This is a genomic window from Anaerofustis stercorihominis DSM 17244 (genome assembly GCF_000154825.1).
In the GTDB taxonomy this organism is placed as follows: Bacteria; Bacillota; Clostridia; order Eubacteriales; family Anaerofustaceae; genus Anaerofustis; species Anaerofustis stercorihominis.
This window is the reverse complement of record NZ_DS560015.1, coordinates 25,052-82,722: the sequence shown is the minus strand read 5'-3', so window position 1 is coordinate 82,722 and position 57,671 is coordinate 25,052. Positions and strand designations below refer to the sequence as shown.

The window sequence follows — 57,671 nt, the reverse complement described above, 5'->3', positions numbered from 1 at the left end:
CTCTTATCGCACAAACATATCCGCCCGGACCTGCACCGATTACAGCTAAATCGTAATCATATTTATTTGAAGGTACTTCATCTTCTGCACTATCCTCTGCTTCATCAGCAAGTTCCGGATGAGTGATTATCATAGCTTCTTCTTTTGTAGGAGGAGTCGAACCTTTTTCACCTATAAATATAATAGGTTCGTTAACTTTGACATCTTCACCTTCTTCTGCATATAAAGCCAGGATAGTGCCATCAGCTGTAGGATTATCTACTTCAAGGGCTACCTTGCCGGTTTCCACTTCAACGACTATATCGCCTCTTTTTGTTTCATCGCCCACTTTACACATCCATTTTAGAATTTGTCCTTCTTCCATAGACATATCAAGTTTTGGCATCAACATGAATTTACCGTTAAAATCATCTAAAGAAACTTTTGCTTTTTTAGGTGCCGCTTTTTTCTTTTCCTCTTTAGGTTCCGATTTATCACCGCCGCCTAAAGCTTCTTCTTTTGTAGGAGGAACTTCACCTTCTTCACCTATGTACATAATAGGAGTATTGACTTTAACGTCATCCCCTTCATCAACATATAATGCAAGTACTGTACCGTCAGCCGTAGGATTATCTACTTCAAGAGCAACTTTTCCCGTTTCCACTTCGACTACAATATCGCCTCTTTTTGTTTTATCGCCCACTTTGCACATCCATTTCAGAATTTGACCTTCTTCCATAGACATATCAAGTTTTGGCATTAACATATATTTTCCCATATTCTAATCAATTCTCCTATATTATAATAAAATATTAATAGGATTGCTTATTACTTCATTTAATGTATTTAAGAAGTTTACAGCATCCATTCCGTCTAAAACTCTGTGATCGATTGTAATACTGAAACCGGTAAAGGTCCTTACTACAATTTCTCCGTTTACAACCGCAGGCATTTCAGCTGTTCTGCCTACGCCAAGTATTGCAACTTCACCCGGATTTATAATAGGTGTAAAGAAATTATTTACACTTCTTCCGGTATTGCTTATCGTAAACGTAGCACCTTTATAATATTTTCCGCTTAACTTATTATCCCTAGCCTGAGGAACGATCTCACTTCTTTCATCACAGATATCGAAAATAGTCTTATTTTCAACACCGTTAAATACAGGTACGACCAATCCTTCATCCTGAGCAACCGCTAAACCGATATTTACAGTACCTCTTCTATGGATTTCTTTACCGTCAAAGTTTGCATTGACTTTAGGGCATTTTTGCAATGTAAGACTTACTGCTTTAATCAAGAAATCGGTAACAGTAATCTTTTTGTTATACTTTTCTTTAAATATAACTTTGGTTTTTTCAAATATATCCATAAATTCTGTAGTATCGATATCCGCAAAGTGAGATACCTGCGGAGAACCTTGAATAGAAGTCATCATATTATCCCCGATGGCTTTTCTCATACCCTTATAAGGAATAACTTTTTCTTCCATAGCCGGTGTTACAGGAGCTGCTTCAACTTCATCTTTTGACATTCTTGTCACAGTACTTATAACATTTTCTTTTTTAACTTTATTTCCATCGTGAGCTACATCATCTAAGTTTACACCATAATAATTCATTGCATTCTTAGCAACAGGCGTAACTTTAAGCCCTCTATCTTTTCCTATTAAAACAGCCACATTATCTAAATCTTTTAAAACAATCGCTCCAAGTTTTCCGGTTCCTTTAACCGTACTAAGGTCAATATTCTTTTCTTTTGCAGCGACTCTAGCAGCTGGAGTTGCTAATATTTTACTCATATTAACTTATCCTCCTTACATCATTTCTTTTACTTTTGCTACAATATCTTCTACTGAAGGAACGATTTGTTTTTCTATTATAGGATTGTATGGAACAGGGATTTCCATACCGCCAAGTCTTTCAACAGGAGCATCTAAATGATAGAATGCTTCGCTTTCATTGATAGTAGCAACTACTTCTCCACCGAATCCACCTAATTTAGGAGCTTCGTATACTACTAAAGCCTTGCCTGTTTTACATACTGAATCTATTATCGTTTTAGTATCAAGAGGTCTGAGAGTTCTAAGGTCTACTACTTCACAGCTTATTCCTTCTTCGGCTAATTTTTCCGCTGCTTCTACGCAGAATAATAATGTTCTTGACCAAGCGATCAACGTAATATCGCTTCCTTCTTTTTTAACATCGGCTTTTCCAAGTTCGATCGTGTATTCTTCTTCAGGTACTTCACCGTTGGTTCTGTATAATAATTTATTTTCAAAGAAACATACAGGATTGTCATCTCTGATAGCTGATTTCAATAATCCTTTTGCATCATAAGCAGTTGCTGGCATAACGACTTTTAAACCCGGTGTATTTAAGAATAAAGATTCCAAACACTGTGAATGCTGTGCGGCTGCGCCCGTACCGGAACCGAAAGGAGTTCTTAGTACCATAGGAGCTTTTACAAGTCCGCCCGTCATAAATCTATATTTAGCGGCACCGTTTACTATAGGGTCAACTACCAATGATACGAAGTCCCCAAACATAATTTCAACGATAGGTCTCATTCCGAACATTGCCATACCGAATGCTGCATATGTAAATCCTGTTTCAGAAATAGGCATATCCTTAACTCTTTCAGGACCGAATTCATCGAACATTCCTCTGCTGACACCGAAACATCCTCCGTATAAACCTATATCTTCACCCATAAAGATGACAGTATCATCTCTACGCATTTCTTCGCTCATCGCATCTTTTATAGCTTGTAAATAAGATATTTTTCCCATTTTTATCTTCTCCTCCTACTCCGCATAAACGTAACTCATCGCTTCTTTTACAGAGATGATTTCGTCAACTTTCTTAGCCTTTTCAGCCGCATCGTCTATTTCTTTTTCTATCTTTTTATCTAACTCATCGAACTCTTCTTCGGTAATCATGTTCATAGCTATCAAGTCATTCTTGAATTTATCTATAGCGTCATGATTTTTCTTCATATCTTCTTCTTCTTCTTTTGTTCTGTACTTTCTTTGGTCAGATTTTGAATGTCCCAAATATCTGTAAGTTTTGAATTCTAATAAATAAGGTTTTCCTTCTGTTCTGCAGTATTCTCCGGCTTCCATTACAGCTTCAAGTACAGCAAGCACATCCATTCCGTCAACGATCTTGGATTTAATACTGAATGCAGGTCCTCTGTCAGCTATATCTTCGATTGAAACAGTGTATTTTGCAGGTGTAGACATACCATATCTGTTATTTTCGCAACATAATAGTACAGGAGCTTCCCATACACTTGCTAAGTTCATGCCTTCCAATACCATACCCTGACTGGAAGCACCGTCTCCGAAGAAAGTAGCTACGCAGTTCTTTTTACCTTCTCTCTTCATCGCATAAGCGGCACCAACAGCAGTAGGTACACCCGCACCAACGATAGCGGAACTACCCAAGTTACAGTGTTCAAGGTCTATGTAATGCATCGAACCCCCAAGACCTTTACATCCGCCCTGATAATTAGCAAAAAGTTCACAGAACATGTTATAAGGTGTAGCACCTTTAGCTAAACAGTGACCATGACCTCTGTGAGTAGGAACAATCCAGTCATCGGGATTTAATCCCAGACTGATACCTGCATGACAGGCTTCTTCCCCAACGCCTAAATGAGTCGTTCCGTGAATCAAACCGGCCATAAACATTTCGTTTACTTTCAATTCGAAATGTCTTGATGTCAGCATAGTTCTTAGAACTTTAAGCATAAAATCTTTGTCTTTCTTTTTTTCTTCAAATGAATTCATTAATCGAACCCTCCTACAATATTTTTATATTGCATTGTCGCAACATATTTCTATGTTTTTCGTTTACATTAAAAATAAAAAATAAATAAAAAACATAGTTTTCATGCTTCTATTGTAAATCAATATGAATGAAAACTCAACCGAAATATGTATTTACATACAAAGCTGAAACTTTTTCATAAAAAATATTGGCACATTTGCTCAATTTGTGATATAATATCGTAAAATAACATTTGTTACGGAGGTCGTTATGGCGGTTGAAGAAAAGATACTAACTAAGATAGCATACTACTATTATAAACAAGAATTGACTCAAAGTGAGATTGCACAAAGGTTACATATGTCAAGGCAAAGAGTTAACAGGCTCCTAAAAAAGAGCAGAGAACTTGGAATCGTTGACATAAATATCAAAGGTTATGAAGAATATCTGATAAACTTAGAATCAGAAATCGAAAAAAAGTTTTCATTAAAAAGAGTTATGGTCGCACAGCCTCAGGAAGATGAGGACATTTTTCATTCTTTAGGCAGAGCAGGAGTCGAACTTGTAATGGATTTACTAGAGGACAATCTTACTATAGGTATATCTTGGGGAAGGACCATTTATAACACCGTTAATTATTTTCCGGTATTAAAAGGAAAGTATAAGAACATAAAAGCCCTTCAGCTTGTAGGAAGCCTGAATAACCTCGGAGATACAAGACTTACAAATGATATCACAAAAAACTTCGCCGAAAAAATAGACGCAAAAGCTTATTATATGTTCGCACCTACTTTCGTATCGAGCAAAGAAACAAAAGATACTTTGATGCAGGAAGAAAGTCTTAAAAAACTATTTTCTTTATTTAACTACTGCGATATAATTCTCGGAAGTGTGGGACTTATGGCAAATTCAACTTCTTCTTTGAAAGAACAGCAGCAATTTTTAAATCCCAGAGATTATAGCGAATTAAAAGAAAAAGGTGCTGTGGGAAATATATGCCTAAATTACTTTGATAAAGAAGGAAATAAAATAGACTGCGACTTTAACAACAGAGTAATGGCAATAGATATCGATTCAATAAAAAGAAGCAAAAATGTAGTATGTATTACAGGAGGAGAAGATAAGCACGAAGCTATCTTAGCTGCTCTCAAAGGTAAATATATAGATACACTGGTAATAGATAAAGACACCGCAGATTATATAATGACACATTAAAATATCAAATAAAAAACGCCTATAAGGCGTTTTTTATTTACTTAATTGACAATATAACCCCAATATACTATAATCACTTTATATTATAAATTCGGAGAAGAAAAATGAAACTTTGCATAAGCAATGCTTCGTATAGAGTAAGTTTGGATAAAACATTATACGAAGCCGAAAAGATAAGTTAATATTTTGACGTTCTTTCATAATTATTATGAAATACTTATTTTAATATAAATAAAAAATCAAAGGCTATGGATAATGTTTTATCTATGGCCTTTTGTATTATTAAAAACAAAAGGTCTGTTTTTTACAGATCTTTTTTATATCAAAATAAGGAGAATAATAATGAGCGAAGATTTAACAAAAGGAAATATAAATAAAACACTTATAAAATTTGCCTTTCCAATTTTTATAGCAAATATGCTCCAATCCGTTTACGGAATAGTGGATATGATATTTGTGGGTAGATTTGTGGGAGGAAAAGGTATTGCAGCTTTAAATAGTGCAGTGATGATAACTTTTATAATTACTTCCATTTGTATGGGAATAACCATGGGAGGAAGCGTTCTGGTTTCTAAATATAAAGGTGAAAACAATGGAAATAAAATAAAAGATACTATATCTACACTATTTTCTATTTCAATGATATTCGCTTTAATCGTAACTTTAATAAGTTTAATTATATATAAAAAAATATTTATTTTCATGAACCTGCCATCAGGTTCTTTACAATATGCAAACAGTTATATGAAAATAATATCTTTTGGAATTATTTTCATATTTGGATATAATGCTGCTACCTCTGTAATAAAGGGACTTGGTGACTCTAAAAGCCCTCTTACATTTGTTTTTATAGCCTCAATAGTAAATATAATCCTGGATTATATATTAATAGGATTACTGCATATTGGCGTAAACGGAGCAGCATATGCTACAATAATATCGCAAGCAGTATCTTTTATAATTTCCATTATTTATCTTAATAAACACGACTTTATATATAAATTAAAAATAACTAACTTATACATAAAGAAAGATAAAGCAATAAAAATAATAAAGATAGGTTTTCCATGTGCCGTTCAAATGACAATATTAAATGTATCATATTTAATAATTACAAAAATACTCAACGGTTACGGACTTGAAATCACTTCTGCTGCGGGAATAGGACTTAAAATAAATTCTTTTGCAGCAATGCCGTGCTGGGCTATCGGTCAAAGTGTAACTACCATTGTTTCACAAAATATTGGAGCAGAAAAAATAATAAATGTAAAAAAAACGGTCAAAGCAGGAATAATTTATACGCTTATAAGTTCCTTTTTACTCATAGTATTGATACAAATATTTTCATATGAAATAATAGAACTATTTAACAAAGATATAAATATAATAAAGGAAGGTATAATATACCTTAGGATATGCTGTTCCATAAACTTTGTGGCTTATGGGATAATGTATACATTAGACTCTTTTATGACCGGGCTTGGAGATTCTTTTATTGCAATGCTTAATTCGATTCTGCAGTCTGTTATAATAAGGATACTTTTCAGCATTATATTGATACACTATTTTAATCTAGGATATATAGGTATATATATAGCAGAATTTCTCTCTCCAATATTACCGGGAATATTTGGAATAATTTATTATCTGCATTTTATAAAGTTAAATAAAGCAAAAGAAAAAGAGATAGAATGACCTATCTCTTTTTTTATTAATCATCAATTATTTTTAAATCTTCATCTCTTATGACACTTATATCTTTTTTATTAAAAATATCATATAGCACAGGAATTACATAAAGAGTCATAAATGTAGCATATATAAGTCCTCCGACACACACTATTGCTACCGGCTGCATCATTTCAGAACCTGTTCCTATCCCGAGAGCCATTGCAGAAAGCCCCAAAATAGTAGTAAGAGCCGTCATTAATATAGGTCTCATCCTGGTCATACCGCCGTCTATAATAGCGTCTCTTTTTTTCATCCCGTCCGCTCTTGTTTGATTTATATAATCTATCAGCACTATACCGTTATTAACTATAATACCCGCAAGCATTACAAATCCTACCATGGATATTACGCTTATTTCCATTCCCGCTATAAATAATGCGAGTGCGCCTCCCGTAAAAGCAAGAGGTATCGTAAACATTACGATAAAAGGAGATAAAAGAGATTGGAACTGAGCAACCATTATCAAATAAATGATTATGATAGCAAGTAACATCATCTTGACAAGCTGCCCCAAAGATTCCATGATCGTCTCATTTTCACCGCTGTATTCTATACTGCTTCCTCCAGGAAGATCATAATCTTTCAATGCACTTTTTACATCATTCGTAACAAGGCTTACATTATATCCGTCTTTTAATGTTGCGGATACGGTTATATACCTTTTTTGATTATCTCTGCTGATAGCATTAAGACTGGTAGCGGAATCTACTGCGGCTATCTTTTCAAGCTTAACACTTGACTCGCTTCCGTCTGATTTAGAATAAGGTATCTTATAACTTTCTACATATTTTCTGTTTATTTTATCCTGATTGTTATTTTTAATTATTACATCATAATCTTCTCCGTTAAGTGTGAGAGAAGTAGAAATCTTCTGTTTTGTAAGAAGCGTAGATAATTTTTCATAAACCTGAGCTACAGTCAAATTATATTTCATTGCTTTGGCTTTGTCTACCGTTACCTTTATTTCAGGAGTGGTTTCCATAACTCCATTATCTACTTCATCTATCCCTTCAACGCCTTTAATTTTACTTCCTACGGATTTTGCGGTTGTCTGGAGGGTATCCAAATCGTCGGCATATATTTTAAGGCTTACACCGCTACCGCCGAGAGCAGAAGTGGCTTCACTCATGGATGAAGAACCGGAGGCAGTAAGGTCACAGTTTAAACTGTCAGATAATTTTTCTATATTGTCAGCAACTTCTTTACCTGTTACATTAGCTTCTTCATCAACAAGAACATATATAGAAACCTTATTTGAACTGTTCGAATTTATACCTGCCATACCGGACATACTGGTAGCATCTCCGGAAGCAAGCATAGCTCCCACAGTTTTTACACCTTTGATTTTTTGAATGGCACTTATTGCTTTATCGGAGGTCTTTATTGTATCTTCCAACACAGCGTCTTTAGGCATTTCCATTTCTACCGATATCTGAGCGCTGTCGACTTCAGGCATAAAACTAAATCCTCTGAAACCTATGAGTACAAAACTGAGGACAAGAGTTCCCACAGCCGCACCGATAACTATTATCTTATGATCCAACGCCCAATTGATCGTAGTTTTATACTTATTCAACATCTTATCGAAGAAAGGATGTTCTACATCTTTTGTCTTTTTAAACATCTTAGAGGACATTGCAGGAACCAAGGTAAGTGCAACTATCAAACTGGCCATTAGTGAATATCCTATTGTAAGAGCCATATCGGTAAATAACTGCTTTGTTATCCCCTTAACGAACACTATAGGAAGGAACACGCAAATAGTTGTAAGGGTTGAAGAAGTTATAGCTCCCGCAACCTGAACGGCTCCCGACACCGAAGATTTTATTACACTGTAACCTTTGCTTCTGAGCCTATATATATTTTCAATTACTACTACCGAGTTATCAACCAGCATACCTACCCCGACGGCAAGTCCCGATAATGAAATAACATTTAAGGTTATTCCGGAGAAGTACATCAGTACTATTGCAAAAAGGACACTCAAAGGAATGGATACCGCAATGATAGCGGTAGGTTTTATATCCTTTAAGAAGAATATAAGAATAAGAATAGCCAAAATCGAACCTACTACCAAGTTATTCAGAACGGAATTAACTATTATATGGATATAATCTCCCTGATCCATCAAAGGAACAAACTCAAGTTTCGGATTATCCTTTGATAATTGTTCAAACTTTTTGTTTATATTATCCGCTACATCTGTTGTCGAATAGTCCGACTGTTTTGAGAAAGATAATAAAACGCCGTCCTGACCATTGATTTTGGCATAAGTAGCATCGGAATTATCGCTTATCATAACATCTGCGACGTCACTTAATTTTATAGGCTTCAATCCATCTATACCCATATCCATTATGGTCACATTCTTAAGTTCGTTCACACTCTTGAACTTATCCCCTACTCTTACCAGATAATCAACACCGTCTTCAGTGACATATCCCGCAGGCATTGAAAAGTTCTGAGCCGTAAGGATACCCGAAATCATATCCTTAGTCAGCGTCTTGGACATATCGATTTTATCCAAAGCACTTTTTTTAGCAGCCTGAAGTTCACTTTCTCCGCTTGCTATCTCTTTCTTTCCACTTTGAATCGATAGAAGCTGCGCCGATAACTGTGGAAGAGCTGCATTTATGGAATTTATGCCATTATCTATTTCTTTTATCTTACTTGATAAATTGCTTCTGGTCGCTCCGCCCTTCTTTAAATTTTTATCTATTTTATTTAAAGCTTGATCTATCTGTTTTTGTCCGGCTTTTGCCTGTGCAAGACTGTTTGAAACATCACTTCTCTTAAGCCCCATGGATGCGAGCTGTTTATCTATTGCCGCTAAACTTGCAACGATAGTCTTATATTCTTCGCTGTTAGGGTCTGCGGTTTTAAGCGAATTTTCCAGTTCTTTTATACTTCTGTCTATTGCACTTAAAGTCGTAACGGTTAAATCAAGTTCGGACTTTTTATCTTCAAGTTCCGTTACAGTATCCTGTAGTTTCTCCAATTGAGTTTTAGAAGATTTTAATATCTTAAGATTTTTGTTAAGCTCTTTGATTTGAGCATTTATGGCTTTTTCACCGCTGGCGATCTTAGTTTTACCGCTTGCAAGCTGGCTTTCGCCTGAAGCAAACTGAGAGCCCACGGCATCTGTAATCTTCTTATTTACGTCTTTTATCTTCTTATCACTTAAAACTACGCTTATACTGTCTTCAAGCATACCATTCGTAGATACACTTGCTACACCGTCAGTACCCTCAAGAGCAGGTATGACCTTTTCCTCAAGGAGCAACGACAATGCTTTTGTGTCTTCCCCTTTCATGCTTACAGTGCTTACCATAACAGGCATCATATTAGGGTTCATTTTCAATATATAAGGAGTACTGACTTCGTCGGGCCAGTATCCTTCGACCATAGATATCTTGTCTCTCAAATCTACAACAGTAGAATCCATATTTACATCATCATTGAATTCAAGCATTACAAGTGAGTAATTTTCATTTGAAGTTGATGTTATATTTTTAAGACCTTCAGTTGTTGCGATGCCTTTTTCCAAAGGCTTTGTAACGACACTTTCAACCGTTTCCGGACTGGCTCCCGCATATGAAGTCATTACAACAGCATAAGGCATGTTTATATTCGGAAGTAAATCAGGAGTCATCTCGGTAAAAGAGACAATACCCAATATTATGATCCCGATAACTGCAACAAAAATCGTTAAAGGCTTTTTTACGCTAAATTTTGACATAATTTTCTCCCAAGCTAAATAGCTGATATAGCCGAAAAATTAACTATATTGGCTATCATTATAAAGCATTTTGATAATCAAAACAATAATAAAAAATGCTATTTTAATATTTAATGTTTTAATGTACCCCGTAACGTCCATAGTTGCCAAATGTTTATTATCCTGATTATAAATATCGACTTTATAAAAACAAATCTTATTTCCTTTTGAAACAACTCTCGCCACGGCAGTAAGTATATCCCCCATTTCTCCCGGTCTTAAATATGAAATAGTATTACTTACGGAAACTTGGGGATAGCCTTTAGAATCCGCAAGGACGCCGAAGGCAAAGTCCGCAAGGGTAAATAAAGCACCGCCTTGTACTATCCCCGAACCATTTATATGTTTATGTTCGACTTTCATCGCACATTCAGCTTCATCTTCCGAAATACTTACTATATATGCACCCGCAGTATCTACGGCAAATACATCCTTTTCAAAGAATAATCTCACTTTATCCTCATGGGACATATTTTCTATTTCTTTTAAAAAATCCTCTTTGGTCAGTTCCGATGAACAAATTATATCAACTCCGAAATTAAAATATTTCAAAGCTTCTGCAGGTTCATTTATCGGATATGTTATATAAACGATCCCAAGTTTATGGACTTTTCTTATTATATCTACTTTTACATTTTTTTTGTGAGAACTTACACTCACAAAATGTCCGTCATTTTTTATATATTCAAGAATTTCATCTACTCTTTCTTCATTTATATCTTTTCCGGTCAAATAAAAATGCTTATTGGGAAAATCAAATATAGAGTTTATGGCTTCAAACATTTCTATACTCCCGCCTTCGATAACAACTCTATCAAGCAATTTTTTATTCTCTTCAAATCCTTTTATGATCAACTCATATATCTTTTTTGTATCTTCCTCATCCAAATCTTTCGTCACGTCAAGCATTATATATAGATCTTCATATTTCTTTAAATAATCTATAATCATATCTAAATCCATAGTGGAATAATTGTCATAATATTTGGACTTCATAAATTCATCATAACTTAAACCTTCTGTGCGATAAGCTATACCAAGTCTTTCAAAAGTATTTTTATCCCATTTATGCACACAAACTACTCTTTCATCTTTGGTAAGTGACAAATCCACTTCAATATATCTTCCGCCCTTTTTTATCGCCATATCTAATGCATCAACGGAATTCGTATATTCGTATCCGTCTATTTTTCCGCAGGCGTGTACCATTACTTCATTTTTTGAAAGTACTGTATTTACTAAATCTCCGCCTAAATATTTTCCGTAAGTTTCTAAAAGTAAATCTCTTATCAAAACATTGACCTCTTTTTATATCTTTTTTATTAATCATATATAAAAATAATTTATAAATTAATGACTTTTTATAAAATCAAGTATATCACTTAATTTATTATTTTTACAGTTTTTATATATTAGCTATAAAATAACTTTTAAAATATAAAATATAAGTACAAATATTTAACCTATATTTTATTAATCAAATTATATTTAAATAAAATACAAATAATAAAAAAGACAGCATAAAGCTGTCATTTTAATCTTCGTAAATATCAAATTTTTCAAGCCCTTCAAACTGCATATTATAATATTTTGCATACAGACCGTTCTTAGCTATCAAATCCTTATGATTACCTCTCTCGGTAGTCCTTCCGTTTACTATTACTATGATTTCATCAGCATTTTTTATAGTACTTAATCTATGTGCAATAACTATAGTAGTCCTATCCTTTGATAATTTTTCAAGAGATAACTGAATATGTCTTTCGCTTTCATTATCAAGTGCGGAAGTCGCTTCATCAAGTATTAGTATCTCGGGATTTTTAAGGAATACTCTGGCAATGGAGATCCTTTGCTTTTGTCCTCCGGAAAGTCTTGTTCCTCTCTCCCCTACGTAAGTATCATATCCGTCTTCGAGTTCCATTATAAAATCATGGATATTTGCATTTTTAGCGGCTTCAATTATTTCTTCATCGGTAGCTCCCGGTTTACCGTAAGCGATATTATCCTTTATACTCCCGCCGAACATATATACATCCTGCTGAACGACACCGATAGAGTTTCTAAGGGATTTAAGAGTTACGTCTTTTATGTTTTGTCCGTCTATTAATATATCGCCTTTATCCACATCATAAAATCTCGGTATCAAAGAACATAAAGTCGTTTTCCCTCCGCCTGAAGGTCCGACCAAAGCAACTGTTTTACCCTTTTTGATATGAATATTAATATTACTGAGGACTTTACTCCCCTCTTCATAAGAAAATGAAACATTATTAAAATCAATATTTCCGCCTACGTTTTTAAGCTCGTCTGCCTCATTTTTATCAACAATATCCGGATTTAATTCTATAACATCCAAGAAACGCTTAAATCCCGCATATCCCTTTTGGAACTGCTCGGTAAAATTAATAAGGACTTCTACGGGAGTAATAAATATACCTATATATAGAGCATAAACTGCAAGGTCAGCAACATTCATTTTTCCGTAAGCTACAAAAAGCCCTCCGCATACTATTATCGCCAGGTACAAAAGCCCTTTGAAGAACGATGTACCTGCATGATATTTACCCATCATCTTGTACTGAGCAGTCTTTGAATTTAAAAACATCCTATTGCTGTAATCAAATTTTTCATGTTCTATATCTTCGTTAGCAAACGATTTTACTACCCTTATCCCCGACAAACTATCCTGCACCGCAGAGTTCACCCCCGCAATTTTCTTTCTGTTATCGGTAAAGGTAGCCTGCATTTTCCTGTTTAAAATCAAACAGAAAACAAGCATTGCTATGGTTATAACAACTAATATCATCGTTAGAGGAACGCTTATGAACGCCAGGAATATAAACGAACCTACGATTTTAAATGTGGAAATAAATATATTCTCCGGACCGTGATGTGCAAGCTCGGAAATATCGAATAGGTCGGAAACAAGTTTCGACATCATATCCCCTGTATTATTTTGGTCATAATAAGAAAATGAAAGTCTCTGATACTGGTCAAATAGGTCCTGACGCATATTGCTTTCCATATTTGCACCCATAATGTGTCCCCATGAAGTGATAAAATACTCACAGTAAGTCCTTATTATATACATAACAAACATCAGTATTGCCACTATACCTATATACTTAACTATAACGCTTGTACCCTTCGTAAAAAGACCGTTGGTCAAATATTTTAGTATCTGAGGAAAAGCCAAATCAACTATCGAAACTATAATCGCACAAAACATATCGAAGTAAAATAACTTTTTATATGGTTTATAATAATTTATAAATTTTTTAAATATCGACATTTTGTCCTCCTTTCTTGTTAGTCTTAAGTAATAAATCTACATCATTATACATTAATTCACTTTTATTATCAATCAAGTATAAACGTAAACTCAAATAAAAAAATAAAAGCACCGTCGGTACTTTTATTATAAGCAAGTTCATAAGCCGAGTTCTGTTTTAATGATCATCTATCTAGACTTATTGTTGCCAATAAGTTCAAGCGACCTACCACGAACCGTCAGCGGGCAGCCGACCGGCAAAAGCCTAGTTCTTTTTTGGTCTTGCTCCTAGTGGGGTTTACACGTCTAGATAGTTACCTACCTAACTGTGAGCTCTTACCTCACCCTTTCACCCTTACCCTTACGGGCGGTTTCCTTTCTGTTGCACTTTCCTTTAGGTTACCCTAACCGGCCGTTAGCCGGCACTATTGCCCTATGGAGCTCGGACTTTCCTCTTTATATAAAGCGATCAAACGACTTGCTTTTCGGCTAATTATATCATCTTTAAATACTTTTTTCAACAAAATATTACATTGTTAAAATACTGTCATCAGCCTCTACGACCTTTAAAATATTTTCTTCATCACCTGTTTTTGCGTTTATATAAATAATAAATGTTTCTTTATCTTTTGTTCCTTTAAATTCGTAACATAACTTTTCGCTGTTCGTTTCCGTTGGTATCAGAGCAAGTCTTTCTTTTGTTATTTTAAAGTCTTTACTAACTTTATTTCTTGCATTTTTTAATTTTAATATTTTTTTATCTATATTTCTTGTTTTATGGTTTGTATAGTAATTTGTAGCTTCCATACCCACTACTTTTTTATTTACCAAACTTATTTTAACTTTTACCAAATCGGGATAACAAGTAACCCCGTCTTGATTATAAGCATAATTTACGGTAACTACATTTGAATCCGTTTCATAGTAGTTTTCTTCCATGTTTTTAATTCCCATATTTTCAAGATGCTTTTTACCTATGGATATAGCCTCTTTGATATCAATGGTTCTGTTTGAATTTTCGGCCGCAAGGTAGTTACTGTTGACGGTGATTATTTTTCCACCGCTCTTACTTACATAAACATAATAAGAAGTATTATTTAAATTATACTTATAAACATAACATTCGATATTACTGTTATCAAAAGAATCATAACTTACTTCGGCTTTACCGCCTATATATTTTCTTACAGTTTCAAGCCCTTCTTCTTTGGTAATATCTTTACTTCCTACTTTTATCTTTTCATCAGTCTTTATAGAATCCGAGAAAGGTCCGTCGAATATCAGTGTAGGATATTCATTGATCTCTTCATTGGTAGCTTTGAAGCTGTTATCTATTTTTGTACTTGTATCGGCCATGAATACATTACTGTTTTCCACCCAGTTATATCCGTCTTTACTGTATCTTATTTCATTATTCATCTCATCTAATCTTTTGAATATTTTATCGCTTGCGGTATATATATTCTTGATATCAGCTTTATTTTTGGATGTTATTTTTTTATTTGCTGTTATCAAAGAATAATAATAATTTGTAGTCTTATTTAAAAATTTGCTGGCTTCAACCACTGCAGAATGGTTTATGGGAAGTGAGTTGATATTTTCATTTATTGATAGATTTAATCCATACAAATTGACTAATTCTTTTTTTATAAACTTATCATCATTACTTACAGAAAGCTTGGATAGTCTGGAATTCATCTGTTCAAAGCTTTCTAAAAGCGAAGACAGGCTCTTTTCATAATTGTTGGTAACAGCAGTCTCCAAACTTCCGCTTGCTTTAGTCCCGGTATAAGAAAATACGCCTAAAGTAACGACAACTACAAGTAAAAATCCGATTAATATATTTTTCTTCATTCCTTCACCTACTTACAAAATACATGATTACCTATCGTTCTGATAATAGGTCTCGTTCTTATCCATTTATTGGTTGCGGTCTTGGGATTATAATAATAAATCGCTCCGCCCGACGGATCCCAGCCGTTCATCGCATCTTTCGCTGCTTTTACACAAGAAGCATTCGGCGATAGATTTACTTGTCCGTCTGCAACGGCATCAAAGGCACCGTTTTGATAAACAACACCGCTTACACTGTTTGGAAAAGACGATGACTTAACACGATTTAATATAACTGCGGCAACGGCGACCTGACCTTCATAAGGTTCTCCTCTGGCTTCACCGTTAACAGCTCTCGCAATCAAATTTACATCATTAGAATTAGTGGATGACGAAGACGAACCTGCGGAAGTACTTCCCGAAGATGAAAGTAAATTATATAATCCCATCTTTTCTAAAGTACTCTTTCCTGCTTTGCCGTCTTGTGTAAGTCCGTTTTTCCTTTGAAAATACTTAACGGCTTTTTCCGTTGCGGCACCGAACTTCCCGTCCACGCTTCCGTCATAATATCCCCATCTTTTTAATTTCTCCTGTACAGGTTTGACGTGTGCAGCAGGCGAACCGTAATAAACATAGTTCGCAGCATAAATATTGACTAAAATAATACTTGCACTGAAAACCGCACATACCAAAAATAAAATAATCTTACTTTTCTTTTTCATATTTTCTCCTTACTCAGCATAATTTTGTAAAACTGTATATAATTTATCTTTTCCTTCGACAACAATACCCTCTTTTATTTCTTTAATGGTATCACTGTCAAGAAGTTCTAGAGGTGTCTCCGTTACTTCCAGCAGTTTCTCTTTACCGTCATTATCATATTCATACACAGCTATGAATTCATCTCCGTTATCCTTAAGAGCGGTAATCTTATAATATCCCTTTGGATAAGAATCTATATCTTTTATAAGAACCACGTTATCTGCAGAAAAACTTTCGATTGTATAACTTTCATATTCCGCTCCGAATGCTTCTTCTCCGAGTCCGACTTTATCCGAGTCTATCATCGAGGTTTCTTCTTTTATACTCTGAGTTTTCGTATAGTACCTCTTAAAAGTAACTTTAGTATTTTCTGTTGTTTTTGCTTCCTGAACGGAACTTTTTACATCGTCGTATTCATTGCTTTTAGTCTCCGCTTTTGGGTCGCTGTCATGCTCCATAGAACAGGCTGCCAATGTAACACTTAACCCTATACACATAACGCATATAAGTATAGGTATATTTTTTTTATTAAAAATCTTCTTTTGCAAATCTTTTAAATTTAAATTATTCATAATCCCATTACTTCCTTTGTGGATATTTGATTATTTCATATTTTAACCATATAGGGAAATTTTATACACATAGATATCTTGAATGAAAAAACCGTATTTTAAATCATTAAATTATTGACTTTATATAGAGAATTAAACAAAAAGAAAAAATTTATCAAATAATTATTTGAAAATAAAAAAGAGCCTTTAATAAGACTCTTTGATTTTATAATATATATTTTAATTATCCTTCGTAATCATCTGGAAATTCAGCATTGTGATAAACATCCTGAACATCATCATTATCTTCAAACATCTCAAGCATTTTTTCAAACTTCTTGATTTGCGCTTCATCTTCAAGCTTTGTATAGTTGCTTGGAACCATTTCAACACTGGCAGAAGCTGTTTTTATTACATTTTCCTCCAATGCATCACATACTTTAGAAAAAGTTTCAGGTGTAGTCGTTATCTCAAATCCATCATCGCTCACATCAAAGTCTTCAGCACCGCTGTCTAAAGCAATCATCATAAGCTCTTCTTCATCTACGTTTCCGTCATTATCTACGAGTATAGTACCTTTCTTTTCAAACATGAATGAAACGCATCCGCTGGTTCCCAAGTTCCCGCCGTTTTTATCAAAGTAATATCTAACATCTCCGGCAGTTCTGTTTTTATTATCTGTAAGAGCTTCGACTATGACAGCAACACCGCCGATACCATAACCTTCGTAAGTGATTTCTTCGAAGACACTGTTACCAAGTTCTCCCGCACCCTTTTTAATAGCTCTTTCGATGTTATCGTTAGGCATATTGTTAGACTTAGCCTTTGCGATAGCGTCTTTAAGTTTAGCATTCAGATCAGGGTCTGCTCCGCCTTCTCTCGCTGCTACGGCGATAAGTTTCGCCATCTTTGTATATATTTTACCTTTTTGAGCGTCTGTTTTCGCTTTTTTATGTTTAATTGTTGACCATTTTGAATGTCCTGACATATTATCCCTCCGTAAATTTACTGCCATATATTATATCATAAAGTATTATTTTATTCAATAAATTAGGATACAGTTATATCAATTTATAGCATTTTATCAGTAATTTTTTAGTTTCGTTAAACCTTTAAAGAAAATAAATTCCTCTAAATAAGTCAATAACTATTAGTATTATATCATTTTTATCATCTCAACTAAATTTAGGAATACACATCTAAAGATTTCTTAGTTAATTTTCAGTCTGATTTTATTATAATATTATTAGAAATAATTTCCGATATATCATTATATTCTTTTTTAAGTCCAAAATTAAAGACGTAATAATAAATCCTTAATATCAAGATAACTTTTACTTTTTCTAAAAATCATATAATATATTCGATCATTATTCATATTATAAGTTTACACTTTTAACGATTTAGATGTAAATTCCATTATTATATAAGGATTAAAATATTTGGGATTTAAAAATAGTACATTCAAAAAAATCATTATATTTAATTTTGTTTTTCTATATATTTTATATGTTCCAATTAAAAAACAAAAGGAATAAGCTAAGCTTATTCCTTATTATTTAAAATATCAAGTTCAAACCAGAAAGTACTTCCTTCTCCGATTTTACTATTAACTCCGAATTCAGCAGAGTGTCTTAAAAGTATCGTCTTAACAATGGAAAGACCTAACCCGCTTCCGACAATGGACCTCTTATGGGTCTTATCTATCTTATAGTATCTCTGCCAAATATCGGGAAGTTTATCTTCCGCAATACCCTCACCGGTATCGATTATTTCGATCTTTACTTTTCCCTCATTAACTATTTGATTTATAGTTATTAGTTTATCATCACCGGTATAGTTGATTGCATTTGTAAGGAGATTGTATATGACTTGAGATATTTGAAGCTCATCCGCATTTACCATAATATCTTCATCATGATTGAATACAATATTATAATCGGTAAATGTTGAAAATCTTTCTATGATATCTCCGATTTCCTTGGTCAAGCTAAAATCTTTCTTATTCAGTTCAATAGCTCCGGATTCATACTTGGCAAAGTCCAATGTGTCATTGACCAAACTACTTAATCTTTTGGCTTCATCTATAATAGTCTGGATGTTATCTGCTTCAGCCTGTTCCGGATAATCCCTTATCATTTCACTATATCCGATTATCATTGTAAGCGGTGTTCTAAGGTCGTGAGATACATTTGCTATAAGTTCTCTTCTGTATTCTTCATTCTTATCTATTTCAACCGCCGCATAATTTAGAGTATTAACAAGCTGGTTGATTTCTTTATAGCCTCCGTCAAAATCTTCGGGTTCATATTCTCCCTTTGCCAGCTTTTTCGCCTTTTTTGTTACCTTCTCTATAGGAGAAGCAATCTTCTTGGAAATAGCAAAAGCAAGAAGCCCCGCAAGTATAACAAGAAGCAATGTGATCCATATAAGCTGTTCTCTGAGAGTGCTTACCGTTGCATCTATAGGAGAAATATTGGAATCCAGCATCATTACGTAAAAGCTGTCTCCTACATTTACTATCCTGGTATACACTATACTCTCAGGCTTTGAAAAAATAATATTACCAAATCTGTATTCCTTATCATCTCTTCTTAAAGCCGATTTTTCCAAATATTCTCCGCCGTTTTTCATCGCCCTGTTTACATAATAATTTATACCTTCGGCAGATAATCTATGGATAGTACATCTTGGTGTAGTCTTAATAGAAAAAATATTATTTCCTGTGCTGTCCATGATTAAAATACAAAAATCTTTGGACATAGCAATTTGTTCAATATAATCCTCGTTAAAATTTTGAACGATCTTATTTGCTGAGAATTTGATTTCTCTGGTCTTAATCAATTTATAAGAGGTGCCCAAAAATACTATCTGAAACAGCCATAGTAGTATAAGTGCTACGGCTATAAAGATAGCAAAGAATTTAAACATCTCCCATTTAAGACTTAAATCAGTCTTCTTTTTCAAATCTATAACCTACTCCTCTTAGAGTAACGATCCTATTTGAATAAGGACCTAAATTTTTTCTGAGTAGTTTGATATGAGTATCCAATGTTCTGTCATCTCCGTAATAATCATATCCCCAAACTGTTGAAATAATTTTTTCTCTGGATAAGGCTATCCCCTGATTTTCTATTAAAAATGTCAGCAAGTCATATTCTTTTGGAGTTAAACTTACAACCTTACCATCTATTCTTAAAATCCTTGCGGCAAGATCTATATTAATCCCATCGATATTTATTATATTTTCTTTTTCTTTATCCGATTTATTTTGAGTCCTTTTAAGTATTGCCTCTACTCTCATCATAAGCTCTTTAGGAGAAAAAGGTTTTACAACATAATCATCGGCACCTACTTCAAATCCATGTATCCTGTCATATTCTTCTCCTCTTGCGGATAACATAATAACAGGAGTATCTTTAGTCTTTCTTATTTCTCTTACAGCGGAAAATCCGTCTAATTCCGGCATCATAATATCCATGACTATAATATCGAAATCTTCGACCTTACATATTTCAATGGCTTTCATCCCGTCATTGACTTCCACTGTATCATAACCTTCAAAAGTAGCATATTTATTTATAAGTTCTGCAATTTTAGGTTCATCATCAACTATTAATATTCTTGGCATAATTACCTCCTATTTTTATATATTATACCACAAATTTATCCCATATACTAATATTACCGGTGCCTTGGCACCGGTAATATTAGATTACATATTTTTAAAAGAGGGAATTGTTCGTTGTACAAGTACAACTCACTATCCATAAGCATTTTGCTTACAACGTAATATTACCAAAAGTTTGTGTATTTTGTGTGAAACACTTTTGAATTGTTCCTGTTTTATTATACTACTTTTTTTCACTTAATTTGTATTCAACACTACCTTCACTCATACCGTTCGATACAGTTACTTTTATTTTATCTCCGACTTTTAATTTTTTAATCACTGCTTTAAAGTCGCTTGCACTTTCAACTTTAGTCCCGTTTACGGATTTAACGATATAGCCTGATTTTAAACCTGCTTTTTCGGCATTTGAACCTTCAGCTACACTGTAAATATAAACCCCAAGTTCGTTTACACTATATTGTCTTGCAGTATTTTCATCTAAAATATCTATAAGTGTAAGTCCGCTTGTAACTCTTCCTTTTACATATCCATAATCCATTATCTGTTCAATTACATTTTTAGCAGTATCGATAGGAATTGCAAAACCGATACCCTCTACATTATTTCCCGCAGCTTTCGCATTTACAACCCCAACTAACAATCCGTTCTTATCGAATAGTCCTCCACCTGAGTTTCCTGCATTAATAGAAGCATTTGTTTGAATAAGATTCATCGTTTCGTTTTCAATTGTTACTTCCCTGCTAAGTGCAGAAACGATACCATTTGTTACTGTACCGGAAAGCTCACCCAAAGGATTACCTATTGCAACAATTTCATCGCCTACTTCAAGTGTTGATGATTTTCCGAAAGAAGCACTCTTAAGACCTTTGGCTTCGATCTTTATTACAGCTATATCTGTTTCGCTGTCAACACCTACGAGTTTTGCGGTGTAGCTTTTTTCATCGGCAGTCTTAACGGTTATCTTATCTGCTCCGTCAACAACGTGATTATTTGTAACTATATATCCGTCTGTCGTAACTATAACGCCGCTTCCTGCCGATTTGGAAGTTGAACTTCCGCTATCGTATAAAGGATTTATTTGAGCCTGACTTTGGCTTTCACACTCTATGGAAACAACGCTGTTTTTAACGGATTTAACTACATTTGAAACATTCATATTCCCGCTTTCCGATGAAGTTGTTGAAGCTACGGGGATACTTGTGGATGTAACTCCATCGGCTTTATTGGATCCTAAAAATTTATTTGCCGCAAATCCTCCTACAAAGCCGAGCACTGTGGAAGTTATCATCATAGCCGCTACTATCAAAGCAAAAATCGCGGTCCTTCTCTTTTTATCTGATTTATTTACATTATCTATATTATTATCCATTATTATGTCCTCCTCGTTTCTTTAAATAAAGTATATGCTTGATATGTGAAAAACCTATGAAGGAGGTATGAATTGGCATTAAACCTTTATGAACTAATTTTTGAAAAGTAAACAATAAAAAAGCTTAAAAATCTTCACTGTATTATCACATAAAAAAAGAACAAATAAAAATTTGTCCTTTTTTTCATTTTTAAGATATATAAAAATCCATTATCAACATAACTATAAATCCAACGAGCAGAGAATAAGTAGCATATTTTTCAAATCCATGAGAATGTGTTTCCGGTATCATTTCATCACTGATTATATAAAGCATTGTTCCGCCAGCAAATGCAAGCAAAAACGGAAGAACCGTACCTGATATATCGGCAAGGAAATAGCCTATAAAAGTTCCAACAACTTCTATGACTCCCGTCAAAGATGCAATAACAAGCGTTCTTTTTTTACTAACACCACTTAATAACATCGGAGATATTATGACCATACCCTCGGGTATATTTTGAAGAGCTATACCAATAGCAACTATCATCGCACTGCTTATATTATCACTTCCGAAACCAACTCCCGCAGCCATTCCTTCGGGAAGATTATGAATGGCAATGGCAAGCACGAATAACATTACTTTATTTATCTTTGCATTCGAACTATGTTTTTCTCTGTCCATTCCGGTGAGCCTATGCAGATGAGGTGTTATTTTATCTGCAAAATCCAAAAATAATGCGCCGATAAGAATCCCGAGTACACTTATCCATATGCCATGTTTTCCGCCGCTTTCTATAGAAGGAATAATAAGTCCTATCATACTTGCCGCAAGCATTATCCCTGCGGCAAAACCGAGAACGACATCACTGAATTTATGTGAAATAACTTTAAATAAAAATCCTATTAAAGCTCCGACTACTGTCGCACCGCCGACACCAATAGCGGTTATAATGACAAGGTTCATAATATCTCCCTAAAAAAATATTTAGTTATGCGTGAGGTATGTTTGTGAATTCAGAGATTTCTCTGTTTATGGTACATAAATCATCTACGTTCATATCATGAATATCATCATGTCCCGTTATCCTTGAAAAAGTCTTTATTTCTTCCAAAGAACAGTTTAAGAAATTAGCAACTCTCTTGCTGCTTTTATCTATTTTAAGTCTTTTTCTAAGCTCAGGGTCTTGGGTAGCAATACCGAGAGGACAATTTCCGCTTCCGCATATCCTATACTGCTGACATGCAGCAGCCATTAATCCCGCAGAAGCAATGGCAACCGCATCCGCACCCATTGCAATAGCTTTTGCAAAATCGGATGATACTCTAAGTCCTCCGGTAATGACAAGCTCCATATCGGACTTAACGCTGTCAAGATATTTTCTTGCCCTATATAAAGCATAGACAGTAGGAACACTTGTAGAATCTCTTATTATTCTGGGACTTGCGCCTGTTGCACCGCCTCTTCCGTCAATAGTGACAAAATCTGCTCCCGCATAAACTATGTACTCCAAATCTCTTTCAATTCTTCCCGCTGCAATTTTTATACCTATAGGTCTTCCGTCAGACCTTTCTCTAAGTTCATCAACAAGATTTTTCAAATCTTCTTTTGTGTTTATCCCTTCAAGTTTGGAAGGGCTTATTATATCTTTACCGAGAGGTTTGTTTCTTACCTTGGCAATTTCTGGAGTTACTTTTCCTCCCGGAAGATGACCTCCCATTCCGGGTTTTGTTCCCTGTCCTATTTTTATTTCGATCGCATCTGCATTTTTTAAATTTTCATCGGTCACACTATATTTATTTGGAACATATTCAAAAATATACTTATTTGCCGCTTCCATTTCTTCTTTTAAAATCCCGCCTTCGCCGGAACACATCGCACTTCCCGCCATTGCACTTCCTTTGGAAAGAGAAACTTTGATTTCCTTTGACAGTGCTCCAAAGGACATATGAGATATATACACAGGATTATTCAAAATCATAGGTCTCTTTGCATTTTTACCTATTACAGTAGTAGTTCTGACAAACGCATGTTCATCCAAAGGCATGGGATTAAGCTGAGCACCCAAAAACAAAATATCATCAAAGCCCGGCATACTCATTTTCGTTCCCATAGCTTCGATAATAGGTTTACCGCTCACTGCCATTTCGTGAATTTGAGTCATATAACGACAAGTTTCGTCAATTCTTCTATAGTCACTTTCGTATTCAAGAGAGTCACTTTTTACATTATCTTGTTTTTTATTTTCTTCTTTTACTTCTTTTTTATTTAACTTTTCTTCGACCTTAACAAATACGCTTGCAGGATGTTTACAAACAGGACATTCCTTTAATTCACTAAAGGGTTTACCTTCTTTTTCTTCATCGTAAATATAACCGCAAACACTGCATTTATAAACCATGATAAGCCTCCTCTATTATTTTTTATCCATATCTTTTTGACAAGTTGGGCAAATACCCTCGAATACAAGATTATGATTTAATATTTTATACCCGCTGTCATTTTCGACTTCTTTATCTATATCATTTAGAAACTCCACTTCCACATTTTTTATATCATTGCATTCTCTGCATTTAATATGATAATGCCCGGTCGTTTTATAATCGTACAAATCGGGCATATCAGGCATTCTAAGACGATTTAAATGCCCTAAAGAGGCTAGATTATTCAACACCCTGAACACGGTTGCTCTGCTTATTGTAGAATGTTTTTCATGAACCTTTTCATATACTTCCTGTGCGGAAGGATGTTCCTTCATAGATTTTAATGTATTAAATATTATTTTTTTCTGAATCGTATTTCTTGTATTTTCCATTATTCTGTACTCCCATTATATTGTAAAACGTTTAAAATAGCAATCATTCTTATTATTAAAAAAAGAGGAAGATCATTTCTTCCTCTTTATGATATTATATTAAAGTGTTTTATTCAATTGATTTAGTTGAAATAAATCATAGTATTTTTAATAATTTAAACAATACTATCATATGAATACTTATTTATATTTGTTATTTTATTTTACTAAAATATATTTTTTAACGGTGTATAAAGACATAAAATACATACTGCATAATTTATAACATATCAGAGAATGAAAAAATAAATATAAACACCTTAAAATTAATCAACTTTATTTAAAGGCAATATTATTAATTGTAAATATAATATTAAAAACGAAAAACAAGACCTACATATAAAAATCTGTAACCATTCAGTTCATATCATTTAAATTTCAAATATTTATATCCTCTGATTTTTTACTGACTTCAATTATCTCATCAAACAAAAATATAAAATCAAGAAACATATACTTATAAACTATCTAAGGGCTTATAATAAAGTCAAATCCCCATTTACGGAAAAATTTGCATCGTTTAGTTTATACAACTTATAACCTTATATATTTTAAATTTTTTATTTTGCTCTCCTAAAACAAGAAAACAGACTGATTATCAGAACAGTCTGTTTTCATTTAATTATTTTTTATCTTGTATACCCGCACAATGTCCGCAGTGACTGCAGTCATTTCCGCAGCCGATACTGCTTCCGTTCTTATGACTCTTAAACAACGATTTTACAGCAACATATCCAAACGCTAAAAGTATCAATGTTATTATTATAGTTGCTATATTATTTATAATAAAGTTAAGCATTTAAAAGCGCCTCTTTTCCGGATAAATCATATTTTTCTTTGTATGGTCTGACAAGGAGATAAATAAAACCAATCACAACCAAGAAAGCTACTGCGGTAAGTATCGTAAATCCATGACCAGTCACGAACATACCTATTTGATATATTGATAAAGATGTACAGTAAGCAAGCAAACATTGATAAGCGACAGCAAATAATGTCCATTTTCCGTTACCGAACTCTCTGTGCATTGCACCTATTGCGGCAAAGCAAGGAGCTGATAATAGATTGAATGCTAAGAATGCATATGCTGCAAGTGGTGTAAATGCAGCGGCAACATTAGCCCAAATTTCCGCTCCGTCCTCTGCTACTTCGGCAAATCCGTATAGTATACCGAAAGTACCAACGACATTTTCTTTTGCAATCAAACCCGTTACTGTAGCAACTGCAGCTTTCCAGTCTCCAAATCCGAGAGGAGCAAATAAAGGAGCTATCAAACTTCCGATGGATTTAAGTAAACTGTTGTCCATTTCGACCATACCGAACGATCCGTTTTCAAAGCCGAAACTTTGAAGGAACCAAATAAGTGCACAAGCAAGGAAAATGATCGTTCCTGCTTTTTTAACGAAAGATTTAGCTCTGTCCCACATATGGATAAGTACACTTTTTGCACCCGGTATATGATATGCGGGAAGTTCCATTACAAACGGAGCCGGGTCGCCCGCAAAACGTCTCGTCTTTTTAAGGATGATACCTGAACATACTATTGCGGCAATACCAAGGAAATAAGCCGAAGGACCTACCCAAGTCGCTCCCGGGAATAATGCCCCTGCAATCAAAGCGATGATAGGAAGTTTTGCAGAACAAGGTACGAAAGTAGTAGTCATTATGGTAATTTTTCTGTCTCTTTCGTTTTCAATGGTCCTGCTTGCCATAACTCCGGGAACTCCGCAGCCTGTTCCGATAAGCATAGGAATGAAAGATTTTCCCGAAAGCCCGAACTTTCTAAATATCCTATCCATAATAAATGCTACACGAGCCATATATCCGCAGTCTTCCAAAATTGCCAGACATAGGAACAATACCAACATTTGAGGAAGGAAACCGAGTACTGCCCCTACTCCGGCTACTATACCGTCAAGTATCAGCGATTGTAGCCACTCCGCAGCTCCTACACTGACAAGGAAACTGCCTATTACGCCGGGGATACCGTTTTCTCCGAACAGTACATCATTTACCCAGTCAGTTGCGGCTGTACCTATTGTTGAAATAGAAATGTAGTAAACCAAATACATAACTATCGCAAATATAGGAATAGCTAAAATCCTGTTTGTAACTATCCTGTCGATTTTATCAGAGGTACTCATGAGAGATTTATTTCTCTTTTTGAAACAACTGTCGATTATGCTTGTGATATATGTATATCTTTCGTTTGTTATGATGCTTTCACTGTCATCATCAAATTCTTTTTCGGATTTTTCTATAATTGTTTCAATACTCTTTTTATCTTCTCTATTTAAAGAAATCTTTTCTAAAACTTTTTCATCTCTTTCGTAAAGCTTTATGCTGTACCAATGAAGTAAATCTTCTTTTACTTTACCCTTTATAATTTCTTCGATTTCAATCAATGATTTCTCTACTTTTGAATCAAAAGTATGTTTAATATCTATCTTTTTCTTTTCACAGCTAACTTTTTTAGCCTCTGAAATAAGATTTTTTGTTCCTTCTCCTTTTAGAGCCGAAATCTCAACAACTTTACATCCTATTTGTTCTTCAAGCTTTTTAGTATTTATTATTTCGCCCTTTTTCTTGATGATATCCATCATATTAAGAGCAATAATAACTGGAATACCAAGTTCAACAAGCTGTGTTGTCAAATACAAGTTTCTTTCCAAATTTGTAGCATCAACGATATTTATTATTGCGTCAGGCTTTTCATTTAGTAAAAAATTTCTTGATACAACTTCCTCAAGAGTATACGGAGAAAGAGAATATATACCCGGCAAATCCACCAAATGAATTTCCCTATCTCCTTTAACTCTGCCTTCTTTTTTTTCTACCGTTACACCCGGCCAGTTGCCTACATATTGGCTGGCTCCGGTCAAATCATTAAATAACGTGGTTTTCCCCGAGTTAGGGTTCCCTGCAAGTGCTAATTTTATCATAACCTAATTTCTCCTTAATCGATATTGTTAGTCATAGCTAACCAATAGCTTGAAAATTAACAGAGATTGACTCTGCTTAAATAACCTTATTCTACTTCTATCATCTTAGCATCAGCTTTTCTGAGACTAAGTTCATAACCTCTTACCTTAACTTCTATAGGATCTCCCAAAGGAGCTACTTTTCTAATAAAGATTTCACTGCCTTTTGTAATTCCCATATCCATCATTCTTCTTTTTACCGCACCCTCACCGTGCAGCTTTTTTACTTTAACGGTAGAACCGCATTTTGAAGTATTTAATGCTTGCATATTAAATTTCCTTTCTTACGTATAAATTATAAATAAATATAAAGACGTCTAAACCAATCAACAATGTCTGGTTTAAATATATAATAAAAGCATTTTTATTAAAAAGCATTTATTAACAGAATCAACATGTTTGTAACAATTAAATTATCACAAACTTTAAAACAAATTTATTAAAAAATTACCATAACTATATTCAATGATTAATTTTATATCCTAATTTAATTATATTAAAAGAGTTTAACATTAACTCTATGCAAAAGACTGACAATCATACAGCTTACGAGGTTCTTAATCCCAGTACATACTCGTGAAGTCTTCGACTTCCCTCATAGGGACTGTCGCCCTATAAAACCGCAAACATTTGTATTTTTGTAAACTGGTTTAAAAATTAACGATTTATTTCGCATTATTTACTCGCAGTGCCTATTCGTGAAGTCTTTGACTTCCCTCATAGGGGCTGTCGCCCTATAAATCTAAAAATATTTACAATAATGTATACAAGTTTACATTATCTAATATTTTTATCTTTGCACTGCTCGTAGCAGGCTATATCATTACCCTTGCGGCCATCTCTTTGCTTATCGCAACTCTGGAATCTTTAACATTAACAATGATATTACCGTTATTTTTAGATACTACCATAACTTTTCCGCCGACAACAAAACCCAACTTTTCAAGAAAATTCTTAGTTTCATCTTTACCTTTTATCCTTTTGATGTAACTTTCTTCTCCGACACCGGCCATAACTAAAGGCATACCGCCACCTCTTTCATTACTCATTGTTAGTCACTCCTAACTTATACATATAAGTTAGCACTAACTAACGTAATTGTCAAGTATTTTTCATGAAAAAAGGAATTTTTTTACATTCATGATTTATTTTATAAATACAGCACTCATTGATTTTATTTTAAAGCTGTGGTATATTAAATAAAACTTAAAAAAGATAGTTTTCGAGGTAATAAAATGAAAATTTCTACAAAAGGAAGATATGCCCTAAGGCTTATGATAGATTTAGCTAAAAATTATGACGGTAAATATATAACATTAAAAGAAGTTTCCAAAAGACAGGATATATCCATTAAATATTTAGAGCAAATAACAACTCAATTATGTAAAGTAGGATATTTAAACAGTGTAAGAGGTCCAAAAGGCGGATATAAACTAGCAAAGGAACCCAGAGAATATACTGCCGGTGATATATTAAGAGTAACGGAAGGAAGCCTTGCCCCCATTGCTTGTTTAGAAGCGGAAGAAAACGCATGCACAAGGAGCGGCTCGTGTGCAACGCTGCCTTTTTGGAAAGGACTTTATAATGTAATTGAAAATTACGTCAATAATGTAACTTTGGAAGATTTGCTTGACGATGAAAAAGATACGATAGACTATATAATATAATTTACTTTAAGTGGAAATAGATAATATTTCCACTTTTTTTATTTTTTTCTTGACATTTATTAAATTTAATATTATAGTTATTTCATACTATTCATATAGGAAATATATAAAATATTAAAAGAGAGGTCAAAACTATGTTCATTATCAGAAAACGACAAAAAGAAAATTATCATAACGGACGAATGTATATGTGTTGTATCTATATAAATAAAACACAATAATTCGAAAGAAAGGATAATCAATAAAATGAACGATAGGAATTATAAATTTGAAACGTTACAATTACACGTAGGTCAAGAAGAAGCGGATCCGACAACAGGAGCAAGGGCTGTTCCTATATATCAAACAACATCTTATGTTTTTGATAATTCACAGCATGCAAAAGATAGGTTTGGTTTAAAAGACACAGGAAATATCTACGGTAGACTCACTAATCCAACGCAGGATGTCTTTGAAAAAAGAGTTGCCGCACTTGAAGGCGGAAAAGCGGGACTTGCAACTGCTTCTGGAGCAGCCGCAATAACTTATGCGGTACTTAACATAACAAGAGCCGGAGATCATATAGTAAGTTCATCGGAAATTTACGGCGGTTCATACAATCTTTTTGCTCATACATTAAAAGATTATGGAATTGAAACAACTTTTTTATCCGGAGCTGATCCCGATAACTTTAAAAAAGCAATAAAAGAAAATACTAAAGCTATATTTATAGAAACTCTCGGAAATCCAAATTCTACCATTATTGATATAGAAACAATAGCAAATATTGCTCATGAGAATGATATACCATTAATCGTGGATAATACATTCGCCACTCCTTATTTATTTAGACCTATAAAATACGGAGCGGACATCATAGTCCATTCTGCAACTAAGTTTATAGGAGGACACGGAACAAGCCTGGGTGGTGTAATAGTGGACAGCGGAAATTTTGACTGGAAGAAATCAGGTAAATTTCCTATGCTAACAGAACCTACCGACAGTTATCACGGAATAAAATTCAGTGAAGCCGCAAACGAACTTGCATATATTACAAGAATCAGAGCTATACTACTTAGAGATACCGGAGCTTCTTTATCCCCTTTCAACGCTTTTATTCTTTTGCAGGGTTTGGAAACACTATCCCTAAGAGTAGAAAGGCATGTTGAAAATGCATTGAAAGTAGTTGAATTCTTAAAAAATCATCCTAAAGTTGAAAAAGTAAATCATCCGTCATTGAACGGCGGGAAACAAAAAGAATTATATGACAGATACTTTACGAACGGAGCAGGTTCAATATTTACTTTTGAAATAAAAGGAACAGAAAAAGATGCAAAAGAATTTATCGATAGACTCAAAGTATTCTCTTTACTTGCAAATGTAGCTGATGTAAAATCATTAGTGATACATCCCGCTTCGACGACTCATTCACAAATGAACGAGGAAGAACTTTTAAAAAGCGGTATAAAACCAAATACGATACGATTATCTATCGGAACGGAACATATTGACGATATAATTTATGATTTAGAAAATGCCTTTAAAGGAGGAAAATAAAATGGCTATTTATAAACAAATTACTGAACTGGTGGGAAACACCCCGCTAATGGAACTCACTAATTACGAAAAGGAAAATAATTTAGACGCTACAATATTAGCAAAAATAGAATTCTTTAATCCTGCGGGAAGCGTCAAAGACAGGATTGCAAAGGCAATGATTGAAAGTGCGGAGGAAAAAGGGATTTTAAAAGAAGGAAGCACAATAATCGAACCTACCAGCGGAAACACAGGGATAGGACTTGCAAGCATTGCGGCGGCAAAAGGATATAAAGCTATACTTACAATGCCTGAGACAATGAGTATAGAAAGAAGAAAACTTCTAAAAGCTTACGGAGCAGAAATAGTACTTACCGACGGAGCCAAAGGTATGAAAGGTGCTATTGCAAAAGCGGAAGAGCTTCAAAAAGAAATAAAAGACAGCTTCATACCAAGTCAGTTTGAAAACGGAGAAAATCCTAAAATGCACTATAATACCACCGGACCTGAAATATATAAAGATGCCGAGGGTAAAGTTGATTATTTTGTGGCAGGTGTAGGAACAGGAGGAACTCTGTCAGGAGTCGGAAAATATTTGAAAGAAAAAAATCCTGCTGTAAAAATAATTGCAGTTGAACCTACCGCATCTGCGGTGATTTCGGGAGGCAATCCGGGACCTCATAAAATCCAAGGTATAGGAGCGGGATTTATTCCGGGGACTTTAGACACCGATATTTATGATAAAATAATCAAAATAGAAAATGAAGACGCATTTGAAGCTGCGAGAAGAGTAGCTAAAAGCGACGGGATATTGGTAGGTATATCTTCGGGAGCAGCATTAAAAGCAGCTACCATCATCGCACAAAGAGAAGAAAACAAGGATAAAAACATCGTTGTGCTTCTGCCTGATACGGGAGAAAGATATCTTTCCACGGAACTATTCGACTAATAAAAAAGACCTCTCAAGTGAGGTCTTTTTTATATTCCATTAAATATTCATAATGGTTTGTGTCTTCATTGATTTCTTTACTGATGATTTTAAATCCATGTTTAAGATAGAAATTTAAAGCATTGTTATTTTCCTTAAATACGTGAAGTGACAGTTTCTCATATTTGTCTTTTGCAAAACCAATGAGATTACTTCCAATACCTTTTCTTTTGTATTTATCGCTTACAAATAATCCCGCAATATATCCGTTATCAATACCGATAAAGCCAATAACATTTTTATTTTCTTTACAAATATAAACCTCGGCTTTTGGAAGCATTTCTCTTACAATATCATAATTTTTTATAAAATAATCCTTATCAATAAAATCATGAGCATTCAAATTTTCATTAAGCCATATTTTAATAACATCATCAATATATTTATCAGTCAACCTTTGGATCATTATTTACTTCTCCTATATTTGATATATTCTATATCATCATAATTTTCACTTATCATATCTCTTAGAGTTTCAAGCTCCTTAACGTAATCAATATCTTTATCATCTTCCTTATGCTCAAGTTCTTCTATTATCTCTATTGTCATATTTTCAAAGCCAAAGTTTTTGTAATCATTTTGAAGATTTCTATTTCTAAAAGAACCTAACTTTAATTGAAAGTTGACTGAATTTATAGTTCCTTTTAAATCCTCACTTAAACCGAGATAAACCTTATCACTATTTTTAAATGATATTTTATAAACTCCCATATTAGGTTTTGATTTTTTATATTCATCTTTTAATGCTTTTTTTCTATCCATATTCTATATTCTTCCTCTACTTAGTATAAGCTTTTATTGCTTTACTCATAAATTCGGCAGTCCCTTCACCGAATTTATCGATATTATTTCTAAATCTATCATCGCAAACATACATATCTGCAAGTCCGGATAATATTTCATCGGTACAAGGATAAAAATTATCACTTATAAAATTCTGCCAAGTTTTAACCAATTTTTTCACTTCATCTGAATTTACATCTTTATCCTTACTTAAATAAAATAAAGTAAAGATTTCTTCTTGTTTTTTATTAATTTTTTCCCAGTCATCTTTACTGTAAGAATCGGTTCTTTTTTCGCTTTCTTTATAAGCTTCACTGCTTCCCCATCTAGCAATCACTTCTTGTTTATACTCTTTTTTTACTCTTTCAATTTCATTCATATCAAAAGTACTCATATCAATATTCTCTCCCTTCAAAGTATTATCCACTAATTTTATAAGACTGTCAATTTTTTCTTTTTCAAGCAATAATAAGTTTTTATGTTTACTTAAAATTTCTTCTCTCTCATAATCAGTCTTAGATAAAATCAGCTTGATTTCTTTTAGAGGTATCAAAAGCTTTTTATAGAACATTATTTCCTGAAGCTGTTCTAAATCATCTTTGTCATAATATCTGTATCCGGATATTTCATCTGTCTCTCTAGGTCTTAAAAGATCGATCTCATCATAATAATGAAGTGTGCGCACACTTATACCAAATAGTTTTGAAACATCTCCTACTTTTAACTTCATATCCTACCTCCAAGATTAATCTACACCATTACGTTACGTTAGAGTCAAGTACTTTTTTATATAATATAATTTTATAAACTATAATTATATTGTCTATTATTCCATTATATAAAAAAACGAATAAGTTTTAATATTATCTTATCCGTTTTATATAATTTGCCACTAACAATTTTACTTATCATATTTTTTTACAAATCCATGACCGAGAGCATACGGCCCGGTATGAACCCCTGTAGTAGCTCCGATTTGTATTACTTTTATATCTTCAATATTATCTATATTTGAATACTCTTTTAATGAACTGAAAAGCTTCTCTCTGTATTCATATCCCTCTGCTTCATCATAACCATATCCGACAACAAAGGAATAATTATCCGGAGTGTCCCCTATATCTTCAAAATGTTTCTTGGTAACTTTCATAAGCTGTGAGATACTTTTCTTTCTGCTCCTTGCAACACCTCCGGGGAAAATATCTCCGTTTTCCAATACTATAAGAGGCTTCAAGCCTAAAGCTCCTGCCGCAAATCCCGCAAGTCTACCGATACGTCCACCGTGTTTTAGATATTCGACATTACCGACGGTAAAATGAATTCTGCCTGTAGACTTTATTTCTTCCAATTTATTATAAGCTTCTTCAAAACTTAAATTATCATTTCTCATTCTCACCGCTTCCATGACATATACTCCCTGAGCGGCAGTTAAAACAGTTGAGTCTATAACTTTGATTTCAGCATTTTTATATTTATCTTCCAAAAGTGATTTCGCCATACTTGCACTGTTGAACGAACCGCTTATTTTTAAATCTATACATATACAAATAACAGGGATATTTTTCTTGATATATGGCTCCAAAACTTCAATATAATCATTCACACTCGGAAGAGAAGTCTTTGGAAACACATCCGGATTATTGACCATTCTCTTATAAAAGTCTTTTACGCTCATACTGCTTGCCTCTTTTTGAAGTTCTTCTTCACCGAACGAAACATAAAAAGGTACAGTGCTGATACTATTTTCTTCTAAAACTTCTACAGGTAAATCAGAGGCACCGTCACTAACGATTTGAAAGTTCATATTTTCTCCTTTATTAACACAGATTTACAATTACATTAGAACATATTATACTACCAAAAAATTTAAATATCAATGAAAGTGTTATTAATTAAGGGAAATAAAAAAGCCCCAATATTATCGAGACCTTTTAATATTAACTTATTAGGTATTAATCTATTTTTTGTACTCCCACACCTATTAACCCCGGTCCTGTATGAACCGCAAGTGTCGGAGATATTGAACCTATAAATACATTTTCTACATTAGGAAATTCTTTTTTTATACTATTTTCGATTTCTTTCGCTTCATCTTCGGCCTGAACGTTTACTACGGCTACATTATATTTATTGTACTTTTTAGAATAATCTATAGCTTCGCTTAAAGCCTTTTTAAGAGATTTTTTCCTGCCTCTGGCTTTTGATACGACATAATACACTCCGTCTTCATTACAGGACATTACAGGCTTTAAATCAAGAGCCGTACCGACAACAGAAGCAACCAATCCTATTCTTCCGCCTTTTCTAAGGTATTCAAGGGTCTTTACACAAAAATAAACTTTTGTATTTTTTATGGCGTCATCAAGCTTTTCTTTGATTTCTTTAAATGAACAGCCCTGTTCAATAAGCTCTCCAGCCCTAATGGCACTAAATCCGGCTCCTATATCTATATTCTTTGTATCAATTAACATAGTTTCGAGTCTTCCTTCAAAGGACTCGCTTGCAATCCTCATTGCATTGTAAGTTCCGCTCAGACCGCTTGAAATAGTTATAACGATAGCCTTATCGTAACCGTCGCTAATTACTTTTTCAAAAGTTTCCATAATATCATCAATAGACGGAAGTGAAGTTGTAGGAATTTCCTCCTTTAATCTATCACATATTGTATCTATATCGATATCAATCACATCTTTATAACTTTTATTATTATAATTTACTATCAACGGAACGACATACATATTATATTTATCAACATATTTCTTTGGTACATCTGTACCTGAATCCGTAATTATAGCTAATTTTTTCTTTTATATCCTATTTTTATTATTCCCTTACTATTATATTATTTTAATATTATCTAGTATTTAATATTATCTTATATAATGTATAATACTTTGTCAAGAGGTTTTATGAACTATTGACATGATAAAATTTGAATGATATACTTTTCATCAAGGAGAAGTATTGATTATGACTATTTTTGAAAATTCAAAATATACCAAAGAAATTTTAGAATTCCATTTTCCCCGTTATGAGGAACTTCCAAATATAGAATTATATATGGATCAAGTAATAAGTTTGATAGAAAATACATTAAAAGTATTTAATTCCAGTGAAAAAGAAAAAATTATAACTTCTTCAATGGTCAATAATTATGTTAAGCAGGGGCTCGTATCTCCGCCCGTTAAGAAAAAATATACCAAAAATCACATTGCATATATCATTGTAGTATGTGTACTTAAGCAAATTTTATCAATATCTGAAATATGTGATTTAATAAAAATACAAATCGACACATATCCGATTGAAGAAGCATATGATTATTTCGCACAATGGATCGAAAAAGCTCTTGAAATCGCATTTACGGATGAAAAAGATAAACTTAAAGAAAATGACAGTACCAAATACGAAGCAAGGATAGTAAGACTTGCAACTAAGTCTTTTGCCAATAAAATATATCTTCAAAAATATCTTGCATATACGACTTCAAAAGAAAGCTAAATGCTTTCTTTTTTATTGCTGTCTTAATTATTAAACAAAAAAAGGACAATAAATATTTGTCCTTTTTTATTTATTATTTAATTTTTAGTCTTCAAATTCAAATTCGCTGAAAATATCTAAATCATCATCTTTTTTAAATGTGACATCATTTTTAACCGACTCAAAAACTTCACTGTTTTTTTCTTCCTTAAAGACATCAGCAAAAATGTCGCCTTCATTATCTGCTACTCTTTCAAACTTTTCAGCATCTTTAGGATTTTCTTCTTCCATAGGAATAAATTCTTCAACTACAGCTTTTTTAGGCTGCACGACTTCAGATATATTTTTATTAACAGGTTCTGTAATTCCTTCATCAGGAATGACACTTTGTGTTTCTTCTATAACTTGAGTCTGAATTGGGATAACTTCTTCATCTTCATATGCTATATCTAAATTATTTTCCTTTTCTTCTTGAGGAAATACTTCTGTTTCATCTTGAATTTCTGTTTTATGCTCAGACTCGTCTGCTACTTCAATATTTTTTTCATCCAAAGTTTCTTTTAATTCCTCAGGAACTTCTTGTATGCTTTCATTTTCTTTAACTTCTAATTCCTCAGGTTCAGATACTATTTGCTCGTCGGCTTTTTGAGCTTCCAGTTCTTTTAATAATTTTTCTTTCGCAAAAGTAAGTTTAGCTAAATCCTTTATAAACTCATCAACCATTTTTTCACTCGTTGCAAAAGAAGTACAAAGTCGTATCACGCTTTGTTCCTCATTCAACTTTTCCCAAAGGGCAAATGAATATTTTTTTGATAATACTTTTAATATATCGTTTGGAAGTATAGGGAAAATTTGATTTGTTGAAGACAAGGAATTAAATCCATATCCCAAATTACCTACACCTAAAGCAAGCCTGTTTGCAAGTTTATTCTCATGTTTTCCGATTTCAAAATACAAATTATCTTTAAAAAGTTCAACAAACTGAACACCTATCAATCTGCCTTTTGCAAGCATGCCCCCATTTTGTTTGATATGATATCTGAAATCCACATTTAAATCTTTATTATTGATAACAAGAGCTTCACCGAACAGCGCGCCCATTTTTGTTCCGCCTATGTAAAATGCATCGGTCAAACTTCCCAAGTCTTTTAAAGTTAAATCATTATCCACACTCGTAAGTGCAGAACCTAATCTTGCACCGTCAACATATAAGAACATATCATACTTATCACATACTTCTCTTAATTTAATAAGTTCATCTTTATAATAAATCGTACCTTCTTCGGTAGGATTTGAAATATATACCATCTTAGGCTTTACCGTATGTTCTTTTTCCTCATCTTCATAGTGAGCCTTTGCGATTTCTTCAACCTGCCCAGCGGTTAATTTCCCATTAGTCTCTTCCACTTGGATTATTTTATGTCCGACTGCTTCGATAGCTCCGCTTTCATGCACATTTATATGACCGCTCTTTGGAGCGATAATCCCCTCATGAGCTCTTAAAAAAGCTGAGATAGCGGCAGTATTAGTACCTGTACCTCCGGCTAAAAAATGTACACTGCTGTCTTCATTACCAACAAGTCCTTTTATCATATTTGCTGCTTCTTCACAGAAATGATCTGTACCGTATCCGCTTGCTTGTTCAAAATTTGTTTTTATAAGTGCCGCTAAAATATTTTTGTGAGCACCTTCGCTATAATCATTTGTAAAACTATACATATCTAACCCTCAATCTTTCGTCATTTTACACTCTTTATATCATATAAAAAAAGTAACATTTTTACAAGTAAAATAGTGAAAAAAGGCAAAATAAAACCAATTACTCATAAATATTAAGTATTATTTAAAGAAAAAATATGCCCACCCAAATGAGCATATTTTAAATAATCTATTTAATAAATTCAATTGCTGTTTTAAGTCTTGAAATTACTTCATCTTTGCCAAGTATGCTCAATATATAAGTTAAATCAGCACCGTGCATAATACCGCTGATTGCGATCCTTGTAGGCATATACAAAGCCTTTCCCTTTATCTTAAATTCTTTTTGAATGGATTTTAAACTCTTTCCCACTATTTCAGGCGTCAAACTATCTTCCTTTTCAAACAAAGATACAAGGTTTGAAAACAACGTTTCATTCGTTTCCATATCCATAATTTCTTTTGCATTATCATCAAGAGCATTCAAATCCGCTTTTAAAAATAGTTCTTTTGTAAGTTCTATACTTTCTTCAAAGTAATTCAATTTATCTTTTATAGCTTCAACAATATATATAAGTATTTCTTCGGAAGTACTGTCATCTATAAGCTTTTCATTTAACAGATAAGGCTTGATTAAGGCAATCAATTCTTCATTGGATTTTTCTTTTATATAATGTGCATTTACCCAGTTTAGCTTTTCCGTATCGAATACTGCACCGGCTTTTGTTACTCTTGAAATATCGAAGTCCTTAATAAGTTCTTCCATAGATAATATTTCTCTGTCGTTAGGATCCGACCATCCAAGCAAAGCTATATAATTTATTAAAGCTTCAGGTAAATATCCCTTTTGTATAAAATCTTCCACTGCAACTGAATCGTGTCTCTTACTCAGTTTTTTCTTGTTTTTGTTTAAAACCGTTGGAAGATGAGCAAATTTAGGAGGTTCCCAGCCAAGGTAATTATATAAAATAATATGTTTTGGAGTTGAGACAAGCCATTCTTCCCCTCTTATCACATAATTGACATCCATTAAATGATCATCTACAACTACCGCAAAATGATAAGTAGGGAAACCGTCTGTTTTTATAAGGACTTGTTCATCGACATCTTTTGTATTGATGGTAACTTTTCCTCTTACTTCATCTTCAAAAGTGATATCCTCATCTTCGGGAAGAGCCATTCTTATTACGTAACTCTCACCGTTCTTGATTTTTTCTTCCGCTTCTTCTCTGGATAGATTTTTACATTTACCGTCATACTTCGGAGTCTGTTTATTTTTTATCTGTTCTTCTCTTAATGTTTCGAGTCTGTCTTTATCGCAGAAACAATAATAAGCTTTTCCCTCATCAAGCAGCTTGTTGATATACTTTTTATAAATATCAAGTCTGTCCGACTGGAAATATGGTCCTTTTTCTCCGACTTCCACTACTTTACCATCTTTAAGCATGGGGCCTTCATCGTGCTTTACTCCGCAGAAATTAAGTGCATTTATAAGATTTTCGACAGAACCCTCTACATACCTCGTTCTATCTGTATCTTCTATCCTAAGTAGATAATCTCCGTCATTATGTTTTGCCCATAAATAACAGTATAATGCTGTCCTAAGCCCTCCTATATGCAAAAATCCCGTTGGGCTCGGTGCAAATCTGGTTCTTATATTCATTCAAATTACTCCTTAATAATTTTTCCGTCTTGCCAAAGTCTTTCAAGATTATAAAAATCTCTCTCATCTTTTAAGAATATATGGATCACGATATCACCATAGTCCAAAAGTATCCATTTGGAAAGCTCGACACCTTCTTTTCCCGATGTATATAAACCTTCTTCTTCGGCTTTTTCTTCTATAAATTCACAAACTGACTTTGCCTGTCTGTCACTACCCGCAGTCGCTATGATAAAAGTATTTGCTTCTGCCGTTAAATCAGTAACGTCTACTGCATATATATTTGTTAATTTTTTTTCTTCAAGCAAGTCTATAAAAAATTGTGTTTTTTCTTTATAATTCATTATTTCACCTAACTTTTTATTTTTATTATACCTTTAATGTAACATCATATCCGATCAAATCTTTATTTTTTTCTAAAATAGGTTTTACATCTTCTTCAATGAATTCCGTTACTTGGTTTATTGCCCTTCCTACATATTTTTCCGGTTTTAAGATATCATGGATTTCACTTAATTCCAAGTTGAATGCAGGGTCAGCGGCAATCCTTTCTAGTAAATCATTTGATTTACCTTCCTGTTTAACTCTCTTGCTTGCTTCCATAGAATATACTCTGATTTTTTCGTGAAGTTCCTGTCTGTCTCCGCCTCTCTTAACAGCTTCCATCAAAATATTTTCCGTTGTCATGAAAGGAAGTTCAGCCATGATATCCTTATGGATAACTTTATCGTTAACGACAAATCCGCTTGCAATGTTAATTGCTATTTGTAAAATCGCATCACAGCACATAAAGCTTTCAGGTATGGAGATCCTTCTGTTTGCAGAGTCATCGAGAGTTCTTTCAAACCACTGAACACTTGCCGTCATCGCAGGATTTACTTGATTTGCGATTATGTGTCTGGCTAGAGAACAAATCCTTTCACTTCTCATAGGATTACGTTTATAAGCCATTGCAGACGAACCGATTTGGTTCTTTTCAAAAGGCTCTTCGATTTCTTTTAAGTTCTGAAGAAGTCTTACATCAGTAGCAAATTTATGAAGACTTTGTGCGATACCCGCAAGAGAATTTACTACTCTGCTGTCGAATTTTCTTGGATAAGTCTGACCTGTTACGGTAAAGTCGGTATCAAAACCCATTTCTTTACAAACAAATTGATTTAATTTCTTGATTTTTTCTTCATCATTATTGAACAAACTCATAAAGCTTGCCTGAGTACCTGTCGTTCCTTTTACTCCTCTCATTCTGAAAGTGGAAAGAACAAAATCCACTTCTTCGTAATCAAGGATCAAATCCTGTATCCAAAGAGTAGCTCTTTTGCCTACAGTGGTAAGCTGTGCAGGCTGAAAATGAGTAAATCCTAAAGTAGGCATATCTTTATATTTAAGTGCAAAATCACTCATTACCTTGATTAGGTTTACAAGCTGTTTTTTGATAAGCTCCAATGCTTCTTTAAACACTATCAAATCGGTATTATCACCTACGTAAGCACTGGTTGCTCCCAAGTGAATGATACCTTTGGCTTCGGGAACTTTATCCCCGTAAGTATGAACATGAGCCATTACATCATGTCTGAATTTGTTTTCGTACTCTCTTGCTTTATCATAGTCGATATCAAAAATATTTTCTTCCAAAGCTTTTATTTGTTCATCGGTGATTTCAATACCTAATTCTTTTTCACCTTTTGCCAAAGCCACCCAAAGTTTTCTCCATGTAGAAAATTTCTTATCGGATGAAAAAATATGAAGCATTTCCTTACTCGAATATCTTTCTATTAACGGATTGGTATAAATATCTTTACTCATTTCTTTTCTCCTATTTTATTTCATTTATAAATTCTTTAAATAATTTTAAACCTTTTTTTATATCATCCATACCGGTCGCATATGAAAATCTTATGAAGTCATCTGCTCCAAAGCCTATACCCGGAATGACTGCAACGTATTTACTGCTTAAAAGCGCATCGGCAAATTCTATTGAACCGTTGATTGTTTTACCGTTATATTCTTTTCCATAAAAAGCGGAAACATCAGCAAACACATAGAATGCACCGTCCGGCTCTATAGGGTTTACTCCCTCTATTCCCTTTAGCTCCTCAAGCATATATTTTCTTCTTTTGTCGTACTCTTTTACCATATCGCTTACAATACTTTGATCGGCTTTTAAAGCCGCTACAGTGGCATACTGAGAAATACTGCTCGGATGAGATACACACTGTCCCTGAATTGTATTCATGGCTTTTATTATATCCTTGTTTGCAAGGGCATAACCGACTCTCCATCCAGTCATTGCATAAGATTTACTTGCTCCGTTTATGGTAATTGTAATATCTTTTATTTCCTCCGATAAAGAAGCAACGGGAGTAAATTCTCTATTATTATAAAGAAGCATTTCATATATTTCATCACTTAAAATATAAATTCCTTCTTCTAAACAAACTTCAGCGATTTCTTTAAGCTGTTCCTTTGTATAAACTACTCCTGTCGGATTTGAAGGATTATTAAGCATTATTACTTTTGATTTTGGAGTTATAACAGACTTTAATTCTTCTTTTGTAAGTATAAAGTTATTTTCTTTTTTGGGATATACGAATATCGGCTCTCCCCCAGCGACCTTTACCATTTCGGAATAGCTTACCCAGTAAGGTACCGGGATTATGACTTCATCTCCGTCGCTTATCAAAGCCTGCAGAGTGGTGAATAAAGAATGTTTTGCTCCGGAAGATACTATGATTTCCGTTTCAGGGTCATAACTTAAATCAAATTCCTTTTTATATTTATCACTTATAGCCTGTCTTAAATCAATAAGACCTTTTACATCGGTATATCTTGTAATGCCTTTTTTCATTGCTTCATTTGCAGCCTCGATTATCAGGCTCGGCGTATCGAAATCAGGCTCTCCTGTACCGAAAGAATAAACTTTTGTACCCTCTCTTTTTATTTTGTTTGCTTTTGAAGTTATTGCAAGTGTCATTGACGGTGATATTTTATCTAGTTTGTTTGATAATGGCTTTTTCATAAATTCCTCCTATAGTATTAGCATTGCATCGCCGAAACTGAAAAATCTATATCTTTCTTTTATTGCTTCCTTGTATGCTTTAAGTATATCATCTTTATTGTAAAAAGCACTTATTAACATGAGTAATGTAGATTTAGGCAGATGAAAATTTGTTATAAGATGATCAATGGCTTTGAATTCAAAACCAGGATATATGAATATATTAGTATCCATATTAGTGGCTCTTATATCTCCGTATTTCTGATAACAGCTTTCCAGTGTCCTTACCGTGGTAGTTCCCACCGCATATATGTCTTTGCCGTTTTTCTTAGTCTCATTTATCATTTTAGCGGTATCATTACTTATTATAAAAAATTCACTATGCATTTTATGATTAGTTATTTCATCTTCTTTAACGGGTCTGAAAGTACCTAGCCCCACATGAAGAGTGACATAGCAAATATTTATACCTTTTTGTTTTATCTTTTCGAGAAGCTCATTTGTAAAATGAAGTCCTGCGGTTGGCGCCGCGGCAGAGCCTTTGTCTTTTGAATAGACAGTCTGATATCTCTCATCGTCATCAAGTTTTTCCTTGATATAAGGAGGAAGAGGTACGGTTCCTATTTTATCTATATAAGAAAATACGTCGCTGCATCCAAAAAATCTGACTTTAGCCAAACCTTCTTCATACTTTTCCAAAACTTCCATGGATAAATTTTCATCAAACTTAACAACAGAGCCTACCTTAAGTCTCTTTGCGGGTTTTATCATTACTTCAAACATATTATCCGCTAAAGGCTTCAAAACAAAAGTTTCTATCTTTGCTCCGGTTTCTTCCTTAACACCATAAAGCCTTGCATGAAATACCTTTGAATCATTTAAAACCAAGGTATCACCTTCATTTAAGTATTCAATCAAATCATAAAAATGTTTATGTTTGATTTTTTTTGTATCCCTGTCAACCACCATAAGCCTTGAAGTATCTCTCTTTTCTATGGGAGTCTGTGCTATAAGTTCTTCCGGCAGATTATAATCAAAATCACTAGTCTTCATTAATTTTCTTCTTCCATTTCAAATATAGATTTTGTCAGCATTTCTTCGTTTGTAAAAGGAACACCCAAATAATCATATGCAAGTTTGGTTGCTACTCTTCCCCTCGGAGTTCTGTTTATAAAACCAAGCTGAAGAAGATATGGCTCGTACACATCAAGTATAGTATCTTCTTCCTCTCCTATTATTGCAGAAAGAGTATTAAGCCCGACAGGTCCTCCGTCAAACTTATTTATAATGGCATCCAATATACCGATATCACTACTGTCAAGACCATTCTCATCAACATCCAGTAATTTAAGAGCCTCTACGGCAATCTTACCGTTTATCATATCGGAGTTTTTTACCTGAGCATAGTCTCTTACCCTCTTTAAAAATCTGTTTGCAATTCTTGGAGTTTGTCTTGAACGAATAGCAATTTCCTTTGCCCCCTCATCATCTATATCTATATCGAGTATCCCCGAACTTCTTTTTATGATTTCCATAAGCTCTTCTATTTTATACATCTCAAGCTTATTCAAGACACCAAACCTATCTCTTAAAGGAGATGAAAGAAGTCCTGTCCTTGTTGTTGCACCGATCAATGTAAAAGGTGCTATCGGTATCCTTACGGATTTAGCATTAGGTCCTTTACCCATAACTATATCGAAAGCATAATCTTCCATTGCGGGATATAAAACTTCTTCTATAGTCCTGTTGAGTCTATGTATCTCGTCTATGAAAAGCACATCATTCTTTTTAAGCCCAGACAATATAGCCGCTAAATCTCCCGGCTTTTCTATTGCAGGTCCGGAAGTTACTTTAATGGATACTCCGAGTTCGTTTGCTATTATATTCGATAAGGTGGTCTTACCAAGCCCGGGAGGTCCGTACAACAAAACATGATCAAGAGCTTCACCTCTTTGTTTTGCCGCAGAAATAAAGACCCTCATCCTCTCTTTAACGGTTTCCTGACCTATATACTCTCCAAGAGTAGAAGGACGAAGAGACTTATCCTTTTCAATATCCAATTCAGTTTTTTTGCTTGTAACAATTCTTGTAGCCATATATCTCCTTATTCATTTACCTTTTGAAGGGCAAGGCTTAAAATATCTTCTATAGTCAAATCATCGTCTACTGAAATTTCTCTTACTATCTTTGCGGCATAAGCTCTGTCAAACCCCAGAGAAGTAAGTCCTAAAATAGCTTCATCTTTTAAATCATTATTTATATTCATATCATTTACAGTAATTTCTTCTATCTCAGGTAAATCTCCGAACTTATCCTGTAAGGTAACAACGATTTGTTCCGCAGCCTTCTTTCCTACTCCGTTCGCGGTACATAAAGATTTATAATCCTTATTCATGATTGCCGCAACTATCATATTCGGAGAAAGTGCACTGAGTATGCTAAGAGCAATCTTTGGTCCTATTTTGGGAACAGTTAAAAGTTTAAAAAATATTTCTCTTTCAAATAAAGTAGAAAATCCAAATAGGCTAACATCATTCTCTCTAACTGCCATATAAGTATATACTTTAACATCTTCTCTGTCATTTATTAAATCAGTAGCGGTATTTTCAGATACATTAAGAAGAAACCCAACGCCGCTTTTGTTTTCTATTGTAAGATATCCTTCTCTGATATCAGTCACATCACCTTTTATATAATCAAACATTATTTCCTCTACTTATCCGCTTCATGTCTCTCATAGTAGCCGATCATCTTTTTATTATCATCTCGTACTGCCACTATATAATTTGTTTCCTTATGTTTATCATTATGACCTATGCAAATTTCATTCAAATCATCATTATTTATAAGTTTATCAATATATTCAAGAGTAAGTTTCTTGGAATTCTCATTGTGACAATTAAATAAAGACTGTCCTATAAGCTTTTCCCCACCTCTGTGAGCATAACGTTTCATTGCACTTTTATTCAAATATGTAATAATATGCTCCATGTTGACAAAACATACAGGATTGTCCAAGTCTTCTACTATTCCTTTAAAAACTACATTTAAATCCATTTTCTATACCTCATTTATCTAAATATTCATCTATATAAATATTATCTTCTTCATTAATATTTATCTTCGCATTTGTTAAAGCTATCAAATCTTCTTTAAATTTTTCTTTATCTTCAATAGGTACATATACCTTATATTCGACCTTGTCCGTAAATTCCGCGTTATCCAATTTATATCCCAAACTTCTTAGAAAAGTTTCTATCTTACCGTGAAGAGAATAATCATAAGATATTTTAATTTTTGTGGTATAAACTTTCTTAACCAGCTCAGCACACTTAATCACTTCGCCGGCTGAGGAAGAATAAGCTCTAATAAGTCCACTGGCACCTAATTTTATCCCTCCGAAATATCTGGTAACGACTATCAATGCATTTGTAAGATCATTCTTTTCCATAGCATTTAGTATAGGTCTACCCGCAGTCATGGAAGGTTCACCGTCATCACTTGATTTTTTGATTTCCATGTTTGTCCCAATGATATAAGCATAGCAATTATGATTTGCTTTATAATGCTCTTTTCTGATTTCCTCTAAATAAACGTTAACTTCATCTACAGAAGTTACAGAAAATAAATGCGTAATAAAATTAGATTTCTTTATCTCTATACTATTTTCAAAATTATCATTTATTGTGATATAATTCATAAAAATTTACCTAATTCTGATTTTTTACGATTAAATATTATACCATAATAAAGATATATCTTCAATCTATTTACCGTTTTTACCTTAATATAATAATCATCAGCACACTAAAATCAACTTTTCTTATGTGCGGTTATTATCGTATAACTGTTCCTATTTACCGTTATTTCACAATCCCCCAACTTAGCATACCAGTTCTTTCCCTTTTTAGTAACAATGCAGTCTTTATCTTTAATTATTTTAATACAATATTCTACTGCATCTTCATTTTTTAAACTTAAATTTTTCTTTATACGCTCTATACCCATTTCTGTGGTATGTACCCTATCCAAGTTATTTAAAAGAACGTCCTTTTCATTCATGATTATAATTCCTTTTATTTATCTATTTAAAATATCAATACCTTTAATATGTTTAAAATAATCCTGTAGCCTATCCATAGAAGAATTTACGATCAACTCTTCAGGATAACCTGCTTTTTCTATTACGGCTATAGCATCTTCAAAATGACCTATACTGGAAGATATATGAGCATCGGAATTGACCATGATGGGAACTTCATACTTCTTACAAAGTTTGATTATCTCCAAACAATTCACATCGCTTCCGGGACGCTGAACAAAAGAATGATTATTTACTTCCACCACTTTATCATACTTATTGCATTTTGAAATTATATCTTCATAATCAAATTTAAATATTTCATTGCCAAGATGACCGAATACATTTATATTCTTATTCGTTATTGCCTCATTTAACATATCATTTACATGATTTTTATCTTTAGGATAAAAAACTTCCTGATGAAAAGAAGCAATTACCAAATCCAAATTACTTAGATATTCTTCCTCTAAATCAATACTGCCGTCCTGCATTATATTAAGTTCTATACCACTTATCAAATAAACTCCATGCATTTTACCCGGATTGTTTTTCCCTAAGCTCTTAAAATGCCAATGACTGGCACCATCTTCCAATGCAGGTCCGTGATTTGTAATACCTACCGCGTCAAGTCCTATTTTATTTCCAGCAATACAATTTTCCTCAAGCGTAGAAAATGCATGCTCGCTAATATTTGTATGAGTATGTAAGTCCGCTATAATGTTCATTTTGCACCTCTTATTTATTGATATTTTTTATTATAACATAAATATAAAAACTAAATATAAAAACATTATAAAACACTAAATAAGATCTATTACTGAAATAATAAAATTCAAAAATATATTTTAATCTGATATATTATAAAACAACAATATTTTATATGTAGAAATCATTAAAAAAACATAAAATAATATTATTAAATTTGCATAAAATATTATAATATGTTAATATGAAATCATTAATAAGTAAAATTTTAAAAGCATAATATTTAAATTATTCGGAGGAAAGTATGACCAATATTCAACGCCATTTATATACTTTAATAAAAGAAATTGATGAGATATGCAAAAAAAATGATATAGTTTATTACTTAGCCGGAGGATCTGCATTAGGAGCATTAAGACACCGTGGATATATTCCATGGGACGATGATATGGACATAGTAATGACCAGAGATAATTATCATAAATTTATTGAAGTTTGCAAGACTCAATTGCCTCCCAATAGAAGCATAGAATGTCAAGAAGTTGACAGAGGCTATCACAATAATTTAGCAAGATATATAGATCTCGACACCACAGCAATTCATACAAACCAGTTAGTGCATAACGATGATGCAGGAATTGTTATAGATATATTTGTTCTTGATCCGATTCCAGATGACAAAAAGGCTCAAAATGATTATATTAAAAATTTTGAATTATATGCCGATTTAATAAATCCGTCAAGTGTATACAGTTTCAGATGGAGAACAAATCTAATTAATTATTTTAAATATAGACATAAAATAAAAAAATATGGCAAAGACAAAGTACTTTCCGAATTAGAAAAAAAAATGTTTTGTTACAATGAAGAAGATTGTAATAAATATATTTTTAGATGGGGAGGTATTCCATTTGTTTTTAACAAAGATATGTATGGACAAGGGAAGAGATATGCTTTTGAAGAGGTAAGTTTAATATGCCCCGACAAATCTGCAGACTATCTTTCATGGCACTATGGAGACGATTGGATGTTTTTACCTCCACATAGTGAACGTAGCAGTCATAAAGCTGTTTATTGTTTTGATACACCGTATACTGTTATTAAAGAAGAAGCATATAAATATTACGATGTAAATGAAATATATAATAAATTTTTAAAAAGAAAAGTCTTATTGTTTTTGGGTATGTATCCATGGCAATTCTTTAAAGACTGCCGTGCCCAATTAAGTGGAATAATACTATCACTAAAAAATAACAGGATACTTAAAAAGCTCGATTCCGAAATTTTAGCTGCATATGAAGCAAGACATTATAATGCTCTTTTAATAATTTTTACATCTTTCATTAATGACCAAAACAAAAGAAATTTAATTGGACGTGAAGATTATTTCGGAATTAATAGATTTAGAAAACCAATATATTTAAAAATAAGTAACAAAAACTTTTATATTTGCGTTAAATTATTAACAACAATCGGTAAAACATCGCAAGCACTAAGATTTATACAAATAAAAGAACAAAAAAAAGGTATAAACGAACAAGAACAAATACTAAAAAAATATATTTTAGACTTACAAAAAGCAATTTCATTATATGCATCTGATAATTTTGATGAAGCTACTGTAATCGTTGATGATCTGTTAAAACAAAATCCAGATTGCTTGAGTGCAATAAAACTTAAAATATATATTTTAAGTAAATTAAACTCAAATGGAATTCAAAATGATAATATACTAAAATTTATTAGGAAAGGTGAGGACATCAATCATACCATTTATACTTCTGAAAATTCTGATAATTATAATTTATCAATACTTAATAACGAGAATGAATATAATGAATCAGAAATCGCAGGACTTGAATATGATAATGACAATTTAGATGATGAAGATTATTATATAACATCAATATCTCTCAAAACAGATCAAAACATAAAACAAGAAGTAATTGATGGTGAATTTATAAAATTCAAAGCAGATTTAAAATTAAAAACAAATAAGGATGATGCTATATTGATGTATATGCAAGCATATAAAAATACATCTAATGGTATTATTCAATTAGAGATTAAAGATTATGTAGAAAAAGAATATAATTTTATTATAAAGAAAATAGAATTTTTATATGATGAAAAAAATCCTTTAAGTTTTGAATACGCAGATGGCTTGTTTAATATACTTAAAACAGATGATAAAGCATGCTCTTTATATTCTAAATGTAAATACTTATTCAGAAAATCAAATGAAGATATATTTTCTCTTATTTATGAACTGAAAAAATTTATTAAAGAAAATAAAAGTCATGAACTTACTTTATTAGAACTTAAACATGTTTACAAACAAATTTCAAAATCCTCTGATTTTGGAGAAATATATATCAACATTTCGTTTTCAAAAGAAATTAATAATTTTAAAAATATAAAAGACATGATTGATAATTCAAATATGAATAATGAATGGAAAATGTATTTAAATTCTGTATTATTATATAAAGCCGGATTTCATGATGAATCAATAGAAAACAGTATAAAACTTTATAATATTACTGATAACTTATATATATTAAATTTTTTAAGTTTAGTTTTTAAATTAGATCTTATTATGTTTACTCAACAAATAATAAATAAACAATCTAATGGCATAAATAAAAAAATTAATCATATAAACATTCAAAAGATTATAAGCAGATGGAACAATATTTATACTGATTACGATAAATGTTTAGATATATATGAAAAGCTGGAAGTTATTTCAACGGAACTATTTAATAAATCAGAATTTAAAGAGTTATCATCGAATAATAAATTTAATTTTGATTTCTTTAACAACATTTCAAAAATAATTATTCAGAACAAAATAAAATCTACTATTATATCAATGACAAAATTAATCTATGATTTAGATTTTTCTTATGACAGGAACGATTAAATCAAATAAGAATGGAGACAATAAATGCTTAAAATTAAAAAAATTTATAACTATCCAAAAGTAAAAAGTTGGGCTATATTAAGCAGATCAGGAGACAGAGCTGAACTTTATTATTATTATAAACCAAGAATGAATACCATAAGAAAATATTATCACATGGAAGATTATATAATGCTTGATTTATGTTTAGAAACATTAAAAAATAAATCAATTTACTATGCTAAACGTAAAATGGGATTTGCAGTAACTGAGGAATTATTTGAAATGGTAATTAAATTATTGCGCTTTCAAGGGTATATTAAGTATGCAAATATACTTGAACAAAATACAACATCGGAACTTATGAAACCAATAATAAAAAAAGAAAGTGAGTAATAAATCAATGAAAGTTAGTGATTATATCGTAAATTTCATAGTGAATCAAGGAATACATGATATATTTGGTTACCAAGGAACAATGATTGCTCATCTAGTTGATTCCATTTATAAAAATACCAAAATCAAAAATCATACTTGTTACAATGAGCAAGGTGCTGCATTTGCCGCAGTAGGATACTCAAAAGCATCAAATAAAACAGGTGTAGCATACGCAACAAGTGGACCAGGTGCAATGAACTTGATGTCAGGAATTGCAGATGCTTTTTTTGATAGTTCACCAACAGTTTTTATAACAGGACAGTTAAATTTATATGAGTATACAGATATTCCTACATTAAGGCAACAAGGGTTTCAACAAATGGATGTTATTTCATCGGTAAAAAATTATACAAAATATTGTACGCAAATTATGGATAAAAACGATATCCGATACGAATTAGAAAAAGCTTTTTATATTGCACAAGATGGAAGAAAAGGTCCTGTTGTATTGGATATTCCAATGAATATCCAGCGTGAGGAAATAGAGATTAATAAATTAAAGTCTTTTCAACCTAAAATTAAAAATATTAACAATAAACAATATGATATAATAGCAGATAAAATTTTAGAAAACATAAGAAATGCCGAAAGACCTCTACTTCTAATTGGAAACGGTGTAAAGAAAAACAGCAATGAACATAAATTAATAAAAGAATTAATAGAAAAATTAAATATACCTACAATAACAAGTCTTCCAGCAAGGCACCTTTTTGATATAAATGATAATTTATTTTTTGGATATGTTGGTGCAGCATACGGATTTAGAGAGGCAAATGTAATTTCTTATAAAAAATGTGATTTAATAGTTTCTTTTGGATGCAGTATGTGTAGACGTCAAACCGGTGCAAACAGTGAAAATTTTGCTAAAAATGCAAAAATAATAAGAGTTGATTTTGATAAGGAAGAATTAAAAAGAAAAGTTCATAAAGATGAATTGTCATTTTGTATTGATTTTCAAGGTATAATAAGAAGTATGATCGAAAAAATTGATTTTAATGTTTCAAAAAATTGGCTCAATACATGTATTTCAATTAAAAATGAAATGCGAAACTTTGATAATAAATTAAAAGAAAGAAATGTAAATAAGATTGTTAGCCAAATAAGTAATTATTTTAATGAAGATTTATCTGTATTTGTTGATGTTGGTCAACATCAAATGTGGGCAGCACAATCATATGAAACAAGAGAAAATCAACAAATGTTATTTTCAGGTGGACACGGAGCAATGGGTTTTTCAATCCCTGCAGCAATTGGTGGATATTATGCAACAGGCAATAGGTGTATAGCTTTATGTGGTGATGGATCTATTCAAATGAATATACAAGAACTACAATGGATATTTAGAGAACAAATACCAATATTTATATTTGTTTTTAATAATAGATCTTTAGGTTTGATAAGACAACAGCAAAATGACTTTTTTAATAAACTACATTATGGTTCTAGTAGAGAAAACGGATACACAGTACCTTCTTTCTATAAAATAGCAAAAGCATATTCATTGCAATCTTATGAAATACGTAATGAAAAAGAATTGAATAATGCAATAACTACTGTTGATTCTAGTAAACCTTGTTTATTTGAAATATTGATAGATTCAAACTCCGAAGCATTTCCAAAAACATACTTTGGAGAAGAAATGTATAATCAAAAACCATATTTACCAAAAGAAATAATGGAAAAAATTCTTACAATATAAAAGGATATAAAAAAATGAAAAAAATTTTGTTAACTTCAGGAACAAGCGGCATAGGAAAAGCTATACTTTATCATTTATTATCTGATAATGACAAAAATCAAATTATAGTAAACTACGGACATAATTCAGATACGGCAAATCAAATATATAACTCCTTATCAGAAATAAATAAAAAAAGAGTTACATTTATAAAAGCTGATCTTTCAAAATACAGTGAAGCAAAAAATTTTACTGATTTTGTAATTAAAAAATTTAATAATATCGATTGGATAATTTTAAACACAGGAATTGACGCTAAGAAAAATGGTAAAAGAGTTGTATTTGGAGATTATGATATAGAAACATGGGAAAAAGTAATACGAACAAATTTATCAATTCCAACATTTATTATACAAGATCTTCAAAAAAATATAAATGAAAATGGAAAAATATTATTTATGTCATCATATGCAGGTATAGAGCCATATTCAGGTTCACTTGTATATAGTGTATCCAAAGCAGGTATAATTAATTTAACTAAAAGTTTACTTAAATTTTTTGATCATAAAAATATCGCTATAAATGCTATAGCTCCTGGCTTTATAGAAACACCATGGCAAAAAAAACGCACAAAAGAAAGCTATGATAGAATTAACAAAAAAATCGCATGTCACAGATTTGGTAAATCAGAAGAAGTAGCAAAGCTATGTATAGACACTTTAAATAATGATTATATTAACGGCTCTATTATTGAAATTCATGGCGGATATGGATACTTTTAAATTTTAATTTTAATATAAGACTTTCTAAATATAGAAAGTCTTATATTAGTTATAACAAATTTAACACTTTATAAAATATTTAAAATGTATTATAATGTATATAAATCATATATTTAACAATATTCTGCAAAGTATTTTAATAAATTTAATATAAGGAGAAACAAATGAGGAAAGTAATCACATATGGAACCTTTGATCTTTTTCATAAAGGACATTATAACATTTTAAAAAGAGCAAAAGAGGAAGGCGATTATTTAATTGTTGGAGTAACAGGAGAAAACTATGATAGCGAACGTGGAAAATTATCTGTTCAAGACAGCTTAACAACTCGAATAGAAAATGTTAGAAAAACAGGGTTTGCAGATTTAATTATAGTAGAAGAATATCTAGGACAAAAAATTCAAGATATTATAAAATACGACGTAGATGTACTAGTTATTGGATCTGATTGGAAAGGCAAATTTGATCATCTTTCAAAATATTGTGAAGTAAAATACTTAGAAAGAACTAAAAACATATCTAGTACAAAAATTCGTGAAGAAGAAATGACAAATTATAAATTTGGAATAGTCACTGATACTGTATACGATGGAGAGGCTGTAATGGAGCCTAAACATGTTAGTGGTATACATTTAGAAAGTGTGTATTCAAACGATGCAAAAATAGCAAAGGATTTTTGCAATAAATATGAATTAGATTCAGGATATAATAATTATAATGATTTTTTAAATAGTATTGATATAGTTTACGTTAAAACTAAAAGAGAAGATAGGTATAAATATGTAAAAAAAGCTTTAAATAATAAAAAACATGTCATTTGTGATGCACCCTATTCATTAGAAAAAAAAGAAATCAAAGAACTAACTGAATTAGCGGAAAAAAATAATGTTGTTCTTTATAACAATATTACACTCTTATACTTACAAGCATTTGGACAATTATTATGGCATGCTAGGAGCAATTTAATTGGTGATTTAATTAGCATTAAATGTAGTATTTCAAAAAATGAATTTGATAAAGAAAGAATTATGGACTTTACAGATCTTGCTATATATCCAATTTGTACAATTATCAAATTATTAGGAACAAACTATAAAGAGACAAGTTGTAAATTAGTAAAAGATGATATAAATAATGTGATATATAGCATGTTGATGTTTAAATATGATAATGCAGTAGCAATAGCAGAAATAGGCTATGATATTGAATTGGAAGGCGTAATGGAAATCATTGGTACTAACGGAAGTATTTTAATACCTCATGAATGGTGGAAAGTTGGATATTTCAAGAGAAAAAGTTTAAATGAAAAAAATTATAAAAGATATACCTATAATTTAGAGGGAAATGGATTTAGATATTTAGTACAAGATATGATGGATTTAATTAGAAACAGCAGAAATAAATCTCAAAGATTAAAGGAAAATGAATTAGAAACAACTGTTGAAATTTTATCAAATATACAAAATGAAATATTAGAATGTAATAAATAGTAAACAAAAAAGAATCATAATTATATATTATGATTCTTTTTTGCTATACAAGAAAAAGAAAAACTTAAAAAAGCATAAAAAAAACCCCGCGACTACCCGCTCTCCCAGTCCGTCTCCAGACAAGTACCATAGGCGTGGACGGGCTTAACTTCTGTGTTCGGTATGTTTACAGGTGTTACACCGTCGCTATCATCACGAGGATTTAAACTATTTTATTTTTAACTCTTCATTAAGAGATAATTATAAATTGCATAAGATTCTAAACCACAAGTACCTATATCTTTAGATCAAGTCCTCGAGCAATTAGTATCGCTCAGCTGAGTACATTACTGCACTTACACATGCGACCTATCAACCTGATAGTCTATCAGGGCTCTTACTTCATAAAGAAAGGGATACCTAATCTTGAGGGGGGCTTCGCACTTAGATGCCTTCAGTGCTTATCCCGTCCCGACTTAGCTACCCGGCTATGCCACTGGCGTGACAACCGGTGCACCAGAGGTCAGTCCGCCCCGGTCCTCTCGTACTAGGGGTAGCTCCTCTCAAGTATCCTACGCCCACGACGGATAGGGACCGAACTGTCTCACGACGTTCTGAACCCAGCTCGCGTGCCGCTTTAATGGGCGAACAGCCCAACCCTTGGAACCTGCTTCAGCTCCAGGATGCGACGAGCCGACATCGAGGTGCCAAACCTCCCCGTCGATGTGGACTCTTGGGGGAGATAAGCCTGTTATCCCCGAGGTAACTTTTATCCGTTAAGCGACGGCCCTTCCACTCGGAACCGCCGGATCACTAAGCCCTACTTTCGTACCTGCTCGACGTGTATGTCTCGCAGTCAAGCTCCCTTCTGCCTTTACACTCTAATAAATGGTTTCCAACCATTTTGAGGGAACCTTTGGGCGCCTCCGCTACTCTTTAGGAGGCGACCGCCCCAGTCAAACTACCCACCTGACAGTGTCCCTATACCGGATTACGGTATCAGGTTAGAATTCCAGCATTATAAGGGTGGTATCCAAAGGACGACTCCACCAAGACTGGCGTCCTAGTTTCTAAGTCTCCCACCTATCCTGTACATACAATACCGAAATTCAGTGCCAAGCTATAGTAAAGCTCTACGGGGTCTTTCCGTCCGGTCGCGGGTAACCGGCATCTTTACCGGTACTACAATTTCACCGAGTGTGTTGTCGAGACAGTGTCCAGATCGTTACGCCTTTCGTGCGGGTCAGAACTTACCTGACGAGGAATTTCGCTACCTTAGGACCGTTATAGTTACGGCCGCCGTTTACTGGGGCTTAAGTTCACTGCTTCGCTTGCGCTAACAGATCCCCTTAACCTTCCAGCACCGGGCAGGCGTCAGCCCATATACTTCATCTTTCGATTTTGCATAGACCTGTGTTTTTGGTAAACAGTCGCCTGGACCTTTTCACTGCGCCCTGCTCTCACAGGGACCCCTTCTCGCGAACTTACGGGGTTATTTTGCCGAGTTCCTTAACAACACTTCTCTCGCTCATCTTAGGATTCTCTCCTCACCTACCTGTGTCGGTTTACGGTACGGGCGAACATGTTCTCGATAGAAGCTTTTCTTGCCAGCGTGAAATCAGTTACTTCCCTACTGAAATTTCGGTACTCATCACAGCTCAGGCTTATGCACGGCGGATTTGCCTACCGTACACCCTCACTACTTGACCCAGCATATCCAACAGCTGGGATAACTTATCCTTCTGTGTCACTCCATCTCTCAAACAAACATATTCGGTACTGGAATATCAACCAGTTGTCCATCGACTACGCCTTTCGGCCTCGCCTTAGGTCCCGACTAACCCCGGGGGGACGAACCTTGCCCGGGAAACCTTAGGTTTTCGATGGTATAGATTCTCACTATACTCTCGCTACTCATGCCAGCATTCTCTCTTGTGTAACGTCCACCGGATACTTACGTTTCGGCTTCACCCTTTACACAATGCTCCCCTACCACTAGTAAAACTAATCCTTAGCTTCGGTATCTGATTTTAGCCCCGGTTATTTTCGGCGCATAATCACTCGACCAGTGAGCTATTACGCACTCTTTAAATGAGTGGCTGCTTCTAAGCCAACGTCCTGGCTGTCTTAGCAATTATACATCCTTTCCCACTTAATCAGAATTTTGGGACCTTAGCTGAAGGTCTGGGCTGTTTCCCTTTCGACCATGGAACTTATCTTTCACAGTCTGACTGCATGACTAAAATATATGGCATTCGGAGTTTGATATGGTTCAGTAAGCAAGACGCCCCCTAGCCAATTCAGTGCTCTACCTCCATTATTCATCGTCACACGCTAGCCCTAAAGCTATTTCGGGGAGAACCAGCTATCTCCGTGTTCGATTGGAATTTCTCCCCTACCCACACCTCATCCGAGCCTTTTTCACAGACACCGGTTCGAGCCTCCACGAAGTTTTACCTTCGCTTCACTCTGGACATGGGTAGATCACACGGTTTCGGGTCTACAGCATGCAACTTTCGCCCTATTCAGACTCGGTTTCCCTACGGCTTCGCTGCTTAACAGCTTAACCTCGCTACACACCGTAACTCGCTGGCTCGTTCTACAAAAAGCACACCATCACTTGCGCTCTGGTTGCTTGTAGGCATAAGGTTTCAGGTTCTATTTCACTCCCCTCCCGGGGTACTTTTCACCTTTCCCTCACGGTACTATTCTCTATCGGTCATCCAGTAGTATTTAGCCTTGGGAGGTGGGCCTCCCAAATTCCCACAGGGTTTCACGTGTCCCGTGGTACTCGCAAGGCGTATCAACTATATAATGCTTTTCGCTTACAGGACTATAACCTTCTTTGGTGTGCCTTCCCATACACTTCTGCTAAACACTATATATCTTAATACGCGGGCTGTTCCCCGTTCGCTCGCCGCTACTAGGAGAATCGATTTTTCTTTCTCTTCCTCCGGTTACTTAGATGGTTCAGTTCGCCGGGTTCCCTCCTACCATGCTATATATTCACATGGTGGTACTATGTCTTCACATAGTGGGTTGCCCCATTCGGAAATCTGCGCTTCAAAGTTCATTTGCAACTAAACGCAGCTTATCGCAGCTTATCACGT

Annotated in this window: 49 protein-coding genes, 2 rRNA genes and 1 other RNA gene (2 of these 52 running past the window's edge); 11 read left to right on the top strand and 41 right to left on the bottom strand. The window is 33.3% G+C overall.

Translation table 11 applies throughout. From position 1 onward, the window contains the following. The 4 genes in view from lpdA to ANASTE_RS00375 are tightly spaced (at most 21 nt apart) and all read right to left on the bottom strand, a layout consistent with a single transcriptional unit that may run on beyond the window. Positions 1 to 757 carry the start of a dihydrolipoyl dehydrogenase gene (lpdA, locus tag ANASTE_RS00390; RefSeq protein WP_007048868.1) on the bottom strand. Its footprint begins 1,283 nt before the window's first position, so the window shows 757 of its 2,040 coding nt (coding positions 1-757); the start codon lies at positions 755 to 757; its stop codon lies off the left edge, out of view. Between the two features lie 21 nt (positions 758 to 778). After that, a complete protein-coding gene (locus tag ANASTE_RS00385) occupies positions 779 to 1,780 on the bottom strand; it encodes a dihydrolipoamide acetyltransferase family protein (RefSeq protein ID WP_007048867.1) in 1,002 nt (333 codons plus the stop codon). Between the two features lie 15 nt (positions 1,781 to 1,795). After that, positions 1,796 to 2,770, bottom strand: a complete 975-nt coding sequence (locus tag ANASTE_RS00380; RefSeq protein ID WP_007048866.1) for an alpha-ketoacid dehydrogenase subunit beta — start codon at positions 2,768 to 2,770, stop codon at positions 1,796 to 1,798. A 15-nt stretch (positions 2,771 to 2,785) separates the two neighbouring features. Beyond that, complete coding sequence (locus ANASTE_RS00375; protein WP_007048865.1) at positions 2,786 to 3,772, bottom strand: thiamine pyrophosphate-dependent dehydrogenase E1 component subunit alpha; 987 nt, start codon at positions 3,770 to 3,772, stop codon at positions 2,786 to 2,788. A 250-nt stretch (positions 3,773 to 4,022) separates the two neighbouring features. Between ANASTE_RS00375 and ANASTE_RS00370 the strand changes: the two genes are divergently transcribed. Continuing rightward, the gene (locus tag ANASTE_RS00370) at positions 4,023 to 4,967 is read left to right on the top strand and encodes a sugar-binding transcriptional regulator (protein WP_007048864.1); all 945 of its coding nucleotides are present in this window, start codon (positions 4,023 to 4,025) and stop codon (positions 4,965 to 4,967) included. Positions 4,968 to 5,309: 342 nt separating this feature from the next. Further along, positions 5,310 to 6,662 carry an MATE family efflux transporter gene (locus tag ANASTE_RS00365; RefSeq protein WP_117532296.1) on the top strand — a complete coding sequence of 451 codons (1,353 nt, stop codon included), beginning with the start codon at positions 5,310 to 5,312 and terminating at the stop codon, positions 6,660 to 6,662. A gap of 16 nt (positions 6,663 to 6,678) precedes the next feature. On the opposite strand, the gene ANASTE_RS00360 is transcribed toward ANASTE_RS00365, so the two are convergent. The 18 genes from ANASTE_RS00360 to ANASTE_RS00285 form a co-directional block, all read right to left on the bottom strand. Next, entirely contained in the window at positions 6,679 to 10,437 is a 3,759-nt protein-coding gene (locus ANASTE_RS00360) for an efflux RND transporter permease subunit (RefSeq protein ID WP_007048862.1), read from the bottom strand. A 39-nt stretch (positions 10,438 to 10,476) separates the two neighbouring features. Continuing rightward, the gene (locus ANASTE_RS11125) at positions 10,477 to 11,769 is read right to left on the bottom strand and encodes a hotdog fold thioesterase (RefSeq protein ID WP_007048861.1); all 1,293 of its coding nucleotides are present in this window, start codon (positions 11,767 to 11,769) and stop codon (positions 10,477 to 10,479) included. A 241-nt stretch (positions 11,770 to 12,010) separates the two neighbouring features. Then, complete coding sequence (locus ANASTE_RS00350; RefSeq protein ID WP_007048860.1) at positions 12,011 to 13,768, bottom strand: ABC transporter ATP-binding protein; 1,758 nt, start codon at positions 13,766 to 13,768, stop codon at positions 12,011 to 12,013. A 125-nt stretch (positions 13,769 to 13,893) separates the two neighbouring features. Next, an RNA gene (gene rnpB, locus ANASTE_RS11250) (RNase P RNA component class A) lies at positions 13,894 to 14,232 on the bottom strand. Between the two features lie 43 nt (positions 14,233 to 14,275). Then, entirely contained in the window at positions 14,276 to 15,601 is a 1,326-nt protein-coding gene (locus ANASTE_RS11120) for a PepSY1/2 domain-containing protein (protein WP_007048858.1), read from the bottom strand. A gap of 8 nt (positions 15,602 to 15,609) precedes the next feature. After that, positions 15,610 to 16,302 carry a spore cortex-lytic enzyme gene (gene sleB / locus ANASTE_RS00340; protein WP_007048857.1) on the bottom strand — a complete coding sequence of 231 codons (693 nt, stop codon included), beginning with the start codon at positions 16,300 to 16,302 and terminating at the stop codon, positions 15,610 to 15,612. 9 nt (positions 16,303 to 16,311) lie between these two features. Continuing rightward, the gene (locus tag ANASTE_RS00335; RefSeq protein WP_007048856.1) at positions 16,312 to 16,914 is read right to left on the bottom strand and encodes a hypothetical protein; all 603 of its coding nucleotides are present in this window, start codon (positions 16,912 to 16,914) and stop codon (positions 16,312 to 16,314) included. Positions 16,915 to 17,137: 223 nt separating this feature from the next. Further along, a complete protein-coding gene (locus ANASTE_RS00330) occupies positions 17,138 to 17,881 on the bottom strand; it encodes a YebC/PmpR family DNA-binding transcriptional regulator (protein WP_039944541.1) in 744 nt (247 codons plus the stop codon). 557 nt (positions 17,882 to 18,438) lie between these two features. Beyond that, a complete protein-coding gene (locus ANASTE_RS00325; protein ID WP_007048854.1) occupies positions 18,439 to 19,860 on the bottom strand; it encodes a sensor histidine kinase in 1,422 nt (473 codons plus the stop codon). Beyond that, entirely contained in the window at positions 19,844 to 20,524 is a 681-nt protein-coding gene (locus ANASTE_RS00320) for a response regulator transcription factor (protein WP_007048853.1), read from the bottom strand. Before ANASTE_RS00320 ends, ANASTE_RS00325 begins: the two co-directional genes overlap by 17 nt. Positions 20,525 to 20,747: 223 nt before the next feature. Next, complete coding sequence (locus ANASTE_RS00315; RefSeq protein WP_007048852.1) at positions 20,748 to 21,896, bottom strand: S1C family serine protease; 1,149 nt, start codon at positions 21,894 to 21,896, stop codon at positions 20,748 to 20,750. 190 nt (positions 21,897 to 22,086) lie between these two features. Further along, positions 22,087 to 22,842 carry a ZIP family metal transporter gene (locus ANASTE_RS00310; RefSeq protein WP_007048851.1) on the bottom strand — a complete coding sequence of 252 codons (756 nt, stop codon included), beginning with the start codon at positions 22,840 to 22,842 and terminating at the stop codon, positions 22,087 to 22,089. Positions 22,843 to 22,867: 25 nt separating this feature from the next. Continuing rightward, entirely contained in the window at positions 22,868 to 24,277 is a 1,410-nt protein-coding gene (locus tag ANASTE_RS00305) for a glutamate synthase-related protein (RefSeq protein WP_007048850.1), read from the bottom strand. A 15-nt stretch (positions 24,278 to 24,292) separates the two neighbouring features. Next, the gene (locus ANASTE_RS00300; RefSeq protein WP_007048849.1) at positions 24,293 to 24,691 is read right to left on the bottom strand and encodes a Fur family transcriptional regulator; all 399 of its coding nucleotides are present in this window, start codon (positions 24,689 to 24,691) and stop codon (positions 24,293 to 24,295) included. A gap of 661 nt (positions 24,692 to 25,352) precedes the next feature. Beyond that, positions 25,353 to 25,529: a FeoB-associated Cys-rich membrane protein gene (locus tag ANASTE_RS11610; RefSeq protein WP_007048848.1), complete on the bottom strand. Its 177-nt coding sequence runs from the start codon at positions 25,527 to 25,529 to the stop codon at positions 25,353 to 25,355. Next, the gene (gene feoB, locus ANASTE_RS00295; RefSeq protein ID WP_007048847.1) at positions 25,522 to 27,672 is read right to left on the bottom strand and encodes a ferrous iron transport protein B; all 2,151 of its coding nucleotides are present in this window, start codon (positions 27,670 to 27,672) and stop codon (positions 25,522 to 25,524) included. The genes ANASTE_RS11610 and feoB overlap by 8 nt, the downstream gene beginning before the upstream one ends. A gap of 86 nt (positions 27,673 to 27,758) precedes the next feature. Continuing rightward, positions 27,759 to 27,980, bottom strand: coding sequence for a FeoA family protein (locus tag ANASTE_RS00290; protein WP_007048846.1), 222 nt, complete (start codon positions 27,978 to 27,980; stop codon positions 27,759 to 27,761). Between the two features lie 546 nt (positions 27,981 to 28,526). Next, positions 28,527 to 28,760: a FeoA family protein gene (locus ANASTE_RS00285; protein ID WP_007048845.1), complete on the bottom strand. Its 234-nt coding sequence runs from the start codon at positions 28,758 to 28,760 to the stop codon at positions 28,527 to 28,529. A 186-nt stretch (positions 28,761 to 28,946) separates the two neighbouring features. Here ANASTE_RS00285 and ANASTE_RS00280 point away from each other — a divergent pair, with 186 nt between their 5' ends. From ANASTE_RS00280 to cysK, 3 genes are all read left to right on the top strand, one after another. Then, entirely contained in the window at positions 28,947 to 29,378 is a 432-nt protein-coding gene (locus ANASTE_RS00280; RefSeq protein ID WP_007048844.1) for an RrF2 family transcriptional regulator, read from the top strand. 246 nt (positions 29,379 to 29,624) lie between these two features. Next, a complete protein-coding gene (locus tag ANASTE_RS00275; RefSeq protein ID WP_007048843.1) occupies positions 29,625 to 30,914 on the top strand; it encodes an O-acetylhomoserine aminocarboxypropyltransferase/cysteine synthase family protein in 1,290 nt (429 codons plus the stop codon). Between the two features lies 1 nt (position 30,915). Next, the gene (gene cysK, locus ANASTE_RS00270) at positions 30,916 to 31,842 is read left to right on the top strand and encodes a cysteine synthase A (protein ID WP_039944538.1); all 927 of its coding nucleotides are present in this window, start codon (positions 30,916 to 30,918) and stop codon (positions 31,840 to 31,842) included. Between the two features lie 13 nt (positions 31,843 to 31,855). Here cysK and ANASTE_RS00265 read toward each other — a convergent pair whose 3' ends face one another. From ANASTE_RS00265 to ANASTE_RS00245, 5 genes are all read right to left on the bottom strand, one after another. Next, positions 31,856 to 32,287: a GNAT family N-acetyltransferase gene (locus tag ANASTE_RS00265; RefSeq protein ID WP_007048841.1), complete on the bottom strand. Its 432-nt coding sequence runs from the start codon at positions 32,285 to 32,287 to the stop codon at positions 31,856 to 31,858. Then, positions 32,287 to 32,643, bottom strand: a complete 357-nt coding sequence (locus tag ANASTE_RS00260; RefSeq protein WP_007048840.1) for a GIY-YIG nuclease family protein — start codon at positions 32,641 to 32,643, stop codon at positions 32,287 to 32,289. Before ANASTE_RS00260 ends, ANASTE_RS00265 begins: the two co-directional genes overlap by 1 nt. Positions 32,644 to 32,659: 16 nt before the next feature. Further along, entirely contained in the window at positions 32,660 to 33,394 is a 735-nt protein-coding gene (locus ANASTE_RS00255; RefSeq protein WP_007048839.1) for a MerR family transcriptional regulator, read from the bottom strand. A 171-nt stretch (positions 33,395 to 33,565) separates the two neighbouring features. After that, positions 33,566 to 34,468, bottom strand: a complete 903-nt coding sequence (locus ANASTE_RS00250) for a DegV family protein (RefSeq protein WP_007048838.1) — start codon at positions 34,466 to 34,468, stop codon at positions 33,566 to 33,568. A 148-nt stretch (positions 34,469 to 34,616) separates the two neighbouring features. Beyond that, positions 34,617 to 35,453 (bottom strand): DegV family protein, encoded by an 837-nt coding sequence (locus ANASTE_RS00245; RefSeq protein ID WP_242648096.1) that lies wholly within the window; start codon positions 35,451 to 35,453, stop codon positions 34,617 to 34,619. A 181-nt stretch (positions 35,454 to 35,634) separates the two neighbouring features. Between ANASTE_RS00245 and ANASTE_RS00240 the strand changes: the two genes are divergently transcribed. Continuing rightward, positions 35,635 to 36,165, top strand: a complete 531-nt coding sequence (locus ANASTE_RS00240; RefSeq protein WP_007048836.1) for a DUF1836 domain-containing protein — start codon at positions 35,635 to 35,637, stop codon at positions 36,163 to 36,165. An 84-nt stretch (positions 36,166 to 36,249) separates the two neighbouring features. Here the strand turns inward: ANASTE_RS00240 and ANASTE_RS12320 are convergent, their stop codons facing one another. The 12 genes from ANASTE_RS12320 to ANASTE_RS00180 form a co-directional block, all read right to left on the bottom strand. After that, positions 36,250 to 37,863: an aminotransferase class I/II-fold pyridoxal phosphate-dependent enzyme gene (locus tag ANASTE_RS12320; RefSeq protein ID WP_007048835.1), complete on the bottom strand. Its 1,614-nt coding sequence runs from the start codon at positions 37,861 to 37,863 to the stop codon at positions 36,250 to 36,252. A 169-nt stretch (positions 37,864 to 38,032) separates the two neighbouring features. Further along, positions 38,033 to 39,505, bottom strand: a complete 1,473-nt coding sequence (gene gltX / locus ANASTE_RS00230; protein WP_007048834.1) for a glutamate--tRNA ligase — start codon at positions 39,503 to 39,505, stop codon at positions 38,033 to 38,035. A gap of 5 nt (positions 39,506 to 39,510) precedes the next feature. Next, positions 39,511 to 39,849, bottom strand: a complete 339-nt coding sequence (gene rsfS / locus ANASTE_RS00225) for a ribosome silencing factor (RefSeq protein WP_007048833.1) — start codon at positions 39,847 to 39,849, stop codon at positions 39,511 to 39,513. 25 nt (positions 39,850 to 39,874) lie between these two features. Continuing rightward, positions 39,875 to 41,308, bottom strand: a complete 1,434-nt coding sequence (gene purB / locus ANASTE_RS00220) for an adenylosuccinate lyase (RefSeq protein ID WP_007048832.1) — start codon at positions 41,306 to 41,308, stop codon at positions 39,875 to 39,877. Positions 41,309 to 41,318: 10 nt separating this feature from the next. Further along, entirely contained in the window at positions 41,319 to 42,521 is a 1,203-nt protein-coding gene (locus ANASTE_RS00215) for a pyridoxal phosphate-dependent aminotransferase (RefSeq protein ID WP_007048831.1), read from the bottom strand. Between the two features lie 9 nt (positions 42,522 to 42,530). Further along, positions 42,531 to 43,553 (bottom strand): tRNA preQ1(34) S-adenosylmethionine ribosyltransferase-isomerase QueA, encoded by a 1,023-nt coding sequence (queA, locus tag ANASTE_RS00210; protein ID WP_007048830.1) that lies wholly within the window; start codon positions 43,551 to 43,553, stop codon positions 42,531 to 42,533. Then, positions 43,553 to 44,596 carry a Holliday junction branch migration DNA helicase RuvB gene (ruvB, locus tag ANASTE_RS00205; protein WP_007048829.1) on the bottom strand — a complete coding sequence of 348 codons (1,044 nt, stop codon included), beginning with the start codon at positions 44,594 to 44,596 and terminating at the stop codon, positions 43,553 to 43,555. The genes queA and ruvB overlap by 1 nt, the downstream gene beginning before the upstream one ends. 8 nt (positions 44,597 to 44,604) lie before the next feature. Then, positions 44,605 to 45,204, bottom strand: a complete 600-nt coding sequence (gene ruvA / locus ANASTE_RS00200; RefSeq protein WP_007048828.1) for a Holliday junction branch migration protein RuvA — start codon at positions 45,202 to 45,204, stop codon at positions 44,605 to 44,607. An 8-nt stretch (positions 45,205 to 45,212) separates the two neighbouring features. Continuing rightward, the gene (locus tag ANASTE_RS00195) at positions 45,213 to 45,557 is read right to left on the bottom strand and encodes a PAS domain-containing protein (protein WP_007048827.1); all 345 of its coding nucleotides are present in this window, start codon (positions 45,555 to 45,557) and stop codon (positions 45,213 to 45,215) included. Between the two features lie 10 nt (positions 45,558 to 45,567). Beyond that, the gene (locus ANASTE_RS00190) at positions 45,568 to 46,200 is read right to left on the bottom strand and encodes a YigZ family protein (RefSeq protein WP_007048826.1); all 633 of its coding nucleotides are present in this window, start codon (positions 46,198 to 46,200) and stop codon (positions 45,568 to 45,570) included. A gap of 113 nt (positions 46,201 to 46,313) precedes the next feature. Then, positions 46,314 to 46,562, bottom strand: coding sequence for a DUF3781 domain-containing protein (locus ANASTE_RS00185; protein ID WP_007048825.1), 249 nt, complete (start codon positions 46,560 to 46,562; stop codon positions 46,314 to 46,316). Positions 46,563 to 46,580: 18 nt separating this feature from the next. After that, positions 46,581 to 47,309: a phosphatase gene (locus ANASTE_RS00180; protein ID WP_007048824.1), complete on the bottom strand. Its 729-nt coding sequence runs from the start codon at positions 47,307 to 47,309 to the stop codon at positions 46,581 to 46,583. A 284-nt stretch (positions 47,310 to 47,593) separates the two neighbouring features. On the opposite strand from ANASTE_RS00180, the gene ANASTE_RS00175 reads away from it, so the two are divergent. The 5 genes from ANASTE_RS00175 (at position 47,594) to ANASTE_RS00155 (ending at position 54,582) form a co-directional block, all read left to right on the top strand. Beyond that, positions 47,594 to 50,215 carry a LicD family protein gene (locus ANASTE_RS00175; RefSeq protein WP_007048823.1) on the top strand — a complete coding sequence of 874 codons (2,622 nt, stop codon included), beginning with the start codon at positions 47,594 to 47,596 and terminating at the stop codon, positions 50,213 to 50,215. A gap of 24 nt (positions 50,216 to 50,239) precedes the next feature. Next, the gene (locus ANASTE_RS00170) at positions 50,240 to 50,590 is read left to right on the top strand and encodes a hypothetical protein (RefSeq protein WP_007048822.1); all 351 of its coding nucleotides are present in this window, start codon (positions 50,240 to 50,242) and stop codon (positions 50,588 to 50,590) included. A 7-nt stretch (positions 50,591 to 50,597) separates the two neighbouring features. Beyond that, entirely contained in the window at positions 50,598 to 52,331 is a 1,734-nt protein-coding gene (locus ANASTE_RS00165) for a thiamine pyrophosphate-binding protein (RefSeq protein ID WP_007048821.1), read from the top strand. A 14-nt stretch (positions 52,332 to 52,345) separates the two neighbouring features. After that, positions 52,346 to 53,092 (top strand): SDR family NAD(P)-dependent oxidoreductase, encoded by a 747-nt coding sequence (locus ANASTE_RS00160; protein WP_007048820.1) that lies wholly within the window; start codon positions 52,346 to 52,348, stop codon positions 53,090 to 53,092. Positions 53,093 to 53,256: 164 nt separating this feature from the next. Further along, positions 53,257 to 54,582: a Gfo/Idh/MocA family oxidoreductase gene (locus tag ANASTE_RS00155; RefSeq protein ID WP_007048819.1), complete on the top strand. Its 1,326-nt coding sequence runs from the start codon at positions 53,257 to 53,259 to the stop codon at positions 54,580 to 54,582. 83 nt (positions 54,583 to 54,665) lie between these two features. Here ANASTE_RS00155 and rrf read toward each other — a convergent pair. Beyond that, positions 54,666 to 54,782: ribosomal RNA gene (gene rrf / locus ANASTE_RS00150) — 5S ribosomal RNA — on the bottom strand. A gap of 83 nt (positions 54,783 to 54,865) precedes the next feature. Beyond that, positions 54,866 to 57,671 (bottom strand): 23S ribosomal RNA (locus ANASTE_RS00145); it runs 55 nt beyond the window's last position.

Bases quoted from the DNA above. Each gene is read 5' to 3' on its own strand.
- ANASTE_RS00155 (WP_007048819.1), top strand. From the start codon at position 53,257: ATGAGGAAAGTAATCACATATGGAACCTTTGATCTTTTTCATAAAGGA.
- ANASTE_RS00255 (WP_007048839.1), bottom strand. From the start codon at position 33,394: ATGAAGTTAAAAGTAGGAGATGTTTCAAAACTATTTGGTATAAGTGTG.
- ANASTE_RS11610 (WP_007048848.1), bottom strand. From the start codon at position 25,529: ATGCTTAACTTTATTATAAATAATATAGCAACTATAATAATAACATTG.
- purB (WP_007048832.1), bottom strand. From the start codon at position 41,308: ATGAGTAAAGATATTTATACCAATCCGTTAATAGAAAGATATTCGAGT.
- ANASTE_RS00170 (WP_007048822.1), top strand. From the start codon at position 50,240: ATGCTTAAAATTAAAAAAATTTATAACTATCCAAAAGTAAAAAGTTGG.
- ANASTE_RS00280 (WP_007048844.1), top strand. From the start codon at position 28,947: ATGAAAATTTCTACAAAAGGAAGATATGCCCTAAGGCTTATGATAGAT.
- ANASTE_RS00300 (WP_007048849.1), bottom strand. From the start codon at position 24,691: ATGGAAAATACAAGAAATACGATTCAGAAAAAAATAATATTTAATACA.
- ANASTE_RS00385 (WP_007048867.1), bottom strand. From the start codon at position 1,780: ATGAGTAAAATATTAGCAACTCCAGCTGCTAGAGTCGCTGCAAAAGAA.
- ANASTE_RS00250 (WP_007048838.1), bottom strand. From the start codon at position 34,468: ATGAACTTTCAAATCGTTAGTGACGGTGCCTCTGATTTACCTGTAGAA.
- ANASTE_RS00305 (WP_007048850.1), bottom strand. From the start codon at position 24,277: ATGGTTTATAAATGCAGTGTTTGCGGTTATATTTACGATGAAGAAAAA.
- ANASTE_RS00275 (WP_007048843.1), top strand. From the start codon at position 29,625: ATGAACGATAGGAATTATAAATTTGAAACGTTACAATTACACGTAGGT.
- sleB (WP_007048857.1), bottom strand. From the start codon at position 16,302: ATGAAAAAGAAAAGTAAGATTATTTTATTTTTGGTATGTGCGGTTTTC.
- ANASTE_RS00185 (WP_007048825.1), bottom strand. From the start codon at position 46,562: ATGAATGAAAAGGACGTTCTTTTAAATAACTTGGATAGGGTACATACC.
- ANASTE_RS00240 (WP_007048836.1), top strand. From the start codon at position 35,635: ATGACTATTTTTGAAAATTCAAAATATACCAAAGAAATTTTAGAATTC.
- ANASTE_RS00330 (WP_039944541.1), bottom strand. From the start codon at position 17,881: ATGTCAGGACATTCAAAATGGTCAACAATTAAACATAAAAAAGCGAAA.
- cysK (WP_039944538.1), top strand. From the start codon at position 30,916: ATGGCTATTTATAAACAAATTACTGAACTGGTGGGAAACACCCCGCTA.
- ANASTE_RS00375 (WP_007048865.1), bottom strand. From the start codon at position 3,772: ATGAATTCATTTGAAGAAAAAAAGAAAGACAAAGATTTTATGCTTAAA.
- ANASTE_RS00370 (WP_007048864.1), top strand. From the start codon at position 4,023: ATGGCGGTTGAAGAAAAGATACTAACTAAGATAGCATACTACTATTAT.
- ANASTE_RS00285 (WP_007048845.1), bottom strand. From the start codon at position 28,760: ATGAGTAATGAAAGAGGTGGCGGTATGCCTTTAGTTATGGCCGGTGTC.
- ANASTE_RS00360 (WP_007048862.1), bottom strand. From the start codon at position 10,437: ATGTCAAAATTTAGCGTAAAAAAGCCTTTAACGATTTTTGTTGCAGTT.
- ANASTE_RS00335 (WP_007048856.1), bottom strand. From the start codon at position 16,914: ATGAATAATTTAAATTTAAAAGATTTGCAAAAGAAGATTTTTAATAAA.
- ANASTE_RS11120 (WP_007048858.1), bottom strand. From the start codon at position 15,601: ATGAAGAAAAATATATTAATCGGATTTTTACTTGTAGTTGTCGTTACT.
- ANASTE_RS00265 (WP_007048841.1), bottom strand. From the start codon at position 32,287: ATGATCCAAAGGTTGACTGATAAATATATTGATGATGTTATTAAAATA.
- ANASTE_RS00260 (WP_007048840.1), bottom strand. From the start codon at position 32,643: ATGGATAGAAAAAAAGCATTAAAAGATGAATATAAAAAATCAAAACCT.
- ANASTE_RS00315 (WP_007048852.1), bottom strand. From the start codon at position 21,896: ATGGATAATAATATAGATAATGTAAATAAATCAGATAAAAAGAGAAGG.
- ANASTE_RS00310 (WP_007048851.1), bottom strand. From the start codon at position 22,842: ATGAACCTTGTCATTATAACCGCTATTGGTGTCGGCGGTGCGACAGTA.
- queA (WP_007048830.1), bottom strand. From the start codon at position 43,553: ATGAAGACTAGTGATTTTGATTATAATCTGCCGGAAGAACTTATAGCA.
- ANASTE_RS00160 (WP_007048820.1), top strand. From the start codon at position 52,346: ATGAAAAAAATTTTGTTAACTTCAGGAACAAGCGGCATAGGAAAAGCT.
- ANASTE_RS00380 (WP_007048866.1), bottom strand. From the start codon at position 2,770: ATGGGAAAAATATCTTATTTACAAGCTATAAAAGATGCGATGAGCGAA.
- rsfS (WP_007048833.1), bottom strand. From the start codon at position 39,849: ATGAATTATAAAGAAAAAACACAATTTTTTATAGACTTGCTTGAAGAA.
- gltX (WP_007048834.1), bottom strand. From the start codon at position 39,505: ATGAATATAAGAACCAGATTTGCACCGAGCCCAACGGGATTTTTGCAT.
- ANASTE_RS00175 (WP_007048823.1), top strand. From the start codon at position 47,594: ATGACCAATATTCAACGCCATTTATATACTTTAATAAAAGAAATTGAT.
- ANASTE_RS00215 (WP_007048831.1), bottom strand. From the start codon at position 42,521: ATGAAAAAGCCATTATCAAACAAACTAGATAAAATATCACCGTCAATG.
- ANASTE_RS12320 (WP_007048835.1), bottom strand. From the start codon at position 37,863: ATGTATAGTTTTACAAATGATTATAGCGAAGGTGCTCACAAAAATATT.
- feoB (WP_007048847.1), bottom strand. From the start codon at position 27,672: ATGATAAAATTAGCACTTGCAGGGAACCCTAACTCGGGGAAAACCACG.
- ruvB (WP_007048829.1), bottom strand. From the start codon at position 44,596: ATGGCTACAAGAATTGTTACAAGCAAAAAAACTGAATTGGATATTGAA.
- ANASTE_RS00190 (WP_007048826.1), bottom strand. From the start codon at position 46,200: ATGAATTATATCACAATAAATGATAATTTTGAAAATAGTATAGAGATA.
- ANASTE_RS00350 (WP_007048860.1), bottom strand. From the start codon at position 13,768: ATGTCGATATTTAAAAAATTTATAAATTATTATAAACCATATAAAAAG.
- ANASTE_RS00320 (WP_007048853.1), bottom strand. From the start codon at position 20,524: ATGCCAAGAATATTAATAGTTGATGATGAACCTAAAATTGCAGAACTT.
- ANASTE_RS00195 (WP_007048827.1), bottom strand. From the start codon at position 45,557: ATGGATTTAAATGTAGTTTTTAAAGGAATAGTAGAAGACTTGGACAAT.
- ANASTE_RS00165 (WP_007048821.1), top strand. From the start codon at position 50,598: ATGAAAGTTAGTGATTATATCGTAAATTTCATAGTGAATCAAGGAATA.
- ANASTE_RS00365 (WP_117532296.1), top strand. From the start codon at position 5,310: ATGAGCGAAGATTTAACAAAAGGAAATATAAATAAAACACTTATAAAA.
- ANASTE_RS00180 (WP_007048824.1), bottom strand. From the start codon at position 47,309: ATGAACATTATAGCGGACTTACATACTCATACAAATATTAGCGAGCAT.
- ruvA (WP_007048828.1), bottom strand. From the start codon at position 45,204: ATGTTTGATTATATAAAAGGTGATGTGACTGATATCAGAGAAGGATAT.
- ANASTE_RS00290 (WP_007048846.1), bottom strand. From the start codon at position 27,980: ATGCAAGCATTAAATACTTCAAAATGCGGTTCTACCGTTAAAGTAAAA.